Consider the following 57,671-nt stretch of genomic DNA (forward strand, 5'->3'; position numbering starts at 1 on the left):
AATAACCCTAAAAAGAGTAGGGATTGCTCATTTTTTGTAATTTGGGAGCTTATTTATTGTCTGGTCTGATGAGTTTGGGTGTGATATAAATTTAGCAAATAACAGCAAAAGGACATTATTTGTGCACTTTGAACAATTATTAAAACAAGCAGCCCAAGCGAGTCAGGAAACTGACCCGTTAACCAATACCATGCAGTTTCCTGCTAACTGGTGCCAAGGTCGTACTGCTTTTGGTGGCCTCTCTGCTGCGCTACTTTATCAAGCAATGCGCAATAAAGTTGATTCATCAAGAAGACTGCTTTCTTTAAGTACAAACTTTGTAGGGCCATTATTGGCTGAAAAACCGTTTTCTTTATCGGTAGAAATATTACGTGAAGGTAAAAGCAGTACCCAAGTGCTCGCCAAAGCGATCCAAGATGATGCGGTGTGTGTCATCGTGCAGGCCTGTTTCGCCAAAAATCGTAACTCATCAATTAATGTGCCGGTATCAAAGTCGTTAACCTTACACCCTGTAAACGAAGGCCATTGTTTAGGCTTTGTACCTGGGAAAATGCCAGAATTTTTTCAGCATGTTGATTTATGCCCGCAACAAGGAGCCATGCCGTTTAGTAGTGCGCAAACCTCTCACCTTGGTGGTTGGATGCGATTTAAACACACGCCTGAAGAAATTACAGAAGCTCATGTTATTGCTCTTACTGACGCATGGCCGCCAACATTACTACAAATGTTTAAGCAACCTGCACCGGCTAGTAGCATGTCATGGTATTTAGAATTTGTACAAGCGCCTAATTTAGTGCCAGGTGAATGGTTGGGTTTTGAAGCAATCACTCATCATTCAAAAGATGGCTATGGCTTAGAAGATGGCTGTATTTGGTCACAATCGGGTGAGCTTATTGCACTCACCCGCCAAACGGTTGCCTTATTTGATTAATTAAAGAGCAGTGAAGTCGCGCTGGGTATATTGCTTATCTAAGTTAAGCATTATGGTGCGATATTCACCGCTTTGAATTATATTTGCTAAGCCTTTGTCAAACTGCTGTCTCAACAAATCATTGTTAAAATACGCAGGCCTTGCCGCAGGTGGAAAAATAGCATGAATAACAAAATCTTTAGTGGCATTAGTTTTTTGATATTCCTTTAAGTAGTGAAGAAATATACGCCTATCGAGAATAATCGTATCAACCCACCCTGCCATTAAATGGTGTATCTGCGCTTGTTGATTGAATACTTCTTCATAGCCTCTCAAGTTTTCCAAGTTATGACCAAATTCTTTGGGTAAATAAGCAGGCGCATTTTGAAATGCTAAAACACTTTTAGTCGCCAGATCGTAAATACTATTAATAGTGAAGTTACTCTTTTTAAGACTCACCACCACATTCTCATAACTAACAACCGATTGGCTTCGATATATGCCAGCAATTAAAATACCCGAGTAATTTAATGCAATATCAACATGGCCTTGGTTCAATAAAGCATCTGCACGGTGATTTGACATGTAATGTACATCAACCTCATTTATGTCTTGATTGTTAAGTGCTGCCTTTACAATCTCGAGCTGAATACCTGAATCATTTTCACTTATTACATAAGGCGCAACAGTAGGGTTAGCCGCAATAATAACTCGTTGCTGCTTAATATCATTAACAAATGCAAAACTATCGCCACATAAACACACTAAGGCCAATAAAAATACAACTTTCACTCTTTCACCTAATCCGTTTTTATTTTCAGTTATTGGGGTTACTTTTCTTTAGTAATTTAGCCGTAGCGTTTGTATTTAACTATTATTTATAGCAATATTTAAATTATTGAATTAATTATAAGCTAACATTTTGCAAACTGCCTGCCCAAGCTGTGATCTTATCATTGATATTCCCGAGATTAATGCCAAACAAGTGGCATTGTGCCCACGCTGTAGCCATAAAGTCCGCGGTATTAATATAAACCATGACACTGAAATAGTCTCACTGAGTTTAAGCGCATTATTAATGTTGCTCAGCAGTATGTTTTATCCGTTTATCTCTTTTAGTAGTAATGGCATTACCCAAACTATTACTCTGCCCGACGCAGCACGGATTTTATTTAACTATGATAGTGACCTACTCGGCCTATTTATCGATATCAGCATTATTATTCTGCCTATGAGTTTGCTGATTATTTTGATCCCTTTGCATTTAGGCGCACTCAAAGCACTGCCGCAAGCAGTTGCAAGAAGACTATTAAAATTCACTTTAACGCTAGAGCCTTGGATCATGTCAGAAATATTTCTGATTGGTGTTTTAGTTAGCATGGTAAAAATAATGTCATTGGCTGAAGTTAGCTTTGGTATCAGTTTTTTTGCCTATGTGGGATTTGTTATTTTTTATGTTAGTGCATTAACACGGTTAAATCGTGCTAGGCTGTGGTCACAAGTAAGCCCTGCCACTACACTTCAAAATACTTCAAACGCTGAGCGGGCTATTGATGAGAATATAAAAGCCTGCCATGTTTGCCATCAGCTGAGCGTTGAATCAATCTGTCCTCGTTGCCACAGTAAAACGTATTTAAGAAACCCCAACAGCGTACAAAAAGCGGCTGCATGGTTAGTTACTTCTCTGATTTGTTATATTCCTGCGAATTTACTGCCCATTATGTACACCATCAGCCTAGGGGATGAAACACCTGCAACCCTTATTTCAGGTGTTATTACGTTATGGAGTAGCGGCTCGTATCCTATTGCAATTATTATATTTTTTGCCAGTGTAGTGGTACCGTTAGCCAAAGCGCTTATTTTGAGCTTTTTGTGCTTTATGGTTACAAAACCCGCCAACCTGCATACAAAAGGTTACACAAAAGTGTATCAACTTACTGAATTTATAGGTAAATGGTCTATGATTGATGTGTTTGTTGTGGCTATATTAGTTGCACTGGTGCAGCTAGGAAACTTAATGTCGGTTACACCCGGTTTGGGCATCGTCTTTTTTACCGTTATGGTATTATGCCAAATGATGGCGGCACACGCATTTGACCCTCGCCTACTGTGGGACTCACCAAAAATAATAACGCAGAGAATAAAGCATGACTAAAACAGCTAACGTAGCACAAAAATCAAGTATTTCTGCAATTTGGATTATTCCTGTGGTTGCCTTATTTGTTGGTATTTGGATGCTTTATCAGTATCAATTAAATAAAGGGCAAACGATCTACATCACTATGCCCCAAGCCGAGGGGATTATTGCTGGTAAAACAGAAATTAAAGTGCGAAGTGTTAAAATAGGTCAAATTGATCACGTCCGTCTTTCTGACAGCCAAGACAGTGTAATAGCCCGAGCACAAATAGATAAAAACTATGATAATTTACTCACCGAAGATGCCAGTATTTGGGTAGTAAAGCCACGCATTGATGAAACTGGGATCAGTGGTATGAGTACCCTACTTTCAGGGGTTTATTTAGAGTTTTCACCGGGAGAAAGTAACCGACTTAAAAAGCGCTTTACCCTGCAAGAAGAGCCCGCATTAATTGGTAAAGATGTACAAGGTGGACGCTTTAAGTTGCTCAGTTACAATGCAGAAGTACTCGATGTGAGTACTGGCATATTTTTTAAAAACTATAAAATAGGCCAAATAGAAACCGCCACCTTTGATTGGAAAAACCAAGCAATGCAATACGGTATTTTTATTAAAGCTCCCTACGAGAACTTGATCACCTTAAACTCTATTTTTTGGGTTAACTCAGGAATAGAAATAGATCTTTCTGCTGATGGCATAAATATTAACACCGGTTCACTGAGCAAGTTATTAAAAGGTGGTATTTCTGTCGGTTTACCTGACCAGCAAGCTCCCGGCGATTTGGCAAAAGACGGTCATAGCTTTTCTTTAAGTCAAAATTACAATCAAGCTCTAGAAGAGCGCTTTTATGACTTTGATTATTACCTTATCGAATTTGAACAATCGATTAGAGGACTCCGTGTTGGTGCGCCAGTTGAGTATAGAGGTACACGCGTCGGCACAGTGGTTGAAGCGCCCGCCAATGTAATTATAGATGGAAAACCGGCTCATTTTCGCGCTAAAAGTACCGCTGTCCCTGTATTGATCAAAGTGGAATATGGACGTTTATACCACAACAACGCCTTAGCTAAAGAGTATTGGAAATCAAGCATAATCGAGTGGATAAAAAATGGCATGAGAGCGTCACTTAAACCGGGTAATTTGCTAACCGGTGCAGTTTATGTTGATTTTGACTTTTATACCGACCCCCCTAAAAGCGAGCTTAAAAAGCTTGCTCAATACGATGTGTTTCCTAGTGTATCGAGCGGTATAACCGTGCTTGCTGACCAAGTGTCTGATGTACTGAATAAGGTAAATAATTTAAAAATTGAAGACAGCTTGGCAAAAATGCAAACAACCTTTAGCGAGTATCAGGCATTGGCCAGCGAGATGCGCATATTATTAAGTAAACCTGATACCCAAAATTTACCCGGTGACTTTAATCGTAATCTCGAAAAAATAACCAAAAGCATGGAACAGTTTGAAATAACCATGCGCCAGTTTGACAAAACCATGGCAAGCTATCAAGCAGGCTCTCAAATGCACTATCAACTTGAGCAAACACTGCTACAAATTAAGCGTTTAACAGAAGAGTTTCAGCCTCTTACTCGTGGCTTAAACGAGCAACCTAATATGCTCATTTTTGACAAATCACTACCTAACGATCCACAACCGAGGAAGCAATAATGAAAGCACTATTTTTACTTTTAACGGGTGTGATCTTTATCAGTGGTTGCAGCTCTGCTATTCAAACAACAATTCAGTATTACCAATTTGAGCAGCCCATTAATGACTCTTCGCGAAATGTGCAAGATACACAGGCACAACTGCGCGTGCAAACAGTCACCCTAAGAGGCGCATTGAATAACCGGGGTATTGCTATGAAAGTAGATAGTAATCAAATCCATGCTGCTAATTATCATCTATGGGGGGAATCACCAGATGTTATGCTGAGTGCCAGCGCGCAGCAAACATTATTTAATACCATGACAAACTGGATGGTTATTAAAGGCTTACCCGTTATTACTGACCAACAGCAACAAAGATTTTACGAATTAGAATACGAACTACACCACTTTAACGGTGATCTGCAAGGTAATGCAGATATTTCAGGGCTATGGCGTTTATACTACACTCACCCAGAATCGGGTAGGCGTTTAATAAGCATCCATAATTTCTCATCTGTTTTGCCAATTGATGATGATGGCTATGATTCATTGGTGGCTACTCTTGAAAGAATGTGGCAACAAATCAACATCCTTGCGGCAAAAGAAATTGAAAAAGCGCGAATTTAATTTTCCTCTGTATTAGGGTCTGTTGACCTTTCAAGGTTAAATTTGCAGCAGGCTGTTTGGTATTTAGGCAAGGCAGAGCCTATGTGGTGTGGTTATTCCCCATAAATAGGCGATAACGCAGCATCAATGCCAAACAGACGCTGCTCTTCGGGTTCTACCTAGGAGCGATTTACTCTTTGTTGCCTACATGGATATAGGTAAGAGCCGTAAGCAGGACACGGAAGCTTTGCTCGGTTTTGACTTAGTCCACTAGGTTACAAACCTCGCGCCGCGATTAAACCGCTCCTAGTTTGAACAAGTTGTAATCCGCAAAGGTCAACAGACCCTAAGTAAATATACATCTACCGCAATGTTAGTGCTTTCTATGATCACTTGACCTTGGGTTTTAAAACCGAGCTTTTGTAATACATTTTTTGATACGCGGTTATCACAGCGGGCGATCGCCGTAACCTGGTTAATCCCCAAGTTTTGTCTATGGTTTAGCAAGGTATTTGCCGCCTCAAAAATATAGCCCTTTTTTTCAAAACCGTCTTTTAGCGCAAACCCTAAATCGGGATATTGCAGAACAGCTCGCTGATAAAACCCAACAATACCAACTAGTGTTTCATCATGTAATGCGATTATATAAGGCCCAAAGCCATGCTGCTTATGGGCAGATATAAAACTGTCTTTGATGTATTTTTTAGCGTCGTCTAAGGTATAAATACCTTTATCACCAATGTATTTAGTGAAATTAGCCTGATTAACCAACTTAAGTAACTCCGCCGCATCTGCTATTTGTGCGAAGCGTATGTATAAACGCTCTGTTGTAAAAGCAATATTCAAAATAACTCCTGATAATATTTTTCACGACCCGATATTTTTTTATTGACTGAAATAAAAAAGAAGATTATTTTTGCGCCGATGTTTTTAAAGGCACAACAATAGCGGCATGCATTCCTTGCGCCGTCTGGCGCCAAAGCCAACGCGTTTCACTAAAACTATTAATTTAACATAATTTTTTAAGTGCCCTTCACGCGTGCAAAAGCAGTGACTTGGAAAATGATTTAACAACAAACTTATCATCTTCTTTGTTTTTGTATAAGCAGTTTACTTTTTAAATCTGCTTTTAATTTTGTGATCTTATAAATGCTTGAACCTTCTGCGTTAACTCTACTGCCGCCTGCGGTAGTGGTTGTATTGGCTGTTGTTTTACGCCGCCCTATTTTATCGTTACTGATTGGTGCATTAGTTGGCCTTGTTTTAGCTGACCCTAGCAAAGTTCTCTCAAATTTTGCCAGCACATCACTCAAAGTAATGACTGATGAAACCATTGGTTGGTTAATACTTGTGTGTGGCGGCTTTGGTGCGCTTATTGCCTTATTAGTGCGCACTGGAGGGGCTTCTGCGTTTGGTAGTTTGGCTTTAAAGTACACCCGAGGTAAACGATCCTCCTTATTTATGACCTTTTGTTTGGGTGTTGTGATATTTATTGACGATTATTTAAACGCGCTTACCGTGGGTGAAACCATGAAGCGGATCACCGACAAATTTAAAGTGAGTCGTGAAATGCTCGCTTACATTGTTGATTCAACGGCAGCGCCTATTTGTGTACTCGTCCCTTTGTCAACGTGGGCTGTATTTTTTGGTGGCCTGTTAGTGGATAACGGCATTGCAGAAGAAGGCAAAGGCATTGCCGTTTATATTCAAGCCATTCCGTACATGTTTTATGCCTGGTTTGCGGTGTTGACTGTGGTGCTGGTTATTGCCGGCGTGATCCCTACTTTTGGCCCCATGAAAAAAGCCGAGCAACAGGCGCTAACTCACGCTCCTACTTTAGAGCCTGCGATTTATACTCAAGTACAAACCGCCGATGAATATGCAGTAAAAGCAGCGGAAGAACACTTTGAAGATGCGGATCCTAAAGGTAAGTTATATAACTTTTTGTTGCCGATTATTTTATTAGTCGCATTTACCGTATATTTTGAAATAGATGTGTACAAAGGTCTATTAGCGACAATGGCTGTCACTTTGCCATTTTATGCGTTACAAAAATTAATGAGCTTTAGCGAAATGATTGAGCGTATGCTGGATGGTTTTAAAAGTATGATCCCCGCAATTGGAACCGTTATTGCCGCCTTTATTTTTAAAGATGTATGCGACTTAATTGGCTTACCACAATTTGTGATTGGCAGCTTAAGCCCGTATATGACCGCTGGCTATTTACCTGCGGTGGTATTTATTGCGATGTCGATATTAGCGTTTGCTACGGGTTCAAGTTGGGGGATTTTTGCGGTTTCAATTCCTATTGTCATGCCCCTTGCGACGGCGGTTGATGCAAATATTCCATTGGTGATTGGCGCATTACTTTCAGCGTCTTCATTTGGTAGCCAAGCCTGTTTTTACTCTGATTCAACCGTACTAGCAGCACAAGGCTCTGGCTGTAATTTGATCAGTCATGCTGTAACGCAATTACCTTATACCTTAATTGCTGCAGGCTTTGCCATAATTGGCTTTTTACTTATGGCCTAACATGGCAATGGTAGCCATTTTACTAAAACCATAATTAACGCCGTTAAAACAAAACCCAGTCAACAATGGCTGGGTTTTGTTTGGTTTTTGAGTAATTTCAACTTACTTTTGCAATTTTATATCGCTGTAGTAAGCATCTAAACTCGTCACTTTAGTTTGGTTTGGTAAATCAGCAAACTCGCTATCACTAAACTTAGTGCCGCGTAGCTGCACATTTAAGCGGGCTGCTTGTGGATTTAACATGGTTTGCTGGTAGTAGTCTTTAATATCAGCAAGGGTGACCTTTTCTACTTCTGCAATTAGCTTTTGTTTTGAATCAAAATCAAAGTTTTCACGGTACCAATCGTTAATCAATGGGCTCATTTCGTCGCTTAAATTCTTTGGCTGTTCTTTTAACGAGACCAACGTTGCATTTTTAAGCTGTGCAAATGTTTCTTCACTCATAGCATTAAGCTCAGAAGCGTACTCTTTTTTGAACTTATCAAAGCGTACTTGAATTTCTTTTGGCCCTTTGACCGGCGTTTGAATAAACAAACCAATACCAGAGTAATCCTCAATAGGACGCGCTAATGCCCCTACCGCATAAGCTAGTTGTTCTTCGGTACGCATTTTGTCAAACGCGATTGTTCTAAAGTGCCCTTGTAAAACCGCCGCCTGCGCTTTTTGTTTATAACCTGGCGTTGGGTGAATGGTCATATCGACAACGGCTACATCGGCTACATCAATATCTTTGTGTAATACGCGCGCTTCACCTTGTTGTGGTAACCAAGCTTTACTGCGGGCAAACTCAGATTTTGTATGATTATTTGGTAAAATAGCCGTTAACTCAGCAGCAATGGCATCAATATCTTTTTGGTTATAGTTACCATAGCTAAATACGCGTAAGTTATTATTCGCTAATGTGCTTTGTTTTAATGCTTGTAAATCAGCGAGTGTCAGTGATTGAGCTGCCTTAATAAGCGCGTCAGTATCAAAACTACCGGTTCGAGTCAGTTTTGAATATTCACTAAACGCTTGTGCATACGGGAACTGTTTTTGCTGATTGAGTAAATCACGTTGATAACGGTCAATCGCTTGATTAAATGCTTGTGATGAAATTTCATCGTCAAATCCAGCTAACGCTTGTTTAAGTAAGGTATCTTGTTTATCGGTAAAACCACTTAATGATAAAACTAAGCCATTGCTTGAACTTAAATTAACATTCATACCGGCAATAGCCGCTTCGGTTCGTAGCTGACTTAATTGAGTGTTATATAAATCTGCCCACACAGAATAAAGGACGGTTGAGCTAATATCACGCAACCCTGTTTGTGTGTTGATATACACCTCAACTAAACCTTTGGGTTGCTCTGCAAACTGCTGGCTTGCTTGGCGCCAGATTTTTACACCGTTTTTATCATAGCTAAGTTCTGGGTGTTTTTGCTCTTTAAAAGCCTGCGTTTTAATTGCAAAACTCTCTGGCAGTAAGTTGTTAACACTTGGTAAGGCTAAATTAAATTCACTTGGTTTTTCCCAGCTGGCAATTTCTGCGTCGCTAATATCACTAATTCGGTATTTACCATCATAAAAATGTAATTGTGAATCAGTGTCTTCTTGTTGAGAAATATACCAAACACGTAAGGTATCTGCGTTAAGTTGTTTTAGTACATTATTAACCGCATCAGCATCAAACTTAGCGTAGTAGTATGGTGCGTTTATCGCATGATTTAACGGATAATCTTGCATGCTTTGAGTCAGCGCACTGACGTAGTTAAACTCATCGCCTTTTTCTAAAAATTTAAACTGGTTATTCAAAGAGGTGCGAATTTCATTAAAGTACTTACTATTAACACCTTCACGTTTAATTAAATCAATATATTGCATAATAGTCGCAACAATGGCTTCGCGGTTTTTCATGCCCTCATCAGTCAGCTCTATGTTCACATTTAAAGAGCCATAGTTACCATATTGATTTGGTGAAGCAGATGCTGATAACTGCGATACCCAGCCTTTATCACGTAATATTTGTGCTGGGCTACCTGGCATTTCATTGCTAAGTAAATAGGCAACAAAACGATTAGGTTTTACTGCAAATTCAGTTTGATTATTAGTGATTGTAAAGTCGAGCTGTAATTGTTTAACGTCTTCGTTTGGCGAGTAAAAAACACGTTTACCACCGGCATTATCAAAATCTAGCTTGGCTGATACTTTTGGCTTTTCAATATTTTTATTTTTAATATCAGCGAAGTATTTTTCTGCTTTTTTCTGCATTTCTTCAAGCGGTAAATTAGAAATTAACGCCACTTTCATAATATTTGATGAATAATATTTATTATAAAAATCAACAGTTTCTTTGTGTAATGAACTATCAGCTTTATCGCCTAACGTTTCAAGGTTACCAATTAAGAATCGATTAGCTGGGTGTTCACCCATCATTTTACGTGCAAGTTTAAATTGGCCAAAAAAGTCCATTTCACGACGCATTGACCATTCAGCATTTACTGCATTTTTTTCTTTTTCTGTATATTCTGGGTAAAGCTTAGGGGCTTTAAAAAAGTCTGAAAAGCGGTCTAAGCCTTCATCAAACGCATCGTTATTAATTTTAAACATGTAGTTAGTAATATCGAGCCAAGTGTAAGCATTATGCGCGCCGCCGTTTTTAGTCATAAAATCGGAGTACCCTTTAGTGTCAGGGTATCGCTCAGTACCTAAAAACAGCATGTGCTCTAGATAATGCGCCATACCTTGCTGGCTCATTGGGTCGTGCAGCAGGCCGACGCCGACACTCAATGAAGCAGCTGATTTTTCTGCGCTTGGATCAGAAACTAAAATCACTTCAATATCATTGGCAAGTGTTAGTGTTTTGTATTCACGATTATCGTTAGGGCTTACAACAAGCGTTGGTGATAAAAGTGATGTTTGTGATGATTGAGAAAGAGTGGCGGTATTCGAACAACCGCTTAATATTGCCAGTGCAATTGCACTTAAGCCGATGATGTGTTTCATTTTAGTTATATCCATTGCTGTTAAATACGGGCTTAGTGTTATAAAAAAGACTAAATCACTTATAAACTACCATTATCAATTAATACTATGCTACTAATTAGCACTTAATTGTGTAACACATTGTGAATAGTTAATATAAATAATAAGGTAAGTTATGGAAAAGATAATAATAATAGCCATGTTCGTTCAGGTAACACTTTCATTAGTTGTGATGGTAATAATGGGAAAACGACGTTTTGCGGCGGCTAAAAACAAACACATACAGTTAAGTGACTTTGCTGCTATGCGACTTGATAATGCGGGCGATCATGTCAGAGTCGCTGATCGTAATTTTAGCAATCAATTTGAAATACCTGTGCTTTTTTATGCGGGTTGTTTACTTGCTTTACAGCTTAATATGGCGAGTGTCCCTATTGCAGTATTGGCGTGTATATTTGTAGCGACACGCATTATTCATAGCCTCATTCACCTTGGTAGTAATCATTTAAGAGCACGTTTTAGAATATTTTTGCTAGGCTGCTTAGCTGTGTTTGTAATGTGGTTTTTGCTATTGCTGGGTGTACTTTTAAACTAAAAAATAACAGCGAATTTAGTAATTCGCCGTTATTTTTTTAAAGTTTACTTAGCACGTTTTAAGCGAGGTGCTACTAGCAATAGTGCACCTAATAACCATGCCATACTGCCACTAGAGTCTGAACTTTGTGGTGGTGTCACTTCTACGTTATCAATTAATGTATTCTCTTTAGGTGTTAAATTTTGTGCTGAATTAGGATCGTCATCAAGCACAACCACCGTTTGTATTGATACTAAGTTTTGATTACTAATAACCACATTTTCATCTGAACATTGCTCTTTAGTAATACCAACCAATGGTACCTCTGCACAATGAACTAAGGCCGCTATTTTATCTAAAGTTTCTTGGCTTTGCGCTGTTATTTGTCCGAAAACGGTAAACCCACCATTTTGTAAATCTAAGTTTTGGCTGTTATCACTCATATTAAAAAACCATTGGCTAGTGGCGCTGTTTTCGTTGCCGCCCTGCTTTGCCATGGCAATTGTGCCTTTTACATTTGAGTAAACAGGTTCGTTAATAACCGCTGGCTTGGTTGTAATGGGATCCATTTCATCAGAAAAAGTAAAACCTCCCCCTTGAATGACAAACTTATCAACAGAGCGGTGTATTACTGTTTGGTTATACGCTGCATCATTAACATAACTTAGGAAGTTTTCTACTGTTTTAGGTGTTTGTTGATCAAACAAGTTAATTTTTATCGTTCCTTGGCTCGTTTGCATTTCGACTATGGTTGCTGCGCTTGAAAAGCTCGCTGCAGTTAAAATTGACGCTAAGATAAGCTTCTTCATATTATTCCTATTTTTTATTGTCATTAGGCGTCATAGAGTAGTGTTATTCATTTTATAAATCGATACATAAGTACTTAACGCTACAATTCATAGCAAATCGATTACACCATAATTACAACTGTTTACATTTTAATTTTAAACATGTTATGGGTAGTTAATTGTCTGAGTGCCTTGGTGTACATCACGGTGACTCTTTTTTAATTAACTTTAAGCATAGCAAGGTACTTAAAAAGCCCCTTATCAATCACTCTTTTTTTGTTATTATCAGCCTACACAGTGATAGGAGTAAATATAATGGCAAACAACACGACTATTTGTGACTTTGGGCTACACCAAGGTGAACCATACACCCAGCTTCCCGTCAGCTTTTTGAAATGGATGATTGATGTAAATCATCAAAAATCTCAATACGCACATGATGAGCTCGCACGCAGAAAACGGGTTGTAGAGCAGCAACGTGAAGCCTTATTGGCTGAAAAATATGAATAAGTGCGTTTTTTTAACCTCGAACTAGTTTAAACTAGCCGCCTACTATACTGAGTTTTGTTAATCGATAGGTATTTTATGCGTACTCTTGTTTTTCTCATTTTATTTCTTGGTTTATATGGCTGTGCCAGTGACTCAGTCAATAAACCTGCAGCACACTATTTAACTGTTCTTCATACCAATGATAATCATGGTCGTTTTTGGCATAATGAAAAAGGCGAATATGGTATGGCTGCGCGTAAAACCCTAATCGACCAGCTAAGAGCCGATGCAAAAGCACAAGGGCATCAGGTTTTATTATTATCAGGTGGCGATATTAATACCGGTATTCCTGAATCAGACCTGCAATTTGCTGAGCCCGATTTCAAAGGCATGTCGAAAATTGGCTATGACGCAATGGCACTAGGTAATCATGAGTTTGATAATCCATTAAGTGTATTAAGACAGCAACAGCAATGGGCTAATTTCCCTCTTTTATCAGCTAATATCTTTGATAAACAAACTAATGAAACTATCTTTGAACGTTATAAAATATTCAACAAAGGCGGCTTAACCATTGCTGTAATTGGGTTAACAACGACAGACACCGCTAAAATTGGTAACCCGCAATACATTGGTCACTTAGATTTTAAAGATCCGGTTGAAATAACCGCCTCACTTACCCAAACATTAAAAGCAAAATACAATCCTGACATTACCATTGCGGTAACGCACATGGGGCATTATGTAGATGCCAATTATGGAATAAATGCCCCAGGTGATGTCACACTTGCTCGCTCTTTAGATAAAAATGTCCTTGATATGATTATTGGTGGCCATTCCCAAGAGCCAGTGTGTATGGCTGCAGAAAATGTCACAGATGAGAATTTTAAGCCAGGTTTAGCCTGTAAACCTGATCAGCAAAATGGAACCTGGATAATGCAAGCCCATGAATGGGGTAAGTATGTGGGTAAAGCGGAGTTTAAATTAGAAAACGGTCAATTATCATTGCTAAGTTATCAATTATTACCCGTTAATTTATACCTAGATAAAAAACAAAAAGACGGGAGCGTAAAATCCGTACTTTCAGCAAATTACATTAAACCAGATCCAGAACTGCAAACCTTTTTAGCGGCGTACCAACAAAAAGGAGCAAAGCAAATTGAGGGTAAAATTGGCTTCGTCAATGACAGACTTGAGGGAGATCGCAACAAAGTACGCTTTGAACAAACAAACCTTGCGCGCGTCATCATCCAAGCACAAATGAACACCGTGGGTGCGGATTTTGGTATTATTAGTGGTGGCGGTGTTCGCGATAGCATTAATGCAGGTGACGTGAGCTATAAAGATATACTTAAAGTACAACCTTTCAAAAATCGTGTCGCCTATATCGACTTCAAAGGCAGTGATATTTTAACCTATTTAAACGTTGTGACACGTTTTCCACCAGACTCTGGGGCTTACATGCAATATCATAACTTAGCATTTGAATTGAAAGGTGAGCAGGTAACTAACGTGTTCATTGCTGGAAAACCGCTTGATATAAGCAAAACATACCGCATGAGTATTAATGAATATAACGCTTCAGGTGGCGATAGTTATCCAAAAATTACACAAATGGCAGGTTTTGTAAGCACTGATGAAACTGACTCGCAAGCTTTAAAGCGATTTTTTGCTGAACATAGCCCCGTTGATGCTCGTGAATTTGCACCTAAATAATCTAATGTGAACAGCGAAGAGTGTCATTAAAATGCTAATGACACTCTTCATTAAACTTTATGTGAGAACAAAGCTAGTTAATCAAACATTTCAGCCCACAAATCACTCACCCTAAACGATAAAACTAAATTACTTTCCTATTATTTCTATATTGCCTTGGCTAACATTTACTAAGCCATAGCTGTGCATCCGTGAACGAGAGCCCTCTCCAAATGCCTTTGGCGGATAATACAACTCTTTCTGCTCTGGGCAATCATTTAATACATCATCTAGCGCCGCACGTATTTCGCTTAAGGTTTTTTCTAAACTGTTATTAAAGTTTGGCCGTTTTCTAATAGTATGCCCGAGTTCAACTAACCGATAAAAGTACTTATTTGCAAGTTCTAGCAACTCCTCGGGCACATTTTTATTATGGTTAAGTTTAGCCTCTGGATTATTAGTACAAAATTCAACAAGTGCTAAATAAAAACATAGTGGCTTATTTGCTAAGGCTACTTGTTGCTCAGGATAATAACTATTGGATAATGTTTTACTTTTTAAATCAATCACGAGTGTTAATGATTTTGATTCTGGGGCAATTGAGTCTTGCTCAGTACCTAGTTTTTTATTTTTTTGATAAGTAGTACTCTGCTTCATCATGAACATAAGTAATGCACTAACACCAAAAAGTAGTATATAAATAGTCACTACATCAGGCGAAAAATATGCTTGCTTTAAAGATAAAACAATAAACACCACGCTATTATTACTATTTAGTTTTCGAATAAACTCATCGGCTTTCAAGGATAAGTTAAACTCGTGCTTTGGCACTATCGAAATCACCTGTATACCCGTACCTTGAATCTGAGCATTTACTGTTTGAATATAATGCTGTAAAGCCGCTTTATTACCCGAGTGCTTAAGCAGCTTATTTGATAAATCGAGCAAAGGTAAGTCTAAAGCGATTTGTTTTTCTATTTGGGTTATTTGTAACTTATTTACCTGTTGCTGTTTATGTGTTGTTGAAATATAAAACACGAATGAAAATACAGTGAATAGTATAAAAACACCTAATGACGATACAAGCTTTCTCATTACGACTCCCCTATAAAGGTAACGGGGTAATTATTACATTGCCAATATGGCTCAACATCTTGATAGTATTGAAACGACTGTTCTTTAGATATACTCAATAAGTGAGATTGTACAGCGCAGAGTAAATCGGTATTGTTATGCTGCATTTTTAAGTACCAACGAGTACCTGCAACATTACTGCTTATAGGGGTAATATAATTTTTTGAGAAGCGCTTACTATCATTTTCTCTCCAAAAAGAGGCAATCAGATCAACCTGCCCGTTCGCCAGTAATTCCCGCAATTCATTGTGTGAGCTGGCATAGGTTATTTTTAGTTGAGCAATATTAAGTCCTAATTGCTTAAACGTTTGTTTTGGCAAAATATGTCCAGATCGGCTAGTTGGATAATCTAACAGGCCTATTTTTTTGTCTAAAAAATACTGTTTAGTGATCAGAGGCTTCTCTTTTGAAGATATAAAAAACGCAGTGTAATCTGAAAAGCCCACCACGGGTTGATAATTGTAAGTAGTCTCGGCTCTAAACGCTTCCATAATATTATTTTTCGCTAAAATTAAATCTGCAATACCTTTACCTACAAACTCTAAGCTATCAACGGTTCTATATCCCCAATAGCCAATGACAGAGCCATACTGTTTTGCCACAACTTTATCATCACACAGGTTTTGAGTGAGCAATTGAGCAACATACTTTGAGGGTGTAAATACTATTAGCTGATTTTGATTAGCCGTTGTCGTGGTTTGACATGTCGTTGATGTTTCTATCATCACAGGAAAGACTATTTCTTTTTCATCTACAGCCATTTGACCAGCAAACCAACTAAACAACAACACTATAAACATAAATGTAACAATTGCTGCTTTATGCAACATTAACTTTTTAATATCCAAAAAACACCGATCTAAAATGAAGTTATAAGACATTTGAACAATTTTAATTACTTATTACAATAGGTAATTTTACCTATCAAACCTAAGGTATTGATAATAATTGATTTTAAATAAGAAAGCATGAATTTTATTGAGTCCTTTCTATCATGATGAAAAATACGGACAATTGACCTTATAAGCTTTTATAAATTAAATTTCACACTTACTAGGATGCCTCGATGCAGATAAATGTAAAATATTCGCTTTCATTAACACTATTAATTAGTGCAATATTTGCAAGCACAGACTGTAATGCTTGGGGGCAAAATGGCCACCGCGTCGTTGGGAAAATTGCAGAGTCGCACATAAGCGAAAACACTAAAGCTGCACTTATTCCTTATCTTAATGGTGAATCTTTAGCACAAATTTCAACATGGCCAGATGAAATGCGCTCTGCACCAGGTGATTTTTGGCAAAAAAAATCATCTCGTTGGCATTACATTAATGCTGATGACAACGCGACCTTTAGTTTTGACCACGACCACACTAAACACAAAGAATCAGTAACAAACATATTAGAAGGCATTCACTATTCAATTAAAGTATTGAAGGATGATAAATCAAGCCTTGCAGCAAAGCAGTTTAGTTTACGTTTTTTAGTGCACTTAGTCGGCGACAGCCATCAACCATTTCATGCAGGTAGAGCTGAAGATAGAGGCGGGAATCGCGTTAAGGTTTCTTTTTTTAACCAACAAACCAATCTACATAGCTTATGGGATACCAAGTTAGTAGAAAACGAAAACTTATCTTTTACTGAATACGCTCAGTTTATAAATACCAACAACAGCGAGCTAATTAGCGAGTATTTACACAGTACCCCAACAAGTTGGCTTGAAGAGTCACATAACCTTGCTTTACAAATATACAAATCAACAGATGAGAATATTAGCTACGACTATATTTTCACTAACACCCCTATAGTGAAAACCCGCTTGCAACAAGCTGGTATTCGCTTAGCTGGATTGTTAAATACATTATTTGATCCTACTAACAAGAAATCAAAAATGGCTTTAACACAGCAAATCAAAAAATAAATTCAGTTTCTAACTTAAATCATCTACATGGGAAATCAACATTATGACTAAGCTTCGCCTTTCGAAATTAACTGGAGCAGTAATTCTTGCTCTAGGAGTTTCAACAAGCGCTATGGCTGCTGACACCTCGTCTGCAATGCGTGGTAAAATAACCACACCTTCAGGTGCGAGCGCTGCAAACGTTAAAATTAAGGTCGTTCATCAGCCTACCGGCACAATCAGTGAGCTAACCACTAATGAAAGTGGTACTTTTATAGCCAATGGTTTACGTGTTGGTGGACCATATACAGTGATCATCGACTCTGATACGTTTAACGATACCACCGTTGAAAATATCTTTTTAAACCTTGGCGAAACTTACCGATTAACGTCGCAATTAGCACCACTCAATATTGAAAAAATTGAAGTGTCTGGTTATAAAATTGTCCAACAATCGGGTGGTTCTAGCAGCACGTTTGGTGAAGATACCATCAACAACATGCCTAGCTTTAATCGTGACATTAAAGACATCGCACGTTTAAACCCACTTGCTAGTATTAATGGTAGCGGCGAGCTAACCTTTGCCGGTAGCAACCCACGTACAAATGGTTTAACTGTAGATGGTATTGGCCAAAATGACGACTTTGGTTTAAGTTACGGCGGCTACCCTACTTCGCAGCCCCCTGTAGCCCTTGATGCGATTGAGCAGATCTCTGTTGATGTTTCTCCATTTTCAGCCTCTAAAGGCAACTTTGGTGGTGGTACTATTAACGCGGTAACTAAGTCAGGTACTAACGAACTTAAGTTTTCTGGTTTTTACGAAACATCAACACCAGATATTGCTGGCGATGTAGACAGCATATCTCAAGTGTTTGCTGATAACCGCCCTGTTTTAGATGACGATGGTCACCGCACATACATTGTTGAACAAGTAGAACCTAACCAAACTGAAAAACGCTACGGTTTTAATGTTGGCGGCCCACTTATAGACGATACCTTATTTTACTTTGTTAACTACAATAAATGGTCAAGCGAACTAGATTTAGATTATGGTTTTGAAGGTTCAGGCGCAACCAACGAATACGATGTGAGTGAAGAAAGCTATAACCGTTTCCTTAATATTCTAAATAACGAATACGGCTTAACAGACTCTCTTGGAGGCGACCCTAAAGACACCAACGAAACATTACTTGTAAAATTAAGCTGGAACATTGCTGATGATCATCGCTTAGATTTTACCTATCAGTGGCAAGATGACAAAGATGAAACAAACTTTGGTACTGGTGGCACATCAGTTCAGTTTGCATCAAGTCGTTATACCTACGCAACCAAGTTTAATAACTTTGCTACCAAGCTATATTCAGATTGGAACGAAGACTTTTCAACTGAAATCGGTATTGCATACAAAGATGTATCATCGAGAAGTTTAACAAATTCTGATATTGGTAGCGTTAAAGTTGAAGAATACTTCCGCGGGCCTTCTTATAACTTTGGTACCGATGAGTTTCGCCATGCAAATAGCTCAGCAACAGAAAATTTAACACTTTCTCTTGATGCCACTTATTTAATGGACGAGCATGAAATTAACTTTGGTATGCAATATGAGTCGTTAAACTTATACAACCTTTTTGCAGCTAACTCACTCGGTTCATGGGAATTTGATAACTTTAATGGTTTCGAAAATCGTGAAGTAGGTAACTACAAAGGAAAGTACGATTTTAGCTACAGCAATGCCTTTACAAATAACCCTAATGACACCGCTTACGACGCAACCCGTAATCAATTAGCACTTTACATTGAAGATACTTTTTATGTTGGTGATGATTTAGAAGTAACAGCAGGTGTTCGTTATGAGCGTTTATCTTCTGATGATAAACCAACACTCAACGAAAACTTTTTAAACACCTATGGCTTTAGCAATCAAGAAAACCTCGATGGGTTAGATATTATTCTACCGCGTATTGGCTTTAAGTATTACGCTACAGAAGCATTAACAGTTAACGGTGGCGTGGGTCGTTTCCAAGGTGGTATCCCTAACGTTTGGTACAATAACTCATTCCAAAACGATGGCATTACTTTTGTAGATGCACCTCAAAGTGCTATTAACGATTATTATGCTAATAATCAAGCTGATATCACTCAAGTACCAGATGCCATAAAAGGCTCTTTAGTTCAAGGTGCAGGTAGCACAAACTATGTTGATCCTAACTTTGAACTACCGTCAAGTATTCGTGCACAACTTGGATTTGAGTACGACTTTGATTCTGAGTTACTAGGTGAAGGCTTTAAATGGCAAGCAGAAATTGCTTATCACAAAAAAGAAAACGAAGCTGTGTGGCATAACACCGCCATAAAACCTGTAGGTGTAGCGGCCGACGGCGAGCGTATCATCTATGAAAGTATTTACAGCGGTGATTTAGCTGATAACTTTGATATCGCAATGACTAACTCAACTGATGATGGTCGCTCTGTTATTATTTCAACAGCACTTGCTAAAGAGTGGGAAAATGGCCTTTATATTTCAGCAAGCTATGCACATCAAGATGTAACAGAAGCGTCTTCAGGCTCTTCATCACGTGCACAAAGCAACTATCAGTACAATATCACTAAGAGCCGAAATGAAGACTTTGCTGCCCGTGGTGCGTATGAAGTAGAGCATAGCTTTAAAGTTAATTTAGCGTATAACACTGAGTTCTTCAGTGGCTATGCCACAAGATTTAATGTGTATTTCGAACGTCGCTCTGGTCGTCCATTTAGCTATACTATGGGTATGTATCAAGATAGTGACTTAGGTGATACGCGTGACTTTTATTCAAGCTCAGCTTATTTAGCGTATATTCCAACTGGTGCAGATGATGCCAATGTAAATTGGGATGAATCAGGGCTATCATGGAGTGAACTTGAGACACTACTTAATAGAGCGGGTATTTCTGAGCGAGGCCAAATCTTAGACCGTAACTCAGGCACGCAACCATGGGTTACCACTATGGATATTAGCGTTAAACAAGAGATCCCTGGTTTTGCAAAAGGTCATAGCGGTGAGGTTTACTTTATGATTGATAACTTTGCCAACTTATTAAACAGTGACTGGGGCGTAGAAAAGCGCTTAGGTTTCTCTGACCAAGCAGTTTACGACTTTGGCGGGTTAGACGATCAAGGTCGTTATATAATTGATAGCAGATTTAATGGCGCTGATGTTCGTAACTATAGCCAATATCAAACTAGCTCATCAGCTTGGCAAGCTAAAATTGGTGTTAGCTATAAGTTTTAATACATAGCCTGTACATCAAAAACTCGTAAAATTAAAAAAGCCATTACATGCATGTAATGGCTTTTTTTATGGAAAAAATCACTTTTCATCTGTTTGTCATAAAAACTACTTACTATTTGAACGGTAAAATATTGAAACATAGATAAAATGCTAAATTTCATAAATAAAGTGTTTTATAATAAAAAAATTACAGTTGTATTTTATTTGTAACAAACAAATGAGGTACACTATGTAAGTATTTTGGGTAAAGTGTATTTTGCGGTCGCTTAATCCAAAATTAAAATAAAAAAGCTATTAAAAGTTTATTTAACTACACGGGAAAATAAAATGAAAATTCAACTTCGCAAAACAGCTCTATCACTTGCTATAGCAGCATGTGTTGGTGTGAGTGGTGCTGCAATTGCAAACGAAACAACCTCTGCAATTAAAGGTCAAATAAAGGGTCCTAACGGTAACCCTGCTGCAGGAACTAAAATTACTATTTTACACGTTCCTTCAGGCTCAGTTAAAACAACTGAAACTAATGATGCTGGTTACTTTACAGCTAAAGGCCTACGTGTTGGTGGTCCATACAGAGTAGTTGTAGATTCTGACACTTATGCAGACCAAGAGTTCAATAACATTATTCTTAACATTGGTAACGATTACCCGGTAAATGCTTCTTTAGAGAATATCTCTAACATCGAGCAAATTGTAGTTACGGGTGCCCCTATCAGTGCTATGTCTGGTGGTACAGGTCCTGCGTCTACTTTTACGCTAACGGATCTTGAAAACCAACCAGCTATCAACCGTGATTTAAAAGACATCATCCGTATTGACCCACGTATCACAATTGATGATAGCCGTGGTTCAATCAACTGTGGTGGTGGTAACCCACGTTACAACAGCTTAACGCTTGACGGCGTTCGCATGAACGATAACTTCGGTTTAAGCTCAAACGGTTACCCTACTATCCGTGCCCCTTTCTCTTTCGACTCTATTGAACAAGTTTCAGCTGAGCTAGCCCCTTTTGACGTTCAATACGGTGGCTTTACATCGTGTAACATTAACGCTGTAACTAAATCTGGTGGCAACGACGTTCACGGTGGTGTTTTCTTCGATTACACAAACGATTCAATGAAAGGCGACGAAATTGAAGGTAATGAAGTTGATAACGGTAACTACACTGAAAAACGTTACGGTTTCAACGTAGGCCTTCCGCTTGTTGAAGATACATTATTCTTGTTCACTTCATACGAAAAACTTGAAGGTGTTCGCCAGTTTAATTACGACGGTCTTAGCAGTGGTAGTGTTACAGCTGATGACGTATCTCGCATTCAGAGTATTTCTCAATCAGTTTACGGCTACGATGCTGGCGGTATGCCATCAAGCATGCCTGTTGAAGATGAAAAAATCTTAGTAAAACTAGATTGGAACATCAACGAAGATCACCGTGCAAACTTAATCTATAACTACAACGACGGTAACACAATTTCTCAGTCTGATACTGGTTCTAGCCGCGTTTCTTTATCAAACCACTTCTATAATCAAAGTGCTGAGTTTACATCAATCATTGGTTCTGTATATTCTGATTGGTCAGACGATTTTTCTACTGAAATTCGTTTAGGTAAATCAGAGCTAGATGCAACGGTTCAGTCATTAGATGCTGCAAGCAGCTTTGGTGAAATGCAAATCCGCACTGATAATGGTGGTACGGTTTACATTGGTCCTGATGATTCTCGTCAATCAAACGACCTAGATTACGACACAACTACATTTAAAGTTGCTGGTACTTATTACTTAGATCAACACACAATTACTGCTGGTTACGAGTTTGAAGAGCTATCTGTTTTTAACTTGTTCGTACAGCAAACAGAAGGTGAGTGGCGCTTTGACTCAATTGACGACTTTGAAGCAGGTCAAGCAGCGCGTATCTACTACAACAATGCTGCAGGTACTAATAACCCGAATGATGCGGCTGCAAGCTTTAAATATGCTCAACACACATTTTATGTACAAGACGAATACGCGTTTACTGACTTAGATGCAACAATTCAGTTTGGTTTACGTTACGACAAGTACACAAGTGACGACGTACCTAACTTTAACCAAAACTTCACAAGCCGTTATGGTTTCAGCAACCAGTCTACATTCGACGGTATTGACTTACTGCAACCACGTGTTGGCTTCCAATGGTATGCAACTGACGAACTTGAAGTTCGTGCTGGCTTAGGCTTGTTCTCTGGTGGTAACCCGAACGTATGGCTATCTAATTCGTATTCTAACGACGGTATTACAAACATTAGTACGCAGTTCCGTGGTGTAGATTTATTTAACACAGCTAACGTAAACGGCGGTACTCCTGGTTTTGACGTACCTCAAGAAATGTTCGATATTGTTGCAAACACTGAAATTGGTGTAGGCGATGCAACTGTTAATGCTGTAGACCCTGATTTTGAAATTCCTTCAGAGTGGAAATATTCACTTGGTGCTACATACACAACTGAAGACGAATACGTAATCTCTGTAGATTACTTATACTCGAAGAAAAAAGACGCTGCATTAATGCGTGATATCGCACTTCAAGATAGCGGTGAAACTACGTTTGATGGTCGCCCAATTTACGAGTCTATCGAAGGCCGTGGTAACGAATATTTATTAACTAATGTTAGTGGCGATAGCGGCGATTCTTCAGTTATCTCTGCAGCAGTTAGCAAAATGTTTGATAACGGCGTTAACTTCAGTTTTGGTTATGCATACACAGATGCAGACGATGTAAACCCAATGACTAGCTCTGTAGCCGGTTCTAACTATGGTAACATCGCGCTTACTAATCCAGGTAACCCAGGTGTTGCGTCTTCAGATTATGAAATTCCGCATCGTTTTACTATGACGCTTGGTTACAAACATGAGTTTGTAGATGGCTTTGAAACACGCTTTAACCTTTACGGTGAAGCATACAAAGGCCTACCTTACAGCTTCACGTTTGACGGAAGTGACCGTAATGTATGGGGCGATAACAACTGGAATGGTAACCGTCAGTTATTATACGTTCCACTTGAAAACGATCCTAACGTTGTATACGACATGTCTGCAGCTGAAATCAATGAGTTCAACGACTTCATTGCATCTGAAGGGCTTAAACGTGGTGAAATCGCAGGTCGTAACCAACAAAATGCTGACTGGTTTGTTAAGTTCAACTTTAAAGTTACACAAGAATTACCAGGCTTTATGGAAGGTCATAAAGGTGAAGCATTCTTTGTAATCGACAACCTTACAAACATGCTAAATGATGACTGGGGCGTTCTTAAGAAAGGTCCTTTCGTAGGTGCAAGCATGATCTCAACATCTTTAGATGACCAAGGTCGTTACGTTTACTCAGGCTTTAACGGTAATAACGCTAATACTTCAGTACAAACTGGTGCTTCAGTATGGGAAATGCGTGTAGGTGTACGTTACACTTTCTAATCTAAATTGTCAGATTAGTTAAAATTATAAAAGCCCATCATTTGATGGGCTTTTTTATGCCTGCAATTTATTTTTTAGCTTATTAAGTACGCTTATTAATAAATCTTGTTCATGTGTGTTCAACGAAGCCAATAGTTCTTTTTCCCACCTTAACGCCTCGGGTACTATTTTTTTATACATCTCCTTTCCAGCTTCACTTAATGAAAGTATGGCTGCGCGCTTATCCTCTGAATTAATTTGAGTCATTAGCAACTTTTTTTCTACTAATATTTTTATTGCACGCGACACGGTCGATTTATCCATATCTGCCTGCGTACATAAATTTTTGGCATTACTTTGACCAAATTGCGCTAAATTCGCCAAAATTCGCCATTGAGGTATCGTTAAGTCAAATTTGCTCTGGTATACCTTAGCAAGGTCATTACTTACCAAACTTGCTACATTAATTAGTTGATATGCTAAAAAAGTGTCTAAATCCAGTTTCATTGTTATCCCGTTAAATAGGTTTACTCGCTGTTCATTTATATTTACATACACATTCATTGAGCAATTTGAAATTACTCTCACTTGAGAGTATCTTAACTTAAATAAATAAAACATAAAACTAGCCTTCTCTCACAGGAGTCAGTAATGGCAGAACAGTTAAAGTACATGACCGGTTTTGGTAATGAATTTGAAACCGAAGCGCTACCCGATGCCTTGCCTATAGGGCAATTTACTCCTCAAAAAGTTAAGTACGATCTTTACACTGAACAATTTAGCTCTACAGCATTTACCGCGCCTAGAGCAGCTAACCGCAGAACATGGCTGTATCGGTTACGCCCTTCGGTAGTGCAAGGTGATTACACCGCTGTTGATAACGGCTTGATTCGAACTGCGCCTATAACTGAAGCCGTAACACCTCCGACTATGCTTCGCTGGAACCCCGTTGAAATTCCTACAAAGCCAACTGATTTTCTAGATGGACTCATAACAATGGCTGCTAACGGCAGTGCTAATGGGCAATCTGGCATCGGTATTCATGTTTATGTTGCTAACAAGTCTATGGTCGATCGCTACTTTTACAACGCTGACGGTGAAATGCTATTTGTACCCCAACAAGGCGAGCTACTCCTGCATACAGAATGCGGTAAGCTCTGTGTAAAACCAGGTGAAGTTGCAGTCATACCCCGAGGGATGAAGTTTTCTGTTGATTTAATACAATCAACGGCCCGTGGTTATATCTGCGAAAACTATGGTCATGCTTTGGAGCTTGCAGAGCGAGGCCCTGTTGGTGCAAACGGCTATGCCAACGACCGTGACTTTCAATACCCAGTTGCAGCTTTTGAAGATAAAGAAGGTGATTTTGAACTGGTGTCAAAATTTAATGGCAACTTATTCAGCTGTGAGATTAAGCATTCCCCTTTCGATGTTGTTGCATGGACAGGTAATAGCGCGCCTTATAAATACGATTTATCGCGATTTAATGTAATGAACACAGTAAGCTTTGACCATCCGGATCCTTCTATATTTACCGTTTTAACCTCGCCATCAGCTACTGAAGGAATGGCTAATGTTGATTTTGTTATTTTTCCACCGCGTTGGATGGTTGCTGAAAACACTTTTCGTCCGCCCTACTATCATCGTAATATCATGAGTGAATTTATGGGGTTAATTGAAGGTGTATATGATGCAAAAGAGCATGGCTTTGTGCCAGGTGGCGCAAGTTTACATAATTGTATGTCTCCGCATGGACCTGAAGCGGATGTATTTGAAAAAGCATCTAATGCGGAACTGGTTCCACAAAAATACGAAAATACCTTAGCGTTTATGTTTGAATCCCGTTATGTCATTTCACCGACTAAATACGCATTAGAAGGTAAAGAGCGCCAAGCTAATTACACTGACTGCTGGCGCACAATTAAAAAACACTTTAACGGCAATCAAGGGTAATTAGATTATGAAGCTTTATACTTATTTTCGCTCATCTGCAGCGTATCGTGTGCGCATCGCATTAAACCTAAAAAATATTGTTCACCAGTTGGTGCCGGTAAACTTACTAAAATCAGAGCAACAAAGCACAGATTACTTACAGAAAAACCCCCAAGGACTTTTACCTTCTTTAGAAACAGAAAACGGCATATTAGGTCAATCTCTAGCAATTTTAGAGTACCTTGAAGAGCAATATCCTGAAACACCATTACTGCCTGGTAATGCATGGCAAAAAGCACATATTCGCAATTTAAGTTATGCAATTGCGTGTGATATTCACCCGATTGATAATTTACGTGTGCTTAAGTATTTAAGTAGTGAACTCAATGTTGATGATGAAGCAAAAAATAAATGGTACCGCCACTGGGTTGAAGTGGGTTTTGAAAAAATAGAACGCATGCTAGATAGCAAAAACACATTTTGCGCAGGCGACTCGCCAAGCTTAGCTGATGTATGTTTAGTACCGCAGGTATTTAATGCCATTCGTTTTAAAGTAGATATGGCTGCCTACCCTAAAATAGCAGCCATATATCAGCGTTGTAATGAGTTGGCAGCCTTTATTGATGCAGCCCCTGAAAATCAACCTGATGCAAACTAATAGAGTAAATTAACTTTTAAGTGCACTGTGTATTACAGTGACATGCTCAATTAAATCTAAGCCCAGTTCGGTTAAATAGCCACCATCTGGGCTATCTATAACCCCTTTATCGAACAAACGTTGTGCTGCGCTTAGTAAGGCGGGTTCAGCGTCTGAATGAAGTTTAATTCCCTGCATTTTGCTCTCGCGTGGAAATTTTGCTAGTAGTGTAAATTCGTCAATCATGGTTTGATTAAATAGCATATCTGTTCACCTTTTTATTGTTCTGTGTTTTACTTATGTTGTCTTACTTACCCTAGCATGTTTTTTTGCTAAGTGTAGTTATTTTAAACACCTTGAGGTTATTCATGCGTTATTATTTTACTTTTATTATTGCTGTTTTATGCTTGTGTTTTTCAGCTTTAAGCTACGCTAACACAATACAAACGCTTCCTATTGTTGATGCTACCCAGCTTATAAACACTAGCACTGAGTGCTGGTATGATAATAAACGTTACAGCGAAGGAGCTATACTGCAGGTTCACTCAGTTACGCTTATTTGTGCTGCAAAGTACCCCCAACATAACAACAGTCAATTGATTTGGCTAAAGCTTGATAAGCAAGGTAACCTTATTTACCCCAAGAAGCCTGCAACTATTACTGTAAATTAATCAAGATTAACAATCTGGAATCTGCCAGCCATCTCCAAACTATTAAGATGCGGTGGGATACGTTACAATACATGCAGTTTAAAAAAGCAGTGTGACTATGAATAATCAACCAAAAAACCCGCTACATGGGATAACTTTAGAGCAAATTCTTGTAGAACTAGAGCAACGTTTAGGCTTTAAAGCAATGGGTGAACAAGTAAACATAAAATGCTTTACTGATTCTCCGAGTATCAAATCAAGCTTAAAATTTTTACGTAAAACCCCATGGGCAAGAGATAAAGTAGAAGCACTTTATATTCATACCATGAGTAATAAACCGCTACGAAAACCCAGAAATAAACCAAAACTAACAGAGCCCACGCAACCTGATACATCAGATTTTGTATGGCCCTCTATTAAAAAATAAATGAGTGCTAAATGGCGTAATATTTACGCCATTTTTAGTCAGTTAGTTTTGTTCTTGGCATATTACATTCAATGAAGCAGGGTGAATACTCACTACCACTTTATCGGCAGATTTAACCTCACCATCAATTACATAATCTAGCGTTTTATCTGCGCTTATCTCTACACGTTTTGCGTTAGTATAATGCGAGTTAATAGCAAAATGTGTTTGCGTGATACTGCTAAACATTAGCTCAGCAATACTCAATACTGTGGTTTCATTGTCTTTGTTTGGCGTTAACCAGTTTACGTCTAATAATCCATCACGGTGGTCGGGTTGTCCCCCACCTTGGGCTAAAAGGGTTGTAAATGGGGCAGCATTAGCGACAATAAAGCTATTTGTATTAATAGCTTCAGGCTCATTATCATCGAGTTTAACCATCAGCTTTTGCGCTTTATTCTCGCCAAAGGAATGTAAAAAACCATTTAAATAAGCAAGCTGGCCAGCTTTATTTTTCGACTCTCTATCTGCTTTTTCAATCATTGCATGCTCAAAGCCAATGCCAATTAGCAATAACATCAAATCGTTATTACAATATGCGGTATCGATCAGGTTTGTCTGACCATCAATTATTAAATCGCACGCTTGCTCAACAGGAATAAATTTAGATTTTATTCCCATCAGCACATGGGCCAACGCATTAGCTGTCCCCAACGGTATAATTCCTAATCGACAAGACGTACCCACTAAAACACTCGCAACCTCAGTGACTGTGCCATCTCCACCGCAGGCAATTATAATATCAGGCTCGTGCTCTATAGCTTGTTTAGCCAATGTAATGCCGTTTTGTTCCGGTGTAGTTTTTAAAATGGTTAAATCATAATAAGCAGATAAACGTGTAACGATTAAATGCTCTTTTTCAGACCATAACTTAGTGCCTGATACAGGATTAGCAATTAAATATGCTTTATTTTTTATCAGTAGCTCACCTCTTCGGTGGCGCTTAACTAAATGGCGTAATTGGCGTTTATTAAGATTGGCTGTTTCACGTGTTTCTTTAATTTGAGCAAGAATGTCATGTACATCAGCTTCTTTATTTTGACTCAATAAATACGCTGCCATAACAAACACCGAACGTCCGCGACCTAATGCACAATGCACCACAACACGACGGTCTTTCTTTATATGATGATGGATCCAGTTAATTGCCTGGTTTAATTGCGAGTGAGTAGGCACACTATGATCAAGAACAGGAATGTTTAAATAACTAATATTTTCTTGGGTAGATGTCCACTCAAGTCCATCAAATTCACAAGTCACATCTAAAATAGCGGTAATGCCATTTTCTTTTAATGTATCTATATCAGAGGGAAACAAACGACATGCTAAAAATAAGTTATCGTTTATTTGTTGAATTGGGGGTACCTTATCGTGTTTGCGTGACCATGCATTATAAATTTGTGCACCTAACAAAAAAGGAACAAATGCCCAACGAATGTAAAAAGGGATAACGCCATTTTCGCGTTTTCTAAATACTTTTCCTGCGTTAAAAAAATAAGCACCGCTGACCAATATCAGCGACAGCGCCGTCCAAAAAAATGCAACCGCGAAGTAAACAGAATTAACCTTCAATCCCAGTACTATAAATACTAATGCTGTTACAAGATAACTGACTGCAGCCCACATGAGCTCTCCTTTAAGTTGGCAGCGCCATATTAGCGCCTTTAATATAGTCCTAACTTGCAAATAATACGCCAAAAAAGCAATTTATCTTGTTTGTTGTCGTTTCGCCACCGGCGTTGATATCACATCAATTGGCTATAACCCACTGTTAATCAATGCTTTTATAATATAAAAAGGAATGACTTCACGCTAAAACATCGTACTCAGTTTTTATTGATTACGCTTAAATAAAAGCAGCTTAATTTATATAACTCTTTCATATTTACAACAATATCAGTCAAATATTCATAGTTATTTAATGCTTCAACTTATTATTTATCAAATGGCATAAGTAATGTTTTCATCGCTGGGCGCAGTGCAATCAATACAGTTTCCTCGGTCAATTCAGGAAATAACATTTTTCGTAATAGCAGTCCGGCCATCACTGAGAAAATCACATTAATGCGGCTTTCGAGTTCTTGCTCTGAATGTGATTTTATTAAACTACTTTCACTGACTAATAAATCACGCATTCTGTTACGTGCTTGCGTATCAGCCTCGCGTAGTAATAAAGCGACTTTTTTGTTTCTACTGGCCTCTGCCATCATGTCTAAGTCAACTACGCAGGCCCCCGTGTCCATATGACGCTGCACACCATGGTGTAAGCCATCAAGTAACACTGTTAAAATATCGCCAGGTTGATCTTCAAACTCTTGAAATATGGAAAACATTTCTTCCATATCTTGTTCAATAATACTTTCAATTATGGCTTCTTTACTTTCAAAGTAATTATAAATATGGCCGGCACTCATCCCGGCTGTTTTAGCTATTTCTGCCATACCTGCGCCATGGTAGCCTTTGCGACGAAAACAATCAGCAGCGGCGGTTAATACCTGCTCGCGACGCGCTTGTGCTTGCACCGGATCTAGGTGTTTTTTATTTTTAGGTTTCATTTGAAACTCCAGTATCGAGTCTCTCAACTCGAAATATTTAGCGTTTACTGCTTTGATCACAAAAAATAAACGCTAAACGGGCATTACTTTAATCGCGCATAAAACCTTTTATTGTTAACAGGCTTTATGCGTACTAATTTACTTAACGGTTGAAGTAGTGGTCTGCCAGCCACCGCCAACCGCTTTGTATAAATTGATTTGGCTTGCAAGCACAGCTTGTTGGCCCGTGATCAATTGCTGCCTTGCGCTATACCAAGTTCGCTGAGCGTCAAGCACTTGTAAAAAGCTATCAACCCCTTTGTCGTAGCGCGCCTGCGATAATTCAAAGGTTGTCTTTCGGCTTTGTAATAACTCCTCAAGAGCCATTAACTGTGCGTTATAGCCTTCTCTATCCGCAAGTACATCAGCAACTTCACGAAATGCTTGCTGTATTTTTTGCTGGTACGTTGCTACAGCAACTTGTTGCTCTGCGTTAGCGACATCTAAATTTGCTTGATTTCGACCCATATTAAAAATAGGTAAATTTACCGATGGCATGAAGCTCCATGTGCCTGAGCCTGCATCAAATAAATTACTTAAATCACGTGATGCAGTTCCTGCATTGGCAGTTAAACTAATGCTCGGGTAAAACGCTGCACGGGCAATACCAATGTTAGCGTTAGCGGCTAACAGCTGATGCTCTGCTGCTTTTATATCTGGTCGCTGCGTTAGTAAATCAGAAGGTAAACCCACAGGGACACTAGGCAAGTCTAATAAATAATTTAATGACTTACTTGGCAGTAAATCCTCACCTACCGTTTTACCTACTAATAAATCAAGCGCGTTTTTATCGCGTTTCACTAAACGTTGGTATTTAGCAATATCAACTTTCGCTGTGGCTACCGTACTTTTAAGCTGTTCCAGCGTAATTTTAGAAGCGGCACCTAAATCAACACTTTTTTGGGTTAATGATAAGGATGCTTGCTGCGATGATAACGTTTCTTGTGCCAACGCTAACAACTGTTGATCGGTCGCGTAATTTAACCAGGCATTAGCAAGCTCTGCAATTAACGACACTTGCATGGTGTATTGGCTCAGTTGAGTTGAATAAAGCGTTTGTAATGCTTGCTCTGACTGATTGCGTACTTTACCCCATAAATCTAACTCGTAAGCCGTCATGCCTACCGTTGCACTGTATTGAGAACTTATTTGTGGTTGACCACTTGCTGATAAATCGCTGGGTAAACGCTGACGACTTCCTGATGCATTAAAATCCAGTGATGGATATAACGCTGAATCTTCAATCTGATACAAACCACGCACGCGCTGAACATTTAGAGCAGCTATTTGTAGGTCTTTATTATGTTCAAGACTTTGTGATATCAGTGTTTTAAGTTTTTCATCATTAAAAAACTGCTGCCATTTTAACGAGGACACCTGCTCATCCCCTGTCTCTGATGCATACGCATCAGGGACAGGTAAATTTAGCGCTTCCTTTTGAGGAGCTAACTGACATCCAGATAAAATTGCTAAAGTAAAAGCACTAAAACTGATTGCTCTTAAACTCATTATACTTCCTCCTCGGAGGTGGTTTTAGCCTTTCCTGAAAACAGTCTACGTACTAAAACAAAAAACAACGGTACAAAAATAACAACCAATGACGAGGCGGCAAGTGTTCCACCAATAATTGAAATACCTAATGCATTTTGTGCACCTGAACCAGCACTTGAGGCAATAGCTAATGGAAGCACACCACACACAAAGGCCATTGAGGTCATTAAAATAGGACGTAAGCGAAGGCGTACAGCGGCAATCGCCGAGTCAACTAAGCTTAAGCCTTCTTCCATTTTATGAATCGCAAACTCAACGATTAAAATGGCATTTTTAGAGGCTAAACCTATGGTGGTTAATAAACCCACTTGTAAGTAAATATCGTTTGATAAGTTACCCATAAAGGCGGCTACAATCGCACCAAAAATACCCAGTGGCACAATTATCATTACTGCAAATGGTACTGACCAACTTTCATAAAGCGCAGCTAAACATAAAAATACAAATAACAGTGATAATCCATATAACAACGGCGCTTGACCGCCACTTGATCGCTCTTGAAACGAAATACCAGTCCACTCAGAGGCAATACCGTTAGGTAGTTGCTTGACTAAACGTTCCATTTCATCCATTGCTTGCCCTGTACTGTAACCTGGCGCAGCTGTTCCTTGAATTTCCATAGCAGAAAAACCATTATAACGCTCAAGACGTGGCGAACCATAGGTCCAATGCGAACTGGCAAATGCTGAAAATGGCACCATATCACCGCTATCATTACGTACATACCACTTGTTTAAGTCCTCAGGCACCATTCGCGATTCAGCATCGCCTTGCAGGTATACTTTTTTCACGCGACCACGGTCGATAAAGTCATTTACATAACTACTACCCCACGCCGTCGAAAGCGTACTATTAATATCACTTTGCGACACACCAAGCGCTTCTGCTTTTGCAAGATCAATATCCAGCTGTAACTCAGGCATATCTTCTTGGCCATTAGGTCGTACGCCCGCGAGAATTGGGCTTTGGCTTGCTAAGCCTAATAACTGGTTACGCGCGGCCAGTAGAGCCTCGTGGCCAAGTCCAACACGGTCTTGTAAAAACATATTAAAGCCATTGGCTGTACCTAGTTCCACAATCGCTGGCGGCGGAAATGCAAATACAAACGCTTCTTTAATGGTAGAAAAATAGCCCATTGCTTTACCTGCAACTGCTTGCACAGATAAACCTTCGCCTTGACGCTCATCCCAGTGCTTAAAGTTAACAAAGGCAATTGCTGAGTTTTGGCCAGAACCTGCAAAACTAAATCCAGTCACCGTGAAAATACCATTTACAGCATCCGATTGATCGTTCAAAAAGTGTTTTTCTACTTTTTTAACTACTTCAAGCGTTTCTTCAGTCGTTGAGCCTGCTGGTAATGACACCTGATTAAACAAAATACCTTGGTCTTCATCTGGTAAAAATGCCGTTGGTAAGCTTGAAAAAATATACACCATACCCGCTACAATAAGGCCATAACATAAAAGATAGCGCTTAGATAAACGGATCATACGACTGACAAGACTTTGTGCGCCTGTATTAGTTTTATCAAATCCGCGGTTAAAACCACTGAAAAAACGACCGAATAACGAGCTGTTATCGTGAACATGGCTTGGTTTTAAAAGCGTAGCACACAACGCAGGTGTTAAAATAAGCGCCACCAATACCGATAGTCCCATTGCTGATACCAATGTAATAGAGAACTGACGATAAATAACACCGGTAGAGCCACTAAAGAACGCCATCGGAATAAATACCGCCGACAGCACCATAGCAATACCCACTAGCGCGCCTTTAATTTCATCCATTGATTTACGTGTTGCCTCAAGCGCAGAGAGTTTTTCTTCGCTCATTACACGCTCAACGTTTTCTACTACAACAATGGCATCATCAACCAGTAGGCCTATGGCAAGTACCATGGCAAACATGGTTAATGTATTTATTGAATAGCCAAACGTGTACAAAATACCAAAAGTACCGAGTAACACCACCGGCACAGCAATCGTTGGAATAAGCGTAGCGCGGAAGTTTTGTAAAAACAGATACATAACAACAAAAACGAGTACCACTGCTTCTATTAAGGTATTAACCACTTTTTCAATCGATAGTGATACAAAAGGGGTGGTATCGTAGGGTACAACAACGTCTAATCCCTCAGGGAAAAACGCTTTAAGCTCTGCAATCGCAGCTTTTACACCTTCAGCTGTATCAAGGGCATTGGCGCCACTGGCAAGCTTAATACCTAGGCCTGATGCAGGTTTTCCATCGTAACGAGCTACAACACGGTAGCTCTCGCCACCTAGCTCCACACGCGCTACATCTTTAAGGCGAACAAACGAGCCATCAGCGTTTGCTTTTACTATAATTTGTTCAAACTCTGCTGCGGTTTGCAAACGGCTTTGTGCTGTTACCGTTGCATTGAGCTGCTGGCCTTCAACCGCTGGCATGCCCCCTAATTGACCAGCAGATACCTGTGCATTTTGCGCACTAATTGAGGTGCTAATATCAGCAGGGGTTAATTTGTAGTTTTGCAACTTAGCTGGGTCTAACCAAATACGCATAGCATATTGAGAGCCAAATAGCTGAACTTCACCCACCCCTTCAACACGCGAGATAATATCTTGCACATTAGATGAAACATAATCACCAATGTCGATATTGGTCATGCTGCCATCTTTTGATACAAAACCTAATACCATTAAAAAGTTACGTGCAGACTTAGCCACCGATACACCTTGCCTTTGCACTTCTTCTGGTAAAAGCGGTGTAGCTGTGGCTAACTTGTTTTGCACTTGTACCTGTGCAATGTCTGGGTCTGTATCAGCGCTAAATGAAAGCGTAAGCGTAGCCGAACCACTCGACTCAGACGTAGATGACATATACAACAAGCCATCTAGTCCTTTCATTTTTTGCTCTATAACCTGGGTAACCGTATCCTCTAGGGTACGAGCTGATGCCCCTGGGTAAGTAGCGGTAATGCTAATTGCTGGCGGTGCAATTGACGGGTATTGTGCTATTGGTAAACTTTGAATAGCCAACACACCTGCAAGCATAACCACGATAGCAAGCACCCACGCAAAGATGGGTCTGTCGATAAAAAATCGTGACATTAAAACTCTCCGTTATTGCGCTTTGTCGGCTGTTGCAGACGGTGAAACTTCTGAAGGGCTAACTGGCGCACCTGGGCGAATTTTTTGTAAGCCTTCAACAATTACTTTATCGCCATCAGCTAATCCAGCGGTAACTAACCAGTTAGAGCCAATCGTTCTATCTACTTTTAACACGCGGCTTTCTACGGTGTTTTCTTTACTTACAACCATCGCTGTTGGCTCACCTTTGGTGTTTCGGCTTACTCCACGCTGCGGCACTAAAATAGCGTCTTGTTTTACACCCTCAACCACTGAGGCACGTGCATACATACCCGGTAGTAATAACTTATCTGGATTTGGGAATTTAGCGCGTAAAGTTACCGACCCAGTGCTTGGGTCTACAGTTACTTCAGAAAATTGTAACGTGCCTTTAATTGGGTAAATAGAGCCATCTTCCATTTGCAGCTCAACGTCGGCTTGTGCTTTTGAGTCAACACTTAGTGAACCAGAAGAAATGGCTTTTTTAAGTTGAGTTAGCTCATTGCTTGATTGCGTTAAGTCAACATAGATAGGGTCAAGCTGGGTTACTGTTGCCAGTGCCGTTGTTTGATTAGCACTTACAAGCGCACCAACAGTAACGTTCGATTTACTAATTTGACCACTAATCGGAGAAGATACATGGCTGTAATCTAAGTTTATTTGTGCAGATTTAAGCTGTGCTTTTGCTGTTAATAGCTCGGCTTGTGCTTGCTTGTATGCTGCATCGGCTTCATCAAAGTCTTGCTGGCTTACCGCTTTAATTTCTAGTAATTCTTTATAACGCGACGCTTTAGATTTACTGCTTGCAATACTAGCCTCTGCGCGCGCAACGGCCGCTTTGCTGGCTGCGAGTTCTGCTTCATAAATGTCAGGATTAATTTGATAAAGCGCTTGGCCTTGCTCAACCTGTGTGCCTTCTTCAAATAAGCGAGATTGAACAATACCACTTACTTGAGGACGAATTTCAGCAATTTGAAACGCACTAACACGCCCTGGTAATTCTTTTTTAAGTGTAATAGCTTGGCTTGTTAAGGTGACCACACCAACAGGTGTCGCTGCAGGAGCAGAAGCCTTAGGCTGTTCAGCAACCTGATCACAACCACTTAAAGCAACAGAACCAACGAGGGCCGAAAATACAAAAAAAGCGATGCGGGAACGCTGCATGTAAAATACCTTTTAGTTTAGAATGAACGATCATTCTAAACTAAAGTAAAGCAATTAAAAATAGCTACTGAGCAACATTTACACATTTTTACAATTGAATAGATAAGTAACACAAATAACAGCTGAGTTATTTAAGCAACACCCATAAAAAAAGCAGCCAATGAACTTTCATTGGCTGCTCTTAAGCTATGTTGGCTGTCATTATTCGTTGTCAGTATTAACTCTAGAGACTAGTAATTGCTCAATACGAATTCCTTCCACGTCCACAACTTCAAATTTAAAACCTGCAAATAAAACAAACTCTGCGCGTTTAGGAATATGTTTCATGGTATAGATTAAATATCCGGCCACGGTTTCATAATGATTTTGATCAGGAAATTCATCAATTTCAAGTACCTTCGCCAGCTCAACAATCGGGGTTAAGCCATCTACTAACCAAGAACTCGCGTCGCGCTCAATAATTAACTCTTCACTTTGATGAGTAATTAAATCGCCCATAAAACCTTTCATTAAATCTTTAACCGTAACAATCCCAACCACCAAAGCATACTCATTAACTACCACCGCAAAAGGATGTACAGCGGTTTTAAACGCATTTAACGCTTCAGATAAACTCAATGTTTCGGGCAAGAAAAAAATATCTTTATCAAGCATGTCATCGTTAATATTTGCCGCCTCACCTTTGAGTACTTGGCGTAAAATATCTTTAGACTCAACAGAGCCAATTAACTTATCAAGATTGCCTTTGCACACTAAAAAGTGATTGTGCGGGTGATCTATAATTTTATTTGCTATATCGTCGCTAGATTCATCAATGTCAAAATAAACAATTTGCTCACGCGGTGACATAACGCTTGATAAAAAACGCGCTTCTAAATCAAATACATTTCCTATTAAATCATACTCTTGTTGCTGTAAACTGCCATATTCAGCACCAGCATCCATCATCGCAACAATATCTTCAGTGGTCACAATATCTTCACGTTCACTGGGCACTTTAAACACCCGTAAAACAATATTGGTTAAGCCATTAAAAAATAGTACCAGTGGCGTGAGCGCAAAAGTAACCCAGCGCATAATTGTCACCACTCTCACCGCAACGGCCTCAGGTAAAATCATCGCTAAACGCTTTGGTAGTAAATCGGCAAATAAAATAAATAACGAGGTAATAATTAAAAACGATAATACAAAGCTAATTTGCCCAAGTAATGGACCTTGATAAAACAGCTGTAGTATTTCTTGCATATAAGGAGACAATGCTTGCTCGCCAACAATCCCGCCTAATATCGCAATCGCATTGAGCGTAATTTGGATCATGGCGAAAAAAGCCCCAGGCTGCTCTTGCAGCTTTAAAACCGCCAAAGCGTGAACATTGCCCTCGTCCGCCATTACTCTTAACTTAATTTTGCGTGAAGCGGCAATCGAAATTTCTGACATCGCAAATAACGCACTCATCAAGATTAATAACGCAATCCCGATTAAATCACCCATTTATAACTCCAAAATAATCGCTTTTACAAGCAAAAGCAGCTGGATTATAGACGCTTTTATAGACAGGGCAATTGATATTTAAATAATATTAATAATTAATAAAAATCAAAAACTTAATATTTATAGTTTAGACTCATATGAAGAAAAAGCCGCGCTAAGTTGTTGCTTTACGTTATCGGGTAGATTTTTATTACAGGCGAAATATAAAGGGGCTTGATGGGCATTGATTGGCATGAGTAATTCGAGTTGTAATTTATTTAATAAATGAGATTGTTCATGGTTTATTCGCTGCGCTGGTATAACAACTAAATCAATACTCGAACTTCGGGTTTGGATTATCTTAAAAATATTATCAAAACTACTAAACAGCATTAAATTTTCGTTTTCTTTAAAGCCCTTTGAAAGTAAGTAATGATGGCTGTAGTTATCTTTTAAAACCGCAATACGGTATTGCTTTGCCTGCTCTAAATTAGTTAAGGAAATACCTTTGCTTTTAAGGGAGTAAAAATTAGTGTCAAATTGGGCAAGCTTAGCAAACCAAATAAAATTATGTTCCCGCTCAGGCGAACGAGAAATAGAAAATATACAGGTTTGGGGATCTCTCAGTGCAATATTGTAAGCCATACTCCAATCGTTTACAGAAATTGAATAATCAATACCTACGCTATCAAGCACTAATCGGACTTTATCGGCAGCATCACCTACTAAATTGTTATTCGCGTCCAGATACTGCGCAGGCGCGAAGTTCTCTGTTACAACAGTAAGTTTAGCCACACAATGATGACTTACAATGAGCAATAATACACAATACCACTTAGTCACAATAACCCACTATATAAAATTTAAGATGTTACTTTTTTGATAAAAGCAAATTTAATATAGCGGATTATTTACAAATAGCCAATTTTGGGCCTGTGGGATTAACGATTCATTGCTGCAATTAAGAATGCTGAAATTTTAGCGCCTTCTCTAAGCGTCGTCTCTGAGCTTGATTGCCCCACTAATGAGCTGTCGGTAAACGGTGCGATTTCCATCATATCTGCACCGGTTATTGGAAACTCATCAGCAATAGCTGACAAAATATCAAGCGCATGCTGTGGTGTTAATCCATTTTCTTCAGGCGTACCTGTCGCAGAGGCAAATTGCGCATCTAGTGCGTCAATATCAAAGCTTACATACACTTCATCAACCTTGTCGGCCTTTAATTGCGCGATTGTATCGGCAGCAACAGCGGCTGCGCCACGCTCAATAATTTCAGCTGCCCAGTGCTGTTTAACGCCAAAGGTACTTTCCCAATGTGATTTAGGCTTACCACTTGAGCGAATACCAAATTGAATTAAATGATGTGGCGCGGGTAAAAATTCTAAAATATGGGTACACCAAGAGCCAAAACATAAATCGATGCCTAAACGCTCAACCAATAAATCGGTGTGGGCGTCAAAATGAATAATAGCCGTACGCTTACCTTGGCTACGCTTTGCTTTTAAGTACGCTTTTGTCAGCGGGTAACTAATAGAATGATCGCCACCAATGCCAAAAATGCCTTTATCTTGGAATGTTGCATAAAAGCTGTCACATACATCTTCGGTAATAGACAGTGGACTTACGAAATGATCGTTATTGTCATTGCCATAAAGCGCTTTTTGGCAATTGGTAATTGTTGCCTCGTTTAAGTATTTATCGTGTAATAAATGCGGTATTACGCGCACATCACCTAAGTCAAATGAACGACACTGTGTTTGCTGGTCAATTAAAGCTGAACGTAAAAATAAAGGCCCCCAGTTTGCACCGCGTAAAATACCACCACCACAATCAGAGCTAATCCCCAGCATAACCGCTTTGTGGGGTGAGTTAGGTAATTCATTTAGCGAGTCACGCCATAAAGCATCGACATTTTCAGTTTGACCATATAATTTATTTCTGAGTGCTGCTTTGCGTTCTTTTGCCGTATTAACCGTGAATACACCGTCGCCAGGTGCACATAAACAGTGTTCAACTTTATTTTTAAATGCTTGAAATTGTGTGCTCATTGTAAACCCTTTTTCAATCTGAATATCTTGTCTATTATTGAGTAGTTATGCAAAACGACGAACGCTGAATAAATTAAAAATTAATTGTCTGTGGTTATAAAAATCACTGAACGTTGTGTTTTGCGAGGTTAGGTCAGCGGCAAAACAATACAAAAACTACTAACTAACCTTATGAATATAAACAATTTAAAATTTAGCTAACAACTCTTTTGGCTAGCTACTGGTTTGTTCTGAGGTATGAATATAGTGTCTGAGCAAACAAGTCAACTGGCTCATTTTGTTAGTAATTTTAGCCATTGATTGAATATTCAGAGTTGATGAATAAATCAATACGGACATCCGTCCTGTACTTCATTTAGGTTTCTCGTAATCATGTTAAATTGACAACAACTCTTATTAAAAAGGCTTAGTTATGGAAAAGGTATTTCACTTAGGACTGTGTATTGATGATTTAAAAGGTGCAAAACTGGCTATTGTTCCAGGGGATCCAGATCGTGCAGCACGCATTTCACAGTTCTTAGATAATCCAACCTGCCTTGCTCAAACGCGTGAGTTTCACATTTATTTAGGCCAATTAAACGGCCACTCAGTGGTTGTATGTTCAACCGGTATCGGCGGCCCTTCAACGTCAATTGCGGTTGAAGAACTGGCTCAACTTGGCGTACGTAGCTTTCTTCGCATTGGCACAACAGGCGCGATTCAGCCGCACATTAACGAAGGCGATATTTTAATTAGCCAAGCCTCAGTTCGTTTAGATGGCGCGAGTCAGCATTTTGCACCGCTGTGCTACCCTGCTGTTTCTGATTTTTTTGCCACTCAAGCGATGGTAAAAGCCTGTGAAAACCTAAACATCGATTTTCATATCGGTATCACCGCTTCAAGCGATACCTTCTACCCAGGACAAGAGCGTTACGATACGCATTCTGGTTATGTTCCTAAGTCATTACAGGGTAGCTGTGAAGAATGGCAAAAACTAGGCGTGATGAACTACGAAATGGAATCAGCTACTTTATTTACTATGTGTGCCGCTCTTGGCCTACAAGCAGCCTGTGTTGCAGGTGTATTAGTAAATAGAACGCGTCAAGAAATTCCTAACGTAGACCACGGCGAGATTGAGAAAAAATCGGTTGCCGTGGTACTTGAAGCCGCTAAAGTGTTACTTGGCTAATGTTGCGCTAATAACCTCAAGTGTTGGCAAGCCAGTAAAGCTTGCTAACACGGCTTTTGCCACCCCTGATTGGTTTTCATGACCAGCCGTTTCTAATAACGTAACTGATTTAACTGTTTGCTTATCAAAGCTCAGTCCTGCTAAAAACAACTGACTCACAGCACTTTGTAATGGCGATAAACTCGGGCTGTACGCTGCATTTTCTGCATAGCTGCCATAAAAATCACCGTTTTCAAACGTACTTATTTTTACTGCACTGTAATTTTGGCTGTATGGCACATAAGCCGCTAAAGCATAGCTCATCAGCTTTTCATCAAGTTGTTTGTTTTCAAAACAATTAGTTTGCTCTGCTGGGTTAAATAAGCTGTGCTCATTGCCTAAATCGGTTGGTCCAAATGAATGAGGTAATAACTCTGCCAATTTAAAGTTTTGTGCTGGCAGTAAAATATCAAGCTCTTTTGCATCAGCCAGTTCATTCATAAATTGACGACAGTACCCACATGGGACATCACTAATCGCTATTTTAAGAATTTTTTTACCGCCATTTAACCAGGCATTATTAATTGCAGATTGCTCACCGTGCACCACTAAACTAAGTGCTTGATGGTCAAACTCAGCGTTAGCGCCAAAGTAAAAAGTGGTGTTTCCTTGTGAATCAAGCCCTTTTACAATTGCGCCGACATGAAATTTGGAAATAGGTGCAACTGAAAATTCTGAAGCCATAGGCACCAAGCCTTGCAATAAAGTATCTTCGCTGACATTAAGTTCAGTACAAAGTGCTTTAATATCGCTTGAATGTAAAATACCGCGTTGAGTTTTTAATTGACTACGTAGTGCTTGGGTTTGCGCTACGTTTAATGAGATGTGTGAATTGCTAAGTGCTGTATTATGTTGCACTTTAAAAGTTGCTGAAGCCATAATAGTTTTTATTTGTTCAATGGCCAAGTAGTGTAAAAGGTTGGCAAACTAAATACCAGCCTATTCAACGTAAAAAAAGGGAACACGTCGTGTGTTCCCTCTAAAACTAATCTAGTTTTGGATTAACCTGTATTACGCATACCCGCTGCAATCCCGGTCATAGTGATCATCAAGGCATTGTCTATATCATTTTCATTGCCTTTATCATCGCCACGAGAGCGACGTAATAACTCAACTTGTAATACATTAAGCGGGTCGGTGTATGGGTTTCTAAGCCCAATAGACTCTTTGATCCAAGGCTGATCAGCCAATAAGCTTTTTTGTGGGCTCAATGATTGCACTAAGGTTATCGCCTCACCAAGTTCCTCTCGCAAGGCAACACCTAAAGGTTTATACATGTCTTCCACCAGCGCATTATCGTAGTGCTCACTTAACCAGCTATCCGCTTTACTAAATACCATTTCTAGCATTTCTAAACGTGCTCTAAAGAACGGCCATTGCAAACTCATTTCACTTAAGGTTTCAATCCCATATTTTTCAAGCGCGGCTTTAAGTCCACTTAGTGCACCTAACCATGCAGGTAACATTAACCGGTTTTGACTCCACGCAAAAATCCATGGAATAGCACGTAAGCTCTCAACCCCTCCATTTGGATTTCGTTTTGCAGGCCTTGAGCCTAACGGTAGTTTTGACAGTTCTAATTCAGGTGTCGCCATTCTAAAGTAAGGCACAAAGTTTTCATCGTGGCGCACCACATTACGGTAATGCTCACACGACACATCGCTAATTAATGCCATTACTTCACGCCACTGTGATTTAGGCTCTGGTGGTGGCAATAAATTGCTTTGTAGTACCGCACCCGCATAAATATTTAAGCTTTGTAATGCCACATTAGGCAGGCCAAACTTAAAGCGGATCATTTCACCTTGCTCTGTTACCCTAAGTCCGCCTTTTAACGACCCCGGTGGCTGAGAATGCAATGCTTGTGCAGCAGGCGCACCACCACGGCCAACCGTACCACCACGTCCATGGAATAAAATAAGCTCAATACCGCGTTCATCCGCTAGTTGTACGAGCTTATCCATTGCCTCATATTGTGCCCAACCAGCAGCCATCATGCCTGCATCTTTGGCTGAGTCTGAATAGCCAATCATTACATTTTGGGTGTTTTTAATGTGTCCACGGTACCACTCGTTATTTAAAAGCGTAGTGATGACGTTGTGGCCATCGTTTAAATCATCCAAGGTTTCGAATAAAGGCGCCACAGGCAGTTCAAAACCACAGCCAGACTCTTTAAGTAATAACTGCACCGCTAAAATATCAGAAGCAGTTCGTGCCATAGAAATAATATATAAACCAAAGGTTTTTGCATCTTGCTGCGCAATAACATCAAAGGTGTCGAGCACCTCTTGCACTTCTGGACTTGGTTGCCAATGCCTAGGAATTAGCGGACGACGTGAATTGAGCTCTGTCAGTAAAAAAGCTTGTTTGTCTTGCTCTTCCCACTGATTGTAATCGCCAATACCTAAATGACGGGTTAACTCAGAAAACACATCACTGTGTCTTGACGAATCTTGTCGCACATCCAGTTTTGCCAAACGCAGTCCAAAGCTATTTACTCGGTGGATCATATCCAGTAGTAAGCCATTGGCCACTACTTGCATGTTGCACTTTAATAAAGAGCGATAACACACTTCAATGGGGTGCTTAATTTGATTAATATCGGTGATTAAGTCTTGAGATTCAGTGCGCTTATTTTTAATTTTAGCGCTTAAATGCATCACCGTTTCTGCAACTTGGTTTTTAACATCTTTCAAAACAGCACGGTACGGTTCAAACTCTTGCCCAGCCAATTTAATGAGTTCATCGCTGGCATCCGACATAGAAAGTTCAGCACACAAAGTTTCTAAATCACGCTGGTATAAATCCAGTGCCATCCAACGGCCATGGTCGAGCACTTGCTTGGTTACTTCGGCGGTTACAAACGGGTTACCATCACGGTCTCCCCCCATCCAAGAAGTAAATTCTATCGGGCTGTAATCTGCTGGCAACTCTAAGCTTAAATGTTGTTTTACATGCTGGCTAAACTCACGTAAAAAACGGGGCACCGCTTCCCACAAACTGTTTTCAATGACTGCGTAGCCCCATTTAGCCTCATCGACAGGGCTTGGGCGTGAACGACGAATATCGTCAGTATGCCAAGCTTGGCTAATTAACTGCGCAATACGATTTAATATTGCTTCACGTTCTTGCGCTAGATTGTCGGTACGCTCAAGCGATGCTAAACAATCGCTAAGTTCAACATGTTTATTAATAATAGTACGGCGAGTCACTTCGGTTGGGTGAGCGGTTAGTACTAAATTTATGTGGAGTTTTGAGAGTGTGTCGGCTAAATGATTATGATTAAGCTGACCTTGTTCGGCCTTTGCTGCTAACGTTTTTAATGTTTGAGTGAGAGGATTTAGTTGGCAAAAACCAACATCATTAAAACGTGATACGGTATGAAACTGCTCTGCAACATTAGCTAAGTTTAAAAAATGATTAAATGAACGGGCAACCGGTAAAAGCTCCTCATCACTGAGCGCATGGAGTACATCAATTAACGCTTGGCGATCGGCTTCATTGCCACTGCGAGATGATTTTGATAAAGCCCGAATTTCTTCTACTTTATCTAAAATCTCTTGGCCTTGGGCATCTTTAATAGTTTGTCCTAATAATTGACCAAGTAGATTAACATTACCTCGCAAGGCGGCATATTGTTCACTCATTTCTAGCTCTCCTTCGTTTCTTGGAGACCTATTAATATCATTAAGCGGGAATATTTAATAGATCCATTTGCATCGCCTTGTCGTAAAAAAGCATATGTAAAATAAACACAAAGCGACAAAATGATCATTTTTTACGATGGCAATTGCCCCCTTTGCAATGCAGAAATGCAACATTTAAAACGTGCCGATGTTGATCATAAAATTACACTAGAAGATTTAAATGCGGATGATTTTAGTGAGCGTTTTCCCGCAATCGATAAACAAAATGCCATGGATTTATTGCACGCCCAAACTGATAAGGGGCAGATGATTTACGGCTTAGACGTCACTTATCAAGCTTGGCGCATCGTTGGAAAATACCGCTGGCTTAAAATAATTCGTTTGCCAGTAATTCGCTTTTTTGCCGATCATGCTTACACTTTTTTTGCAAAATATCGTCACCACATTAGCCGTTTTTTAATGCCCAATGCGCAGTGTAGTAATGGTCAATGCAATATGAAATCTGAAGGTGAAAAATGAAAACAGTGATTTTATTTGGCGCCAGTAGCGCCATTGCACAATCCTACGTAAATCATTTAAATCAGCAAGCAACACAATTTAATATAATTTGTGTCAGCTCATCGAATATTGAGCATAATGATGACAAGGTAACCTATTTCCACAGCGACTACTCGGCGCAAAGCCTAAATGAGCTAACCCAGTCGTTAAAGTCACAACAAATTGAGCTTGCTCAGGTAATAATATTTAATGGTCAATTACACAACGACCAGCACATGCCGGAAAAAAAGCTCGAAGAAATTAACAGTGATTATTTTATGCAACTTTTGCACTCTAATACACTTGTCCCCCTGCTGTGCTTACAAAGTATAGTGCCGCTGCTTAATCATAAAACTCACTGCACAATTACTGCTTTGAGCGCTCGTGTAGGCAGTATTAACGACAATAAATTGGGTGGCTGGTATACCTATCGCGCATCTAAGTCTGCGCTGAACATGTTATTTAAAACAGCCGCCATTGAACTTGCTCGTCGCGCTAAAAATACCAAACTTGTTTTATTTCACCCGGGTACTACAGATACACAGCTCTCTAAGCCATTTCAAAAAAATGTGCCCGCAGATAAACTGTTTACCCCTGACTTTGTTGCTCAGCAATTATTTAAATTTACTTACGAAAACCCACAGCTAGAACTCAACGGCGAACCTGCCTACCTAGATTGGCAAGGAAACACCATAAAATGGTAAGGAACAAACACATGCATTTTTCGAAAGACCGCATAGCCGCACTTGAAAAACATACCCGTACACACTTTATCAACTCACTTTCAGGGTTTAAAAGTGCAAACTTAATTGGCACACAAGACTTACAAGGTAATACTAATCTAGCCATTGTCAGTTCAGTTATTCATTTAGGCGCACACCCACCGCTAGTAGGCATGATAATGCGCCCGCACAGCGTACCAAGGCATACATTCGAAAATATTATAGAAACAGGTATCTATACCATTAATCAAGTAAACAGTGATATATACCAGCAAGCACACCAAACCTCTGCACGTTACGCCAAAGACGAGTCTGAGTTTAATGCAACGGGTTTAAAAACAGAGTACTTAAACGACTTTAAAGCGCCTTTTGTTGCACAAAGCCGACTAAAATACGCAGTAAAATTTGTTGAGAACCAGCATTTAGCTGTTAATGGCACTGAGCTGGTTATTGGCGAAATAATGGATGTGTACGTAGATAAATCAGCACTTCAAAGTGATGGCTTTTTAGACTTACAAGCCATCGATACCGTTGCAGTAACCGGATTAGATAGCTACCACACGGCGAATAAGCTCAATCGTTTACCCTACGCGAAAAAATAGCCCAAGGTTATCAAGTCCTTGGGAATGAGGGACTTGATAACTCCCCCCATTTGTTTAATCCCTTGTTCACTAATCGCAATTAATTTGAATTGAACGCGTTTAGCCTACACACTATGCAAAATTTTGTAGGAGAAATATATGACCACAGTTGGTATTGGTACACACACACCCGAACAAGCACTTGATAGTTTAAGCAATATGACCCACTCAGTAACGCCAATTCAGGCCGATGAGTATTTAGTACGTATGGCCAAAGCGCAAGCTTATATGCAAGCTAATAATATTGATGCGATATATTTAAATGCAGGTACCAACTTAACGTATTTTACCGGTATGAAATGGTACGCCAGTGAACGACTAGTCGGCGCTATTTTACCCGCCACGGGTGAGGTGCAATACATTGCCCCCCACTTTGAAATTGGCTCTTTAAATGGCTTTAAAGTCATTGATGGCCCAATACACGGCTGGCAAGAACACGAGAACCCTTTTGAGCTATTCGTTAAAGTGCTGAAACAGCTTAATATTAGCGACACCGCTACCGTGGGCATTGATGAAAGCGCACAGTTTTTTATTTTTGATGGCATCAATAAAGCCAGTTCAGGATTAGAACTAGTTAACGCACAACCTGTAACCGCACATTGTAGAATGCATAAATCAGCCAATGAATTAGCATTAATGCAATGCGCCATGGATATGACTTTAGCGGTTCATCAGGCTACTGCGAGCATGCTTTATGAAGGAATTAGCACAGTAGAAGTCGAAGAATTTATAAAAAAAGCGCATCAAAAAGTAGGTGCCCCGGGAAATTACTTCTGTATTGTATTGTTTGGCCTTGCTACCTCATTCCCTCATGGTGTAAAAGATCCACAAATTTTGAAAAAAGGCGACATGGTCCTTATTGATACCGGATGTAAAGTGCACGATTACCTGTCTGATATTACGCGTACTTATGTATTTGGTGAAGCAACCAGCCGCCAACGCCTATTTTGGGATTTTGAAAAAGCGGCCCAGTTAGCAGCTTTCAATCAAGCCGCCCTTGGCGAAACCTGTGAATCGGTTGACGAAGCAGCTCGCAGCTACTTAGCAGCTCAAGGCTTAGGCCCTGAATACCAAACACCAGGTTGCCCACACCGCACAGGCCATGGTATTGGCTTAGACATTCATGAATGGCCATACTTAGTGGGCGGCGATAAAACCCCGCTTGCCACAGGCATGTGTTTTAGTAACGAGCCAATGCTGGTTATTCCAGATGAATTTGGTGTGAGATTAGAAGATCACTTCTATATGACAGATGACGGCCCGCGTTGGTTTACCCAGCCAAGCCACAGCATTGACGATCCATTTGGCTTAAACAGCTAACTTGAAAACATTCAATAAACGAGCAGCACTTTCGCTGCTCTTTTTATGTTCAATGATTGATAAACTAAACTTCATCCCAATATCCATTGTTATTAAAAAGCAATCCTTCAAGGATCCCTATGAAAAACTTAAAAATTGATATCGTCTCAGATGTAATGTGCCCGTGGTGTATTATTGGGTATAAAAACTTAGAAACCGCATTGGCAGAATTAAAAGACGAAATGAGTGCGGATATTACATGGCACCCTTTTGAGCTTAATCCAGATATGCCACTTGAAGGACAAGACTTAAACGAGCACTTGCAGCAAAAATACAGTTTAACTGAAGAAGAAAGCGCGCGAAATCGTCAAAACATGGCGGATGCGGGTGAACGAGCTGGGTTTACCTTTAATTTTGACGGTAAACGCATCATGATCAACAGCTTTGATCTACACCGCTTGCTAATGTGGGCGCGTGAAGAAGGCAAGCAAACTGAGTTGAAATTGGCGTTTTTTGAAGCACACTTCACCGATTTAAAATATTTAAATCAAGAAGATGCACTACTGGATGTGGTAGAAAGTGTGGGCCTTAACAAAGACACAGCCCGTGATATTTTACACTCAGATAAATACGTACAAGCGGTACGCCAAGAGCAAAATAACTTTAAACAAATGGGAATAACCTCAGTACCTACTTTCATTATAAATGATAAGTACGCGCTTACCGGTGGGCAACCGAGTGAATCGTTTATTCAAGCACTTAAGCAAATAAATGAAGAAGAAGCCAAGCAAGACACTTAAAAAATAAAAGTTTAAAACCAAAAAAGGCTGCACATCGCAGCCCTTATTTATCTCAGTCAGTATTTTTTAAGAAGCGTTTAAACAACGTGCATAATATTTAAGAATTTAATCTGACACTGAACTTTGAACGCCCTCTATAGATACCTAACAGTTAGATACTTCAAAATTAAATCTGCTTATGGTGCAAATTAAATAATGCTGCCTTTTAAGGGACTCGTTCTTTTTCTGGATATACTAAATTTTTTATCTGTATTTTTAGCATAATGATAGAAATTCAAGCTAGTCTGCGTGACATCTTCAATAAACCATCCAGGTATCTTAACTAGAGAATAGCCATGTTTAGAAAAGTGTATCTCAATTGATTTAATCACGGGCTTTTCAACAATCGTAATATGGTCTGCTTTAATTAAATCTATAACTTTTTCACCTTGAATCAATGTCTGCTCATTTAAATCGACAATAATCGGTTTATTTTTGAAAAAATCAACGAGAAAATAGGTAATAAATACCGGTACGAGAATAATTGATAATTGGCGCAGTGTTACAGCTCTAAAGTAGGTCTCTTGATGAGACCAAGTATCAGGTGTAGTAAACCATATTATGAAGATATAAACCGCTACCGCTAAAGTCCAGCGGTGTAGGCGAAAAAGCTTTTTAAGGTCAAAAGTCAATGTCATTCTTTTTAGCATTAATTTAATCTCACTTTCATTCGTATGCTATAAGCGTTCCCCACATGTGTAAGTGACTTAAATTTAAATATTTGGTCAATTTCACTATCGAGTTTAAAGTTTATAGTATTTTTTATGTTCTTTTCAGTAAAATACAAGTTAGTTCCAAGGCTATAGCTATTAATCTCATGATATGTCTGCAACCTATCTTCGTTCTCATATTCCAAATAAATAACTTTAAACAAATGGGTATTACTTCAGTGCCTACTTTCATTATAAACGATAAGTATGCTCTTACCGATGGGCAGACGAGTGAGTCATTTACTCAAGCACTTAAGCACTTAAGCAAATAAATGAAGAAGCCAAGCAAGATTAGCAAACAGTTTTACAGCGATAATAACCTTATCGCTGTTTCAGTTTAAACACTGTTCGCTGACTTAAACCAAGCCCGTCCTCAACATCATGGTAAAAATGCGTGTAGAGGGCATAAAGCTCACCTTTTTTTGCTAGCTTTGTTAAACCCTGCTGTAATAAGTCGATAATTGCTTTATTTTTTTCGTTTGCATAAAAGTAATAAAAATTATCGTACTGCAGCATAATATGTGGCTCAATAACAAAGTTATACTGAGGATGTTTACGTATTTCGGCTTTTATAGCAGTTACTGAACGCGGAAAATAATCGCCAAGTCCTTCATCTAACGCTTTTAACATGCTTTCATAACTCAAATCACCATTAACTGTTAAGCCATTGTTCTTTAATACATAATAATCAGACCAACTTTGCTTTTGTAAGGCTATGAACGGCTTTAGTTGTTCAAGGGTTTTTATATCAGAAAATTCTTTTAACCGGCTTTGTTTAACCATGAGCAAGCGCTTTGAATGCAGCCCATTATAAATAGGATAACTTGTGCGGATTAAATGTCTTTGCTCTGCAAGGGAGTTTGGCAAAGTTAACCAAGCTAAATTAACATCATCGTTACGTGTGAGCTCTTCTAAAATTCTTTTAGTATTCATTGGCTCAAGACTATAAGCAATATTGAGCTTTACATTAACCTTTGCAAAGCTCTTTTCTAATAATGTTAAAATATAGTGGTTTTTTGGTATGTCTTGGGTGCTTGGTTTGCCAAGCTTAAGGGCGATCGTTTGCTCAGTGCTACTGGCAAAAAATGACACTGCCATTAAAATTAAACTGCAGCATAAAATAATAAGCTTCATAGTTATTCCAAGTTGCTTTAGCAATGTAACAAACTAAACAAATGATAAGTATAGCGGCAACTTAAAATTGCGTTAGTTTATGTACGATAAAGCACCTTAATCACATGCCAACCAAATTTCGTTTTTACTAAATGCGGTTCTAAAATTGCACCACTAAAGGCCACCTTATCAAACTGTGGAACCATTTGGCCTCGTCTAAACTCACCTAAATCACCGCCTTTTTTACCCGATGGGCATGACGAATACTTTTTAGCTAAAGTTTGAAACTTTGCGCCTTTACCTAATTGCTTAATGATATCTTCTGCAATCTCTTTATGTTTTACTAAAATATGCAATGCGTGCGCTGTATTTGCCATGAAAAAGCCCTTAAAACCTATTTACTAGTAATTAAACGCCGCGATTTTAGCACAGCCTAAGTAATCCAGCACTTGCTAAAAATGTAGTTATAAGTAGTGATCTTCATCTTTTTGTTGAGGAATTCGACAGTGTTGGTATTTACCAAATAATGTATAACGGTTTTTAGCCACTTTGTTATAAAGCCAATCAGTCAGCTTTCGTGGTAATAACTTAAATACGCTAATCAACTTCCACGGATAGCCTAACTGACTGAACACTCGAAAAACGGCTTGGCTGCGGGTATATGGTTTTTGTGCTTCTATATAAACCATCGAAGTAAAATCGGTAGTGGAAAAACCAAATTGAGCAAGTAGCGATTGCCCTGCCGGCGATTGCACACTGCACAATTTAAATTTAATGCTCGGATTGTGAGCTATAACAAAATTGCACCATGCACTACACAGCTTACATTGCGCATCAAATAAAATAATTTTTTGATTTTGCATTACTGCTGCACTGGTTTTTTTTGTAATTTACGCTGTAGTGTCCGCCTATGCATATTTAGCTGCCTTGCGGTCATTGATACATTACCATTATTACTGTGTAAAACATGTTGAATATGCTCCCACTCTAGACGCTCGGGCGACATAACCCCTTCAGAAATTTCGGTTACTGTCGTACTTACCAGCTCTACCTTAAGTGCTTTTAATAAACTTGCCATATCAACTGGTTTGGTCAAATAGTCATTAGCGCCTAAGCGCATCGCCTCTACCGCCGTTGCTATACTTGCAAAGCCAGTCAGCAATACAATATGAGCATGTGTGAGTAAATGGCGCAGCGGTGCAATAAGCGCCAGCCCATTTTCATCTGCTAACTTCATATCTAATAAAATACAATCAGGTTGCTGCTGGCGAGCCCTAAGTAAAGCCTCTGTTTGGTTATGTGCAACCTCACAGTTAAAGCTGTGTTTTGTTAAGCGCCTGGCCAAAGTGGTAGCAAGGTTAATGTCATCTTCAATAATTAGCAGCTTCATAACGCCGGCTCGGTTATTAATAGTGGCATTTGTATCTTGGCCACCGCCCCACCATCGGGGTGATTATAAACAGTTAACGAACCATTTAAACGCTCAAACGTGACATTTGATAGCATAACCGCTATTCCCATGCCTTGCTCGCTGGGCATGAGCTGCCCGCCTAACTCCGCTAACTCTGAGGATAAAAAACCAGCGCCAAAATCCCGAATAATTAACGCAATACTTTGCGCATCTGGCTGTTGCCAACTCAACTCTAATTGCATTTGGCCTTTTTTTCCGTTAGCAAGCGCTGCATTTTGTAATAAGTTTAAAATAGCAGGTAGCAGCATGGCATCACTTTTTAATGTGGCTTTAGGCGCCTCATTAAGCCAGTTTATTTGTTGATTAGGGTATTGTAATAGCAACGTATCATGAATTTGATTTTGCAGCTGCTCTGCTTTTATAGGTGTTTGCGTGTTTTTATCTCGTAGCTGCATAGAGAGCTTTCTAAAATCATTAAGCTGAGTGCGGCATTGCAGCAAGGGTGATTGCATTTGCTGAATAATTTCATTGTTGGGATACTCTTCTACAAGCTCTTCAAACAATAATTGTAAATTAGCAATAGGCGTTGCTAATTGATGAGTAATTTGCGCCGCTGCGCCATCGAGAGTAACCAGTTGTTCACTACGCAACTGTTTCTCTCTAACTTTGGCAATAGTGCGCTCACGTTGTTGTAAAGCACGGTTCATTGCACCAATAACCAACGCAATCACGCAGGCACTGATAACAAAATTAACCCACATGCCAATAAAGTGGCCACTCATGTTCATTTGGTGCATGCTATGCTCTGGCATTTTAATCAGTAGCATGCTGTAGGCAGCGATAGCCAGCACAGCAATATAGGCAAGCCCACGAGCGCTCAATGTAATTGCCGCTATCATAATAGGTAACAATAATAACGACACAAATGCGTTAGTTGCACCGCCACTTAAAGACAACAAAATAGTTAAAAAAAGTACGTCAGCGGTCAGTTGCATCAGCATGCCAACTGGCTTTGCTTGGCTAACATTTCTATAAGCAAAGATACTTGCTAACTGAAAAACCGCCTCAAGCGTAATAACGGCTAGCAACGGCATGAGCGCAATTTGATGCTCTAATAAAAAATAAACGCTTAACACCGCAATAAGCTGCACAGCAATGGCGCCACTGCGCAGCATTAATAACCGGCTAATAGCAGGATCGGTTTTAATTAACACAATAAGATTCACCTGACTGAATATACATTGCTTTGTTATCCATTATAAATAATGCTTTTTAAGTAATGCTTTTTAAGTAATGCTTTTTAAGTAATGATTTCATAATATGCGCCCCATATTAGCTGCTCACTCAGCCGCACTCAAGCATATATGGTCAACAAAGTATTCGTATTCTATTAAGCTTAGAAAGCCTATGAGCTATCGTGTAAAACACGCAAAATCATTAAAAGCATTTAATTAACACAATAAAAACAAGCCACTTACCTTTAAACAAAAATGCAGCAAATAGTCCGTAAAATAGCAGTAATTACTAAGCAAACCATGCTTTAAACTAGTGTTAACAGCTAATTTTTGATATAACGTCCTCATTAGACGAACACGTCATACCACTTTTAAGAGAACACACTATGCCTTACGCACATATCACTGGTTGGGGTAAATGCATTCCACCAGCAAGCATCAGCAACGACGAAATAAGTGAAATTGTAGATACAACCGATGAGTGGATCACCACACGCACAGGTATCAAGGCACGAAGAGTTAGCCATGTAAGTACTGCTGAACTTGCTAGTGTGGCTGCAAAACATGCCATTGCTTGTGCTGGCGTAGATGCAAAAGATATCGATTTAGTTATTTTAGCAACGTGCACCCCCTCAACAGTAGTCGCAAACACCGCCTCATTAGTACAAAAAAATATTGGTGCCACAGGCGCTGCAGCCATGGACACCAACGCGGCATGTTCTGGTTTCTTATATGCTTTACAAGCTGCGACAGCGCAAATTCAAGCTGGCATGATCAAAAAAGCTGTCGTTATCGCGGCTGAGCGCATGACGTGGTATGTAAACTGGGCACGACGCGACAGCGCAGTATTATTTGGTGATGGTGCCGGTGCCGTTGTGCTTGAAGCAGCAGAAACTCCTGCAGGCTTATTAGGGACTAAAACCGGTTGTGACAGCGAAGATCGTGATATTTTACACATTACTAATTTTGGCAGTGATTTAAATAAATATGAGCCAATTGGTCCATCAGACCTTTTATTTGAAGGCCGTGAAATATTTAAACGTGCCGTTAAAGGCATGAGTGAAGCCTGTGACGACGTGCTTGAACAAGCCAATCTTAAGTTAGACGATATCGATGTACTAGTTCCGCATCAAGCCAATCTACGCATTATTCAAGCTATTCAAAATCGCTTAAAAGTGGATGACGAAAAAGTAATGGTCAATATTGGTGAATATGGCAACACCTCTGCTGCCACCATTGCAATTGCATTGTGTGAAGCCGTTGAGCAAGGCTTAATTAAACCGCATGCAAACATTATGTCGGCGGCATTTGGGGCTGGCCTTACTTGGGCGGCAAGCTATATAAAATGGGGCGAGCGAGTAACGCCTATTGCTGTTAGTGATGCTGAGCTTCCACCGTGTGATAAAACGGGTTTAGAGCTTGTTGCACCGGCTGTAAAAGCGTGTAAAGACGCAGAGCCTAGCTAAAAGCTAATATATAAACATGCACATGTATTGATAAACAGCGCACTGCTTTTAGTGCGCTTTTTGCTTTTTAAGGAAAATATATGCAACTACTAGGCATTCATCATGTAGCCATCATTTGTAGCAACTACCCACGCTCTAAACATTTTTATAGTGAAATATTAAAACTCACGATTATTAATGAGCATTATCGTGCACAGCGTCAGTCTTACAAACTCGATTTAGCTTTACCTGATGGTAGTCAGTTAGAATTATTTTCGTTTAATGATGCGCCAAGTAGACCAAGCTACCCCGAAGCACAAGGACTTAGACATTTAGCATTTAAAGTTGGGTGTATTAATACTGCTAAACATTATTTAGAGTCACACAATGTCATCGTCGAAAATATTAGAGAAGATGAAATAACCGGCAAAAAATTCACCTTTTTTGCCGATCCAGATGGCTTACCCCTTGAGTTATATGCACTTTAACATCAAATAACTCAAGGTAAACCTTAATCCAAGTTCAGGTTAGTTAAATCGATTTTGTAGGTAAGTAAATACTGCACGAATACCCAGTGCTTCACCACCAGCTGGACGCCCGGGTAATGCACGTAAATTCCATGCCATTACGTCAAAGTGAACCCATGGTGTATTTGGCTCTATAAACTCTTTCAAATAAAGCGCAGCGGTTATTGCGCCACCAAATGGCGTACTTGCACAGTTAGCCATATCAGCCACATCGCTTTTCAAAAATGGTTTGTATTGTTCGAATAACGGCAATTGCCAAACAGGGTCGTTAACTTGCATTCCCGAGTCCATAATGGCATTTGCTACAGCGCGATCCGTTGAGAAAAACCCCGGTAACTCCGTACCTAACGCAATACGGCACGCACCAGTTAGTGTAGCAAAATCAATGATTAATTCAGGATCATCGTTTTGTGCTTCGCTTAGTGCATCACACAGCACTAGTCGCCCTTCTGCATCGGTATTGTCTATTTCGACCATAATACCTTTACGGGTTTTTACTACATCGCCAGGGCGAAATGCATTACGCGAAACAGCATTTTCAACCGCAGGCACTAAAACACGAAGGCGTATTGGTAAGTTAGCGGCCATAATTAGCTGAGCCAGGGCAATAACATGCGCGGCCCCACCCATGTCTTTTTTCATGTTGCGCATGCCTGAACTAGGTTTTAAATCCAGTCCACCGGAATCAAAACACACGCCTTTACCGACTAACGTAATTTGTGGCGCATCGACTGCCCCCCATTTCAAGTCAAGTAATCGTGGTTTATTTTCACTCGCGCGCCCTACCATGTGAATAGTTGGGTAATTTTGCTCTAATAACTCATCACCTATCCACTGCGAAAATTCACCGTCGAATGTATCTGCTAGGTCACTCATTACCTGCGATAAATGCTGCGGCATCATATCAGCAGCTGGGGTATTAACTAAATCGCGTGCTAAATTAATGGCGTCCGCTTGTTGTTTTACTTGTTCATATAATGTTTTATCAGCAATGCCAAGCTGAGCTTTTGCTGTGGCTTTTTGCTTGTACTCACTAAACTCATAACCACCTAACACAAAGCCTAAAGCAAGTTGAGCAACTAAAGACTCATCACCTTGAATTTGATAACAACCCGCAGGTAATTTACTGGCAAGCTCGCCAGCAGCCCAAAAATCATCAGTGCTTTGCATTACACAAAATACCTGACTTAGTTCACCCGTTTCTGGGTTTGGTACTAGTGCGAGTCCTGATTTTTCAAAATCTGTGTTTGCTAGCCAGCGCTGTACAAAACTCGGTTGCTGCGTAAGCCAATCGGTTAGTTCGTTTTTAACGATAAAAGATAGAGGAATTCCTGAAGAGGTATGACGAAGTAAAGCACTCATTAAATGACTCACATAATAGAAAATGATGCCTTAGCATAACAATAAGCACTATTAAAAGGTATAGCTAATTATGTTCTGCTAGCTTACTTCTTCTTTGAGGGCGTTGAGTCTTGCTCTTGGTTTTGTTGAGCAATTTCTTTATCAATTTCTTTAATCGGCTTATTCATACTAAAAGAACTCGGTAATACATCAACACCTACTAACTGCCCTAGTTTAACAACCAGTGGAATAGTTAATGGTGCAAACGGTAATAACGCAAAAACGCCTAGCCCTAGTCCTTTTAATATATCAACAAACTGCTCGTTGGCGCGTTTTAGTTCTGCTTTATTTGTTTGCCCTTGGGTATAACGCCTGTAAATTATTAGCATTTCTTTGGTTTCTTGCCTTTCTTGGGCAAGCGCAATTTTAAGCGCGACCATAGCACGACGAAAGCGTAGTTGTTGCCGCTTTTTACTTATTTTAGCAACCCGCCAGGGTGCACGATGGATAACTTTATATAATCGCATAGCCTGTATTCTCACACAGCGCTTTCAGTTCACAAAGAATAATTTACACGCTTTATTCAATCATTTATTCTTAAAGTTCATTTTCCTCAGTTTTAATTAAAAACATGCAAAAAAACATACCCAACACTAAACCCGAAAGGCCAAAATCTGATGAGTGCTGCGGCGGCGGTAGTTGCTGTCCATGTGTATGGGATGAGTACAAAGAAAAACTTGCACAGTGGAAAAAACATCATGGTGAAAATATCAATAGCAGGTCAGTTTAATTCAATAATAGAAAGTAGCTAAAATAGCTTATTTAATTAATAACTATGTATCAATGCCTGCTTTTACCCCTTTTCCCTGCCCTACTTATGATTAACTCTGCGTTATTTTTAGATAAATCATTTGTTTCAACTTGTTAAATAGTGGTTAATTACCCATTGCCCTCTTTAGTTTTTTTATCTATAGTCTATTTCGAGGACTCACAGGAGGTGCGCTTAGTTTATTAAGCTTTTAGGAGTGAGTTAGCAATATCTGCTCCCCATTGAATGTGAACCGTCCACAATAAAGTCATTAAATAGACTATACAAATCAATTCTAACTGGGGATATTTAGAATGAAATTAAAAAGCAATGCGCTTCAACAGGCCATCAAATTTGCTCTAGCAACAACAGCCGCAGGCTTATTTGTTTCTGGTTCAGCAATTGCTCAAGAAGAGCAAACCGAAGTTAAAGTTAACAAAAATGTAGAAAAAATTGCCGTAGTAGGTACGCGCTCTGCGCCTCGTTCTATTGGT

Annotated in this window: 50 protein-coding genes and 2 pseudogenes (1 of these 52 running past the window's edge); 26 read left to right on the forward strand and 26 right to left on the reverse strand. The window is 39.5% G+C overall.

The genetic code is table 11. The annotated features are described in order from the left end of the window. Positions 1–121: 121 nt before the first annotated feature. The gene (locus ACTRWE_RS08485) at positions 122–931 is read left to right on the forward strand and encodes a thioesterase family protein (protein WP_008464384.1); all 810 of its coding nucleotides are present in this window, start codon (positions 122–124) and stop codon (positions 929–931) included. Here the strand turns inward: ACTRWE_RS08485 and ACTRWE_RS08490 are convergent, their stop codons facing one another. Beyond that, a complete protein-coding gene (locus tag ACTRWE_RS08490) occupies positions 932–1,702 on the reverse strand; it encodes a substrate-binding periplasmic protein (RefSeq protein ID WP_290155861.1) in 771 nt (256 codons plus the stop codon). It abuts the gene before it with no gap. A gap of 130 nt (positions 1,703–1,832) precedes the next feature. Here ACTRWE_RS08490 and ACTRWE_RS08495 point away from each other — a divergent pair. The 3 genes and pseudogenes from ACTRWE_RS08495 (at position 1,833) to ACTRWE_RS08505 (ending at position 5,321) form a co-directional block, all read left to right on the forward strand. Further along, positions 1,833–3,061: pseudogene (locus ACTRWE_RS08495) on the forward strand (PqiA/YebS family transporter subunit). Next, complete coding sequence (gene pqiB / locus ACTRWE_RS08500) at positions 3,058–4,713, forward strand: intermembrane transport protein PqiB (protein ID WP_024600926.1); 1,656 nt, start codon at positions 3,058–3,060, stop codon at positions 4,711–4,713. Before ACTRWE_RS08495 ends, pqiB begins: the two are co-directional and overlap by 4 nt. Continuing rightward, entirely contained in the window at positions 4,713–5,321 is a 609-nt protein-coding gene (locus tag ACTRWE_RS08505; RefSeq protein ID WP_462879834.1) for a PqiC family protein, read from the forward strand. The genes pqiB and ACTRWE_RS08505 overlap by 1 nt, the downstream gene beginning before the upstream one ends. 315 nt (positions 5,322–5,636) lie before the next feature. Here the strand turns inward: ACTRWE_RS08505 and ACTRWE_RS08510 are convergent, their stop codons facing one another. Continuing rightward, positions 5,637–6,146 carry a GNAT family N-acetyltransferase gene (locus tag ACTRWE_RS08510; protein WP_462879836.1) on the reverse strand — a complete coding sequence of 170 codons (510 nt, stop codon included), beginning with the start codon at positions 6,144–6,146 and terminating at the stop codon, positions 5,637–5,639. Between the two features lie 303 nt (positions 6,147–6,449). Between ACTRWE_RS08510 and ACTRWE_RS08515 the strand changes: the two genes are divergently transcribed. Further along, on the forward strand, positions 6,450–7,832 hold the full coding sequence (locus ACTRWE_RS08515) for a Na+/H+ antiporter NhaC family protein (protein ID WP_262977005.1): 1,383 nt from the start codon (positions 6,450–6,452) through the stop codon (positions 7,830–7,832). 102 nt (positions 7,833–7,934) lie between these two features. On the opposite strand, the gene ACTRWE_RS08520 is transcribed toward ACTRWE_RS08515, so the two are convergent. Next, complete coding sequence (locus ACTRWE_RS08520) at positions 7,935–10,817, reverse strand: insulinase family protein (protein ID WP_462879837.1); 2,883 nt, start codon at positions 10,815–10,817, stop codon at positions 7,935–7,937. A 154-nt stretch (positions 10,818–10,971) separates the two neighbouring features. Here ACTRWE_RS08520 and ACTRWE_RS08525 point away from each other — a divergent pair, with 154 nt between their 5' ends. After that, positions 10,972–11,391, forward strand: coding sequence for an MAPEG family protein (locus tag ACTRWE_RS08525; RefSeq protein ID WP_462879838.1), 420 nt, complete (start codon positions 10,972–10,974; stop codon positions 11,389–11,391). Between the two features lie 44 nt (positions 11,392–11,435). On the opposite strand, the gene ACTRWE_RS08530 is transcribed toward ACTRWE_RS08525, so the two are convergent. After that, complete coding sequence (locus ACTRWE_RS08530) at positions 11,436–12,179, reverse strand: peptidylprolyl isomerase (protein WP_462879839.1); 744 nt, start codon at positions 12,177–12,179, stop codon at positions 11,436–11,438. Positions 12,180–12,473: 294 nt separating this feature from the next. On the opposite strand from ACTRWE_RS08530, the gene ACTRWE_RS08535 reads away from it, so the two are divergent. Further along, positions 12,474–12,668, forward strand: a complete 195-nt coding sequence (locus tag ACTRWE_RS08535) for a hypothetical protein (RefSeq protein WP_008112349.1) — start codon at positions 12,474–12,476, stop codon at positions 12,666–12,668. 75 nt (positions 12,669–12,743) lie between these two features. Further along, positions 12,744–14,363 (forward strand): bifunctional UDP-sugar hydrolase/5'-nucleotidase UshA, encoded by a 1,620-nt coding sequence (gene ushA, locus ACTRWE_RS08540; protein ID WP_462879841.1) that lies wholly within the window; start codon positions 12,744–12,746, stop codon positions 14,361–14,363. A gap of 129 nt (positions 14,364–14,492) precedes the next feature. Here the strand turns inward: ushA and ACTRWE_RS08545 are convergent, their stop codons facing one another. Continuing rightward, positions 14,493–15,437 (reverse strand): Rossmann-fold NAD(P)-binding domain-containing protein, encoded by a 945-nt coding sequence (locus tag ACTRWE_RS08545; RefSeq protein ID WP_273002638.1) that lies wholly within the window; start codon positions 15,435–15,437, stop codon positions 14,493–14,495. Next, a complete protein-coding gene (locus tag ACTRWE_RS08550) occupies positions 15,437–16,306 on the reverse strand; it encodes a type 2 periplasmic-binding domain-containing protein (RefSeq protein ID WP_273002646.1) in 870 nt (289 codons plus the stop codon). The genes ACTRWE_RS08545 and ACTRWE_RS08550 overlap by 1 nt, the downstream gene beginning before the upstream one ends. 236 nt (positions 16,307–16,542) lie before the next feature. On the opposite strand from ACTRWE_RS08550, the gene ACTRWE_RS08555 reads away from it, so the two are divergent. The 3 genes from ACTRWE_RS08555 (at position 16,543) to ACTRWE_RS08565 (ending at position 24,094) form a co-directional block, all read left to right on the forward strand. Continuing rightward, positions 16,543–17,397 carry a S1/P1 nuclease gene (locus ACTRWE_RS08555; protein WP_262976647.1) on the forward strand — a complete coding sequence of 285 codons (855 nt, stop codon included), beginning with the start codon at positions 16,543–16,545 and terminating at the stop codon, positions 17,395–17,397. 43 nt (positions 17,398–17,440) lie between these two features. Then, on the forward strand, positions 17,441–20,647 hold the full coding sequence (locus tag ACTRWE_RS08560) for a TonB-dependent receptor (RefSeq protein ID WP_036985049.1): 3,207 nt from the start codon (positions 17,441–17,443) through the stop codon (positions 20,645–20,647). 327 nt (positions 20,648–20,974) lie between these two features. Beyond that, positions 20,975–24,094, forward strand: coding sequence for a TonB-dependent receptor (locus ACTRWE_RS08565; protein WP_262976648.1), 3,120 nt, complete (start codon positions 20,975–20,977; stop codon positions 24,092–24,094). Positions 24,095–24,148: 54 nt separating this feature from the next. On the opposite strand, the gene ACTRWE_RS08570 is transcribed toward ACTRWE_RS08565, so the two are convergent. Beyond that, positions 24,149–24,580 carry a MarR family winged helix-turn-helix transcriptional regulator gene (locus ACTRWE_RS08570; protein ID WP_262976649.1) on the reverse strand — a complete coding sequence of 144 codons (432 nt, stop codon included), beginning with the start codon at positions 24,578–24,580 and terminating at the stop codon, positions 24,149–24,151. Positions 24,581–24,724: 144 nt separating this feature from the next. Here ACTRWE_RS08570 and hmgA point away from each other — a divergent pair, with 144 nt between their 5' ends. After that, positions 24,725–26,026, forward strand: coding sequence for a homogentisate 1,2-dioxygenase (gene hmgA, locus ACTRWE_RS08575; protein ID WP_273002633.1), 1,302 nt, complete (start codon positions 24,725–24,727; stop codon positions 26,024–26,026). A 7-nt stretch (positions 26,027–26,033) separates the two neighbouring features. Next, positions 26,034–26,663: a maleylacetoacetate isomerase gene (gene maiA / locus ACTRWE_RS08580; protein WP_290191365.1), complete on the forward strand. Its 630-nt coding sequence runs from the start codon at positions 26,034–26,036 to the stop codon at positions 26,661–26,663. A gap of 9 nt (positions 26,664–26,672) precedes the next feature. On the opposite strand, the gene ACTRWE_RS08585 is transcribed toward maiA, so the two are convergent. Further along, positions 26,673–26,906 carry a TIGR02647 family protein gene (locus ACTRWE_RS08585; protein ID WP_008112333.1) on the reverse strand — a complete coding sequence of 78 codons (234 nt, stop codon included), beginning with the start codon at positions 26,904–26,906 and terminating at the stop codon, positions 26,673–26,675. A 104-nt stretch (positions 26,907–27,010) separates the two neighbouring features. On the opposite strand from ACTRWE_RS08585, the gene ACTRWE_RS08590 reads away from it, so the two are divergent. Both ACTRWE_RS08590 and ACTRWE_RS08595 read left to right on the forward strand, forming a co-directional pair. After that, positions 27,011–27,313, forward strand: coding sequence for a DUF1496 domain-containing protein (locus tag ACTRWE_RS08590; RefSeq protein ID WP_290191366.1), 303 nt, complete (start codon positions 27,011–27,013; stop codon positions 27,311–27,313). Between the two features lie 97 nt (positions 27,314–27,410). Beyond that, positions 27,411–27,719 carry a VF530 family protein gene (locus ACTRWE_RS08595; protein ID WP_028834132.1) on the forward strand — a complete coding sequence of 103 codons (309 nt, stop codon included), beginning with the start codon at positions 27,411–27,413 and terminating at the stop codon, positions 27,717–27,719. Between the two features lie 42 nt (positions 27,720–27,761). Here ACTRWE_RS08595 and ACTRWE_RS08600 read toward each other — a convergent pair whose 3' ends face one another. The 8 genes from ACTRWE_RS08600 to ACTRWE_RS08635 all read right to left on the reverse strand — a co-directional run bounded on the left by ACTRWE_RS08600 (position 27,762) and on the right by ACTRWE_RS08635 (position 39,695). Continuing rightward, positions 27,762–29,384: a diacylglycerol kinase family protein gene (locus tag ACTRWE_RS08600; RefSeq protein ID WP_290191367.1), complete on the reverse strand. Its 1,623-nt coding sequence runs from the start codon at positions 29,382–29,384 to the stop codon at positions 27,762–27,764. 308 nt (positions 29,385–29,692) lie between these two features. Then, on the reverse strand, positions 29,693–30,313 hold the full coding sequence (locus ACTRWE_RS08605; RefSeq protein WP_008464339.1) for a TetR/AcrR family transcriptional regulator: 621 nt from the start codon (positions 30,311–30,313) through the stop codon (positions 29,693–29,695). A gap of 138 nt (positions 30,314–30,451) precedes the next feature. Further along, positions 30,452–31,861 carry an efflux transporter outer membrane subunit gene (locus ACTRWE_RS08610; protein WP_008112328.1) on the reverse strand — a complete coding sequence of 470 codons (1,410 nt, stop codon included), beginning with the start codon at positions 31,859–31,861 and terminating at the stop codon, positions 30,452–30,454. Further along, a complete protein-coding gene (locus tag ACTRWE_RS08615; protein ID WP_290219064.1) occupies positions 31,861–34,992 on the reverse strand; it encodes an efflux RND transporter permease subunit in 3,132 nt (1,043 codons plus the stop codon). Before ACTRWE_RS08615 ends, ACTRWE_RS08610 begins: the two co-directional genes overlap by 1 nt. A gap of 12 nt (positions 34,993–35,004) precedes the next feature. Continuing rightward, on the reverse strand, positions 35,005–36,174 hold the full coding sequence (locus tag ACTRWE_RS08620) for an efflux RND transporter periplasmic adaptor subunit (RefSeq protein ID WP_138626294.1): 1,170 nt from the start codon (positions 36,172–36,174) through the stop codon (positions 35,005–35,007). Positions 36,175–36,375: 201 nt separating this feature from the next. Then, positions 36,376–37,665, reverse strand: coding sequence for a polyamine export protein PaeA (gene paeA / locus ACTRWE_RS08625; protein ID WP_036983877.1), 1,290 nt, complete (start codon positions 37,663–37,665; stop codon positions 36,376–36,378). 120 nt (positions 37,666–37,785) lie between these two features. Next, positions 37,786–38,487, reverse strand: coding sequence for a substrate-binding periplasmic protein (locus ACTRWE_RS08630; RefSeq protein WP_028834134.1), 702 nt, complete (start codon positions 38,485–38,487; stop codon positions 37,786–37,788). A gap of 98 nt (positions 38,488–38,585) precedes the next feature. Continuing rightward, positions 38,586–39,695, reverse strand: a complete 1,110-nt coding sequence (locus ACTRWE_RS08635; RefSeq protein WP_008464328.1) for an arginase family protein — start codon at positions 39,693–39,695, stop codon at positions 38,586–38,588. Between the two features lie 412 nt (positions 39,696–40,107). Between ACTRWE_RS08635 and udp the strand changes: the two genes are divergently transcribed. After that, positions 40,108–40,863, forward strand: a complete 756-nt coding sequence (gene udp, locus ACTRWE_RS08640; RefSeq protein ID WP_008112319.1) for a uridine phosphorylase — start codon at positions 40,108–40,110, stop codon at positions 40,861–40,863. On the opposite strand, the gene cdd is transcribed toward udp, so the two are convergent. Then, on the reverse strand, positions 40,852–41,781 hold the full coding sequence (cdd, locus tag ACTRWE_RS08645; RefSeq protein WP_290219069.1) for a cytidine deaminase: 930 nt from the start codon (positions 41,779–41,781) through the stop codon (positions 40,852–40,854). The two genes, udp and cdd, sit on opposite strands and share 12 nt — an antisense overlap. A 122-nt stretch (positions 41,782–41,903) precedes the next feature. Beyond that, on the reverse strand, positions 41,904–44,549 hold the full coding sequence (gene ppc / locus ACTRWE_RS08650) for a phosphoenolpyruvate carboxylase (RefSeq protein ID WP_290219071.1): 2,646 nt from the start codon (positions 44,547–44,549) through the stop codon (positions 41,904–41,906). A 120-nt stretch (positions 44,550–44,669) separates the two neighbouring features. Here ppc and ACTRWE_RS08655 point away from each other — a divergent pair, with 120 nt between their 5' ends. The 5 genes from ACTRWE_RS08655 to ACTRWE_RS08675 all read left to right on the forward strand — a co-directional run bounded on the left by ACTRWE_RS08655 (position 44,670) and on the right by ACTRWE_RS08675 (position 48,548). Then, complete coding sequence (locus ACTRWE_RS08655; RefSeq protein ID WP_462879843.1) at positions 44,670–45,068, forward strand: thiol-disulfide oxidoreductase DCC family protein; 399 nt, start codon at positions 44,670–44,672, stop codon at positions 45,066–45,068. Next, positions 45,065–45,790 carry an SDR family NAD(P)-dependent oxidoreductase gene (locus ACTRWE_RS08660; RefSeq protein ID WP_138563373.1) on the forward strand — a complete coding sequence of 242 codons (726 nt, stop codon included), beginning with the start codon at positions 45,065–45,067 and terminating at the stop codon, positions 45,788–45,790. The genes ACTRWE_RS08655 and ACTRWE_RS08660 overlap by 4 nt, the downstream gene beginning before the upstream one ends. A gap of 11 nt (positions 45,791–45,801) precedes the next feature. Next, positions 45,802–46,410, forward strand: coding sequence for a flavin reductase family protein (locus ACTRWE_RS08665; protein ID WP_016899159.1), 609 nt, complete (start codon positions 45,802–45,804; stop codon positions 46,408–46,410). Positions 46,411–46,548: 138 nt separating this feature from the next. Further along, complete coding sequence (locus ACTRWE_RS08670; RefSeq protein ID WP_016899160.1) at positions 46,549–47,769, forward strand: M24 family metallopeptidase; 1,221 nt, start codon at positions 46,549–46,551, stop codon at positions 47,767–47,769. A gap of 119 nt (positions 47,770–47,888) precedes the next feature. Then, complete coding sequence (locus tag ACTRWE_RS08675) at positions 47,889–48,548, forward strand: DsbA family oxidoreductase (protein ID WP_462879844.1); 660 nt, start codon at positions 47,889–47,891, stop codon at positions 48,546–48,548. Positions 48,549–48,736: 188 nt separating this feature from the next. Here the strand turns inward: ACTRWE_RS08675 and ACTRWE_RS08680 are convergent, their stop codons facing one another. Next, positions 48,737–49,237, reverse strand: a complete 501-nt coding sequence (locus tag ACTRWE_RS08680; protein ID WP_462879845.1) for a hypothetical protein — start codon at positions 49,235–49,237, stop codon at positions 48,737–48,739. 209 nt (positions 49,238–49,446) lie between these two features. Between ACTRWE_RS08680 and ACTRWE_RS08685 the strand changes: the two are divergent. Beyond that, positions 49,447–49,569, forward strand: a pseudogene (locus ACTRWE_RS08685) (DsbA family oxidoreductase); the annotation flags it as partial. Positions 49,570–49,618: 49 nt separating this feature from the next. Here the strand turns inward: ACTRWE_RS08685 and ACTRWE_RS08690 are convergent. The 5 genes from ACTRWE_RS08690 to ACTRWE_RS08710 all read right to left on the reverse strand — a co-directional run bounded on the left by ACTRWE_RS08690 (position 49,619) and on the right by ACTRWE_RS08710 (position 53,035). Further along, positions 49,619–50,431 carry a substrate-binding periplasmic protein gene (locus tag ACTRWE_RS08690; protein ID WP_462879846.1) on the reverse strand — a complete coding sequence of 271 codons (813 nt, stop codon included), beginning with the start codon at positions 50,429–50,431 and terminating at the stop codon, positions 49,619–49,621. Between the two features lie 77 nt (positions 50,432–50,508). Next, positions 50,509–50,787, reverse strand: a complete 279-nt coding sequence (ppiC, locus tag ACTRWE_RS08695; protein ID WP_008464312.1) for a peptidylprolyl isomerase PpiC — start codon at positions 50,785–50,787, stop codon at positions 50,509–50,511. Between the two features lie 87 nt (positions 50,788–50,874). After that, complete coding sequence (locus ACTRWE_RS08700; protein WP_462879847.1) at positions 50,875–51,273, reverse strand: thiol-disulfide oxidoreductase DCC family protein; 399 nt, start codon at positions 51,271–51,273, stop codon at positions 50,875–50,877. Continuing rightward, positions 51,273–51,800 carry a response regulator transcription factor gene (locus tag ACTRWE_RS08705; protein ID WP_462879848.1) on the reverse strand — a complete coding sequence of 176 codons (528 nt, stop codon included), beginning with the start codon at positions 51,798–51,800 and terminating at the stop codon, positions 51,273–51,275. Before ACTRWE_RS08705 ends, ACTRWE_RS08700 begins: the two co-directional genes overlap by 1 nt. Further along, complete coding sequence (locus ACTRWE_RS08710; protein ID WP_462879850.1) at positions 51,797–53,035, reverse strand: sensor histidine kinase; 1,239 nt, start codon at positions 53,033–53,035, stop codon at positions 51,797–51,799. The genes ACTRWE_RS08705 and ACTRWE_RS08710 overlap by 4 nt, the downstream gene beginning before the upstream one ends. A gap of 407 nt (positions 53,036–53,442) precedes the next feature. On the opposite strand from ACTRWE_RS08710, the gene ACTRWE_RS08715 reads away from it, so the two are divergent. Both ACTRWE_RS08715 and gloA2 read left to right on the forward strand, forming a co-directional pair. Then, entirely contained in the window at positions 53,443–54,522 is a 1,080-nt protein-coding gene (locus tag ACTRWE_RS08715) for a ketoacyl-ACP synthase III (protein ID WP_013463122.1), read from the forward strand. Between the two features lie 80 nt (positions 54,523–54,602). Then, the gene (gene gloA2 / locus ACTRWE_RS08720; protein ID WP_008464296.1) at positions 54,603–54,989 is read left to right on the forward strand and encodes an SMU1112c/YaeR family gloxylase I-like metalloprotein; all 387 of its coding nucleotides are present in this window, start codon (positions 54,603–54,605) and stop codon (positions 54,987–54,989) included. 39 nt (positions 54,990–55,028) lie between these two features. Here gloA2 and ACTRWE_RS08725 read toward each other — a convergent pair whose 3' ends face one another. Together ACTRWE_RS08725 and ACTRWE_RS08730 are read right to left on the reverse strand one after the other, a co-directional pair. Next, positions 55,029–56,390, reverse strand: coding sequence for a leucyl aminopeptidase family protein (locus ACTRWE_RS08725; protein ID WP_013463121.1), 1,362 nt, complete (start codon positions 56,388–56,390; stop codon positions 55,029–55,031). 83 nt (positions 56,391–56,473) lie between these two features. Beyond that, positions 56,474–56,896: a hypothetical protein gene (locus tag ACTRWE_RS08730; RefSeq protein ID WP_016899164.1), complete on the reverse strand. Its 423-nt coding sequence runs from the start codon at positions 56,894–56,896 to the stop codon at positions 56,474–56,476. Positions 56,897–57,000: 104 nt separating this feature from the next. On the opposite strand from ACTRWE_RS08730, the gene ACTRWE_RS08735 reads away from it, so the two are divergent. After that, the gene (locus ACTRWE_RS08735; RefSeq protein WP_076916046.1) at positions 57,001–57,159 is read left to right on the forward strand and encodes an oxidoreductase-like domain-containing protein; all 159 of its coding nucleotides are present in this window, start codon (positions 57,001–57,003) and stop codon (positions 57,157–57,159) included. 332 nt (positions 57,160–57,491) lie between these two features. Further along, on the forward strand, positions 57,492–57,671 hold the 5' end (the start) of the coding sequence (locus ACTRWE_RS08740) for a TonB-dependent receptor plug domain-containing protein (protein WP_016899166.1). 2,391 nt of this gene lie beyond the right edge of the window; the window shows 180 of its 2,571 coding nt (coding positions 1–180); its start codon is at positions 57,492–57,494; its stop codon lies off the right edge, out of view.

It is taken from the genome of Pseudoalteromonas sp. G5_S1_54_S4 (genome assembly GCF_054968565.1).

Bases quoted from the DNA above. Each gene is read 5' to 3' on its own strand.
- pqiB (WP_024600926.1), top strand. From the start codon at position 3,058: ATGACTAAAACAGCTAACGTAGCACAAAAATCAAGTATTTCTGCAATT.
- ACTRWE_RS08505 (WP_462879834.1), top strand. From the start codon at position 4,713: ATGAAAGCACTATTTTTACTTTTAACGGGTGTGATCTTTATCAGTGGT.
- ACTRWE_RS08515 (WP_262977005.1), top strand. From the start codon at position 6,450: ATGCTTGAACCTTCTGCGTTAACTCTACTGCCGCCTGCGGTAGTGGTT.
- ACTRWE_RS08520 (WP_462879837.1), bottom strand. From the start codon at position 10,817: ATGAAACACATCATCGGCTTAAGTGCAATTGCACTGGCAATATTAAGC.
- ACTRWE_RS08525 (WP_462879838.1), top strand. From the start codon at position 10,972: ATGGAAAAGATAATAATAATAGCCATGTTCGTTCAGGTAACACTTTCA.
- ACTRWE_RS08530 (WP_462879839.1), bottom strand. From the start codon at position 12,179: ATGAAGAAGCTTATCTTAGCGTCAATTTTAACTGCAGCGAGCTTTTCA.
- ACTRWE_RS08535 (WP_008112349.1), top strand. From the start codon at position 12,474: ATGGCAAACAACACGACTATTTGTGACTTTGGGCTACACCAAGGTGAA.
- ushA (WP_462879841.1), top strand. From the start codon at position 12,744: ATGCGTACTCTTGTTTTTCTCATTTTATTTCTTGGTTTATATGGCTGT.
- ACTRWE_RS08545 (WP_273002638.1), bottom strand. From the start codon at position 15,437: ATGAGAAAGCTTGTATCGTCATTAGGTGTTTTTATACTATTCACTGTA.
- ACTRWE_RS08550 (WP_273002646.1), bottom strand. From the start codon at position 16,306: ATGTTGCATAAAGCAGCAATTGTTACATTTATGTTTATAGTGTTGTTG.
- ACTRWE_RS08555 (WP_262976647.1), top strand. From the start codon at position 16,543: ATGCAGATAAATGTAAAATATTCGCTTTCATTAACACTATTAATTAGT.
- ACTRWE_RS08560 (WP_036985049.1), top strand. From the start codon at position 17,441: ATGACTAAGCTTCGCCTTTCGAAATTAACTGGAGCAGTAATTCTTGCT.
- ACTRWE_RS08565 (WP_262976648.1), top strand. From the start codon at position 20,975: ATGAAAATTCAACTTCGCAAAACAGCTCTATCACTTGCTATAGCAGCA.
- ACTRWE_RS08570 (WP_262976649.1), bottom strand. From the start codon at position 24,580: ATGAAACTGGATTTAGACACTTTTTTAGCATATCAACTAATTAATGTA.
- hmgA (WP_273002633.1), top strand. From the start codon at position 24,725: ATGGCAGAACAGTTAAAGTACATGACCGGTTTTGGTAATGAATTTGAA.
- maiA (WP_290191365.1), top strand. From the start codon at position 26,034: ATGAAGCTTTATACTTATTTTCGCTCATCTGCAGCGTATCGTGTGCGC.
- ACTRWE_RS08585 (WP_008112333.1), bottom strand. From the start codon at position 26,906: ATGCTATTTAATCAAACCATGATTGACGAATTTACACTACTAGCAAAA.
- ACTRWE_RS08590 (WP_290191366.1), top strand. From the start codon at position 27,011: ATGCGTTATTATTTTACTTTTATTATTGCTGTTTTATGCTTGTGTTTT.
- ACTRWE_RS08595 (WP_028834132.1), top strand. From the start codon at position 27,411: ATGAATAATCAACCAAAAAACCCGCTACATGGGATAACTTTAGAGCAA.
- ACTRWE_RS08600 (WP_290191367.1), bottom strand. From the start codon at position 29,384: ATGTGGGCTGCAGTCAGTTATCTTGTAACAGCATTAGTATTTATAGTA.
- ACTRWE_RS08605 (WP_008464339.1), bottom strand. From the start codon at position 30,313: ATGAAACCTAAAAATAAAAAACACCTAGATCCGGTGCAAGCACAAGCG.
- ACTRWE_RS08610 (WP_008112328.1), bottom strand. From the start codon at position 31,861: ATGAGTTTAAGAGCAATCAGTTTTAGTGCTTTTACTTTAGCAATTTTA.
- ACTRWE_RS08615 (WP_290219064.1), bottom strand. From the start codon at position 34,992: ATGTCACGATTTTTTATCGACAGACCCATCTTTGCGTGGGTGCTTGCT.
- ACTRWE_RS08620 (WP_138626294.1), bottom strand. From the start codon at position 36,174: ATGCAGCGTTCCCGCATCGCTTTTTTTGTATTTTCGGCCCTCGTTGGT.
- paeA (WP_036983877.1), bottom strand. From the start codon at position 37,665: ATGGGTGATTTAATCGGGATTGCGTTATTAATCTTGATGAGTGCGTTA.
- ACTRWE_RS08635 (WP_008464328.1), bottom strand. From the start codon at position 39,695: ATGAGCACACAATTTCAAGCATTTAAAAATAAAGTTGAACACTGTTTA.
- udp (WP_008112319.1), top strand. From the start codon at position 40,108: ATGGAAAAGGTATTTCACTTAGGACTGTGTATTGATGATTTAAAAGGT.
- cdd (WP_290219069.1), bottom strand. From the start codon at position 41,781: ATGGCTTCAGCAACTTTTAAAGTGCAACATAATACAGCACTTAGCAAT.
- ppc (WP_290219071.1), bottom strand. From the start codon at position 44,549: ATGAGTGAACAATATGCCGCCTTGCGAGGTAATGTTAATCTACTTGGT.
- ACTRWE_RS08655 (WP_462879843.1), top strand. From the start codon at position 44,670: ATGATCATTTTTTACGATGGCAATTGCCCCCTTTGCAATGCAGAAATG.
- ACTRWE_RS08660 (WP_138563373.1), top strand. From the start codon at position 45,065: ATGAAAACAGTGATTTTATTTGGCGCCAGTAGCGCCATTGCACAATCC.
- ACTRWE_RS08665 (WP_016899159.1), top strand. From the start codon at position 45,802: ATGCATTTTTCGAAAGACCGCATAGCCGCACTTGAAAAACATACCCGT.
- ACTRWE_RS08670 (WP_016899160.1), top strand. From the start codon at position 46,549: ATGACCACAGTTGGTATTGGTACACACACACCCGAACAAGCACTTGAT.
- ACTRWE_RS08675 (WP_462879844.1), top strand. From the start codon at position 47,889: ATGAAAAACTTAAAAATTGATATCGTCTCAGATGTAATGTGCCCGTGG.
- ACTRWE_RS08680 (WP_462879845.1), bottom strand. From the start codon at position 49,237: ATGCTAAAAAGAATGACATTGACTTTTGACCTTAAAAAGCTTTTTCGC.
- ACTRWE_RS08690 (WP_462879846.1), bottom strand. From the start codon at position 50,431: ATGAAGCTTATTATTTTATGCTGCAGTTTAATTTTAATGGCAGTGTCA.
- ppiC (WP_008464312.1), bottom strand. From the start codon at position 50,787: ATGGCAAATACAGCGCACGCATTGCATATTTTAGTAAAACATAAAGAG.
- ACTRWE_RS08700 (WP_462879847.1), bottom strand. From the start codon at position 51,273: ATGCAAAATCAAAAAATTATTTTATTTGATGCGCAATGTAAGCTGTGT.
- ACTRWE_RS08705 (WP_462879848.1), bottom strand. From the start codon at position 51,800: ATGAAGCTGCTAATTATTGAAGATGACATTAACCTTGCTACCACTTTG.
- ACTRWE_RS08715 (WP_013463122.1), top strand. From the start codon at position 53,443: ATGCCTTACGCACATATCACTGGTTGGGGTAAATGCATTCCACCAGCA.
- gloA2 (WP_008464296.1), top strand. From the start codon at position 54,603: ATGCAACTACTAGGCATTCATCATGTAGCCATCATTTGTAGCAACTAC.
- ACTRWE_RS08725 (WP_013463121.1), bottom strand. From the start codon at position 56,390: ATGAGTGCTTTACTTCGTCATACCTCTTCAGGAATTCCTCTATCTTTT.
- ACTRWE_RS08730 (WP_016899164.1), bottom strand. From the start codon at position 56,896: ATGCGATTATATAAAGTTATCCATCGTGCACCCTGGCGGGTTGCTAAA.
- ACTRWE_RS08735 (WP_076916046.1), top strand. From the start codon at position 57,001: ATGCAAAAAAACATACCCAACACTAAACCCGAAAGGCCAAAATCTGAT.